44 protein-coding genes, 1 tRNA gene, 1 other RNA gene and 5 pseudogenes are annotated in these 52,957 nt (G+C 40.8%); 41 read left to right on the top strand and 10 right to left on the bottom strand.

Annotation, left to right across the window (positions count from 1 at the left end; genetic code table 11):
- Positions 1–180: 180 nt before the first annotated feature.
- On the bottom strand, positions 181–2,448 hold the full coding sequence (locus OVN21_RS10165) for an ATP-dependent Clp protease ATP-binding subunit (protein WP_267248327.1): 2,268 nt from the start codon (positions 2,446–2,448) through the stop codon (positions 181–183).
- A 237-nt stretch (positions 2,449–2,685) separates the two neighbouring features.
- On the bottom strand, positions 2,686–2,916 hold the full coding sequence (locus tag OVN21_RS10160) for a DUF1797 family protein (protein WP_000443577.1): 231 nt from the start codon (positions 2,914–2,916) through the stop codon (positions 2,686–2,688).
- 190 nt (positions 2,917–3,106) lie between these two features.
- Between OVN21_RS10160 and OVN21_RS10155 the strand changes: the two genes are divergently transcribed.
- The 18 genes and pseudogenes from OVN21_RS10155 to OVN21_RS10070 all read left to right on the top strand — a co-directional run bounded on the left by OVN21_RS10155 (position 3,107) and on the right by OVN21_RS10070 (position 24,814).
- Positions 3,107–3,790, top strand: a complete 684-nt coding sequence (locus OVN21_RS10155) for an amino acid ABC transporter permease (RefSeq protein WP_061453814.1) — start codon at positions 3,107–3,109, stop codon at positions 3,788–3,790.
- Positions 3,790–4,524, top strand: a complete 735-nt coding sequence (locus OVN21_RS10150; RefSeq protein WP_267248326.1) for an amino acid ABC transporter ATP-binding protein — start codon at positions 3,790–3,792, stop codon at positions 4,522–4,524. Before OVN21_RS10155 ends, OVN21_RS10150 begins: the two co-directional genes overlap by 1 nt.
- A 33-nt stretch (positions 4,525–4,557) precedes the next feature.
- Positions 4,558–4,878, top strand: coding sequence for a TfoX/Sxy family protein (locus tag OVN21_RS10145; protein WP_267248325.1), 321 nt, complete (start codon positions 4,558–4,560; stop codon positions 4,876–4,878).
- Between the two features lie 148 nt (positions 4,879–5,026).
- The gene (locus tag OVN21_RS10140) at positions 5,027–5,884 is read left to right on the top strand and encodes a bifunctional methylenetetrahydrofolate dehydrogenase/methenyltetrahydrofolate cyclohydrolase (RefSeq protein ID WP_267248324.1); all 858 of its coding nucleotides are present in this window, start codon (positions 5,027–5,029) and stop codon (positions 5,882–5,884) included.
- Between the two features lie 137 nt (positions 5,885–6,021).
- A complete protein-coding gene (locus OVN21_RS10135) occupies positions 6,022–6,843 on the top strand; it encodes a phosphate ABC transporter ATPase (protein WP_267248323.1) in 822 nt (273 codons plus the stop codon).
- A 14-nt stretch (positions 6,844–6,857) separates the two neighbouring features.
- Entirely contained in the window at positions 6,858–7,709 is an 852-nt protein-coding gene (locus tag OVN21_RS10130; protein WP_267248322.1) for an NAD(P)H-hydrate dehydratase, read from the top strand.
- Between the two features lie 199 nt (positions 7,710–7,908).
- Positions 7,909–10,398, top strand: a complete 2,490-nt coding sequence (locus OVN21_RS10125; protein WP_416370428.1) for a bifunctional DnaQ family exonuclease/ATP-dependent helicase — start codon at positions 7,909–7,911, stop codon at positions 10,396–10,398.
- Positions 10,399–10,403: 5 nt separating this feature from the next.
- Positions 10,404–11,627 (top strand): FtsW/RodA/SpoVE family cell cycle protein, encoded by a 1,224-nt coding sequence (locus OVN21_RS10120; RefSeq protein WP_267248320.1) that lies wholly within the window; start codon positions 10,404–10,406, stop codon positions 11,625–11,627.
- A 10-nt stretch (positions 11,628–11,637) separates the two neighbouring features.
- On the top strand, positions 11,638–12,186 hold the full coding sequence (locus tag OVN21_RS10115) for a DJ-1 family glyoxalase III (protein ID WP_267248319.1): 549 nt from the start codon (positions 11,638–11,640) through the stop codon (positions 12,184–12,186).
- Between the two features lie 89 nt (positions 12,187–12,275).
- Positions 12,276–12,839 (top strand): HAD-IA family hydrolase, encoded by a 564-nt coding sequence (locus tag OVN21_RS10110; RefSeq protein ID WP_267248328.1) that lies wholly within the window; start codon positions 12,276–12,278, stop codon positions 12,837–12,839.
- Positions 12,840–12,852: 13 nt separating this feature from the next.
- On the top strand, positions 12,853–14,799 hold the full coding sequence (gyrB, locus tag OVN21_RS10105) for a DNA topoisomerase (ATP-hydrolyzing) subunit B (protein WP_267248318.1): 1,947 nt from the start codon (positions 12,853–12,855) through the stop codon (positions 14,797–14,799).
- Between the two features lie 81 nt (positions 14,800–14,880).
- Positions 14,881–16,608, top strand: coding sequence for a septation ring formation regulator EzrA (gene ezrA, locus OVN21_RS10100; protein ID WP_267248317.1), 1,728 nt, complete (start codon positions 14,881–14,883; stop codon positions 16,606–16,608).
- A 547-nt stretch (positions 16,609–17,155) separates the two neighbouring features.
- Positions 17,156–18,409, top strand: a pseudogene (gene ltrA / locus OVN21_RS10095) (group II intron reverse transcriptase/maturase).
- A 133-nt stretch (positions 18,410–18,542) separates the two neighbouring features.
- Positions 18,543–19,931, top strand: coding sequence for a peptidoglycan-N-acetylglucosamine deacetylase PgdA (gene pgdA / locus OVN21_RS10090; protein WP_267248316.1), 1,389 nt, complete (start codon positions 18,543–18,545; stop codon positions 19,929–19,931).
- Between the two features lie 81 nt (positions 19,932–20,012).
- Positions 20,013–20,855, top strand: a complete 843-nt coding sequence (locus tag OVN21_RS10085) for an aldo/keto reductase (protein WP_267248315.1) — start codon at positions 20,013–20,015, stop codon at positions 20,853–20,855.
- A 445-nt stretch (positions 20,856–21,300) separates the two neighbouring features.
- Complete coding sequence (gene glyQ, locus OVN21_RS10080; RefSeq protein ID WP_267248314.1) at positions 21,301–22,218, top strand: glycine--tRNA ligase subunit alpha; 918 nt, start codon at positions 21,301–21,303, stop codon at positions 22,216–22,218.
- A gap of 260 nt (positions 22,219–22,478) precedes the next feature.
- Positions 22,479–24,515: a glycine--tRNA ligase subunit beta gene (gene glyS / locus OVN21_RS10075; RefSeq protein ID WP_267248313.1), complete on the top strand. Its 2,037-nt coding sequence runs from the start codon at positions 22,479–22,481 to the stop codon at positions 24,513–24,515.
- A 41-nt stretch (positions 24,516–24,556) separates the two neighbouring features.
- A complete protein-coding gene (locus OVN21_RS10070) occupies positions 24,557–24,814 on the top strand; it encodes a DUF896 family protein (RefSeq protein ID WP_267248312.1) in 258 nt (85 codons plus the stop codon).
- 82 nt (positions 24,815–24,896) lie between these two features.
- On the opposite strand, the pseudogene OVN21_RS10065 reads toward OVN21_RS10070, so the two are convergent.
- Positions 24,897–26,079, bottom strand: a pseudogene (locus OVN21_RS10065) (NAD(P)H-dependent oxidoreductase).
- A 198-nt stretch (positions 26,080–26,277) separates the two neighbouring features.
- On the opposite strand from OVN21_RS10065, the gene nox reads away from it, so the two are divergent.
- The 9 genes and pseudogenes from nox to OVN21_RS10020 all read left to right on the top strand — a co-directional run.
- On the top strand, positions 26,278–27,657 hold the full coding sequence (nox, locus tag OVN21_RS10060) for a H2O-forming NADH oxidase (RefSeq protein WP_267248311.1): 1,380 nt from the start codon (positions 26,278–26,280) through the stop codon (positions 27,655–27,657).
- A 151-nt stretch (positions 27,658–27,808) separates the two neighbouring features.
- Positions 27,809–28,684 carry a pyridoxal 5'-phosphate synthase lyase subunit PdxS gene (gene pdxS, locus OVN21_RS10055; protein WP_267248310.1) on the top strand — a complete coding sequence of 292 codons (876 nt, stop codon included), beginning with the start codon at positions 27,809–27,811 and terminating at the stop codon, positions 28,682–28,684.
- On the top strand, positions 28,685–29,266 hold the full coding sequence (pdxT, locus tag OVN21_RS10050) for a pyridoxal 5'-phosphate synthase glutaminase subunit PdxT (RefSeq protein WP_267248309.1): 582 nt from the start codon (positions 28,685–28,687) through the stop codon (positions 29,264–29,266).
- 207 nt (positions 29,267–29,473) lie between these two features.
- Positions 29,474–29,617: pseudogene (locus tag OVN21_RS10045) on the top strand (helix-turn-helix domain-containing protein); the annotation flags it as partial.
- Between the two features lie 152 nt (positions 29,618–29,769).
- A complete protein-coding gene (locus OVN21_RS10040) occupies positions 29,770–30,231 on the top strand; it encodes a DUF4231 domain-containing protein (protein ID WP_267248308.1) in 462 nt (153 codons plus the stop codon).
- A gap of 410 nt (positions 30,232–30,641) precedes the next feature.
- Positions 30,642–30,818: a hypothetical protein gene (locus OVN21_RS10035; RefSeq protein ID WP_267248307.1), complete on the top strand. Its 177-nt coding sequence runs from the start codon at positions 30,642–30,644 to the stop codon at positions 30,816–30,818.
- Complete coding sequence (locus OVN21_RS10030; RefSeq protein WP_267248306.1) at positions 30,784–31,566, top strand: SpaA isopeptide-forming pilin-related protein; 783 nt, start codon at positions 30,784–30,786, stop codon at positions 31,564–31,566. The genes OVN21_RS10035 and OVN21_RS10030 overlap by 35 nt, the downstream gene beginning before the upstream one ends.
- 550 nt (positions 31,567–32,116) lie before the next feature.
- On the top strand, positions 32,117–35,206 hold the full coding sequence (locus OVN21_RS10025; RefSeq protein ID WP_267248305.1) for a DUF1542 domain-containing protein: 3,090 nt from the start codon (positions 32,117–32,119) through the stop codon (positions 35,204–35,206).
- A 184-nt stretch (positions 35,207–35,390) separates the two neighbouring features.
- Positions 35,391–35,579, top strand: a pseudogene (locus OVN21_RS10020) (IS5/IS1182 family transposase); the annotation flags it as partial.
- A 265-nt stretch (positions 35,580–35,844) separates the two neighbouring features.
- Here the strand turns inward: OVN21_RS10020 and trhA are convergent.
- Together trhA and OVN21_RS10005 are read right to left on the bottom strand one after the other, a co-directional pair.
- On the bottom strand, positions 35,845–36,492 hold the full coding sequence (gene trhA, locus OVN21_RS10010; RefSeq protein WP_267248303.1) for a PAQR family membrane homeostasis protein TrhA: 648 nt from the start codon (positions 36,490–36,492) through the stop codon (positions 35,845–35,847).
- A complete protein-coding gene (locus OVN21_RS10005) occupies positions 36,489–36,935 on the bottom strand; it encodes a DUF1836 domain-containing protein (RefSeq protein ID WP_267248302.1) in 447 nt (148 codons plus the stop codon). Before OVN21_RS10005 ends, trhA begins: the two co-directional genes overlap by 4 nt.
- 134 nt (positions 36,936–37,069) lie before the next feature.
- On the opposite strand from OVN21_RS10005, the gene OVN21_RS10000 reads away from it, so the two are divergent.
- The 7 genes from OVN21_RS10000 to trxB all read left to right on the top strand — a co-directional run bounded on the left by OVN21_RS10000 (position 37,070) and on the right by trxB (position 41,411).
- Entirely contained in the window at positions 37,070–37,564 is a 495-nt protein-coding gene (locus tag OVN21_RS10000) for a GNAT family N-acetyltransferase (RefSeq protein ID WP_267248301.1), read from the top strand.
- Positions 37,561–38,076 carry a methylated-DNA--[protein]-cysteine S-methyltransferase gene (locus tag OVN21_RS09995; RefSeq protein WP_267248300.1) on the top strand — a complete coding sequence of 172 codons (516 nt, stop codon included), beginning with the start codon at positions 37,561–37,563 and terminating at the stop codon, positions 38,074–38,076. The genes OVN21_RS10000 and OVN21_RS09995 overlap by 4 nt, the downstream gene beginning before the upstream one ends.
- Positions 38,077–38,088: 12 nt before the next feature.
- On the top strand, positions 38,089–38,445 hold the full coding sequence (locus OVN21_RS09990; protein ID WP_267248299.1) for an arsenate reductase family protein: 357 nt from the start codon (positions 38,089–38,091) through the stop codon (positions 38,443–38,445).
- A 143-nt stretch (positions 38,446–38,588) separates the two neighbouring features.
- Positions 38,589–39,389 (top strand): amino acid ABC transporter permease, encoded by an 801-nt coding sequence (locus OVN21_RS09985; RefSeq protein WP_267248298.1) that lies wholly within the window; start codon positions 38,589–38,591, stop codon positions 39,387–39,389.
- Positions 39,389–40,132: an amino acid ABC transporter ATP-binding protein gene (locus OVN21_RS09980; protein WP_267248297.1), complete on the top strand. Its 744-nt coding sequence runs from the start codon at positions 39,389–39,391 to the stop codon at positions 40,130–40,132. The genes OVN21_RS09985 and OVN21_RS09980 overlap by 1 nt, the downstream gene beginning before the upstream one ends.
- 77 nt (positions 40,133–40,209) lie before the next feature.
- Positions 40,210–40,434, top strand: coding sequence for a DUF4059 family protein (locus tag OVN21_RS09975; RefSeq protein WP_267248296.1), 225 nt, complete (start codon positions 40,210–40,212; stop codon positions 40,432–40,434).
- A gap of 65 nt (positions 40,435–40,499) precedes the next feature.
- Positions 40,500–41,411 (top strand): thioredoxin-disulfide reductase, encoded by a 912-nt coding sequence (trxB, locus tag OVN21_RS09970; RefSeq protein WP_267248295.1) that lies wholly within the window; start codon positions 40,500–40,502, stop codon positions 41,409–41,411.
- Positions 41,412–41,447: 36 nt separating this feature from the next.
- Here the strand turns inward: trxB and rlmB are convergent, their stop codons facing one another.
- Both rlmB and def read right to left on the bottom strand, forming a co-directional pair.
- Positions 41,448–42,176: a 23S rRNA (guanosine(2251)-2'-O)-methyltransferase RlmB gene (gene rlmB / locus OVN21_RS09965; protein WP_267248294.1), complete on the bottom strand. Its 729-nt coding sequence runs from the start codon at positions 42,174–42,176 to the stop codon at positions 41,448–41,450.
- 45 nt (positions 42,177–42,221) lie between these two features.
- A complete protein-coding gene (gene def / locus OVN21_RS09960) occupies positions 42,222–42,833 on the bottom strand; it encodes a peptide deformylase (RefSeq protein WP_267248293.1) in 612 nt (203 codons plus the stop codon).
- 154 nt (positions 42,834–42,987) lie between these two features.
- Here def and OVN21_RS09955 point away from each other — a divergent pair, with 154 nt between their 5' ends.
- The 4 genes from OVN21_RS09955 (at position 42,988) to ssrA (ending at position 46,204) form a co-directional block, all read left to right on the top strand.
- Positions 42,988–44,310 carry a CapA family protein gene (locus tag OVN21_RS09955; protein ID WP_267248292.1) on the top strand — a complete coding sequence of 441 codons (1,323 nt, stop codon included), beginning with the start codon at positions 42,988–42,990 and terminating at the stop codon, positions 44,308–44,310.
- Between the two features lie 21 nt (positions 44,311–44,331).
- Positions 44,332–45,159: a Cof-type HAD-IIB family hydrolase gene (locus OVN21_RS09950; RefSeq protein WP_267248291.1), complete on the top strand. Its 828-nt coding sequence runs from the start codon at positions 44,332–44,334 to the stop codon at positions 45,157–45,159.
- A gap of 1 nt (position 45,160) precedes the next feature.
- The gene (locus tag OVN21_RS09945; protein ID WP_267248290.1) at positions 45,161–45,796 is read left to right on the top strand and encodes an SGNH/GDSL hydrolase family protein; all 636 of its coding nucleotides are present in this window, start codon (positions 45,161–45,163) and stop codon (positions 45,794–45,796) included.
- Positions 45,797–45,856: 60 nt separating this feature from the next.
- Positions 45,857–46,204, top strand: a transfer-messenger RNA (tmRNA) gene (gene ssrA, locus OVN21_RS09940).
- Between the two features lie 229 nt (positions 46,205–46,433).
- Here ssrA and OVN21_RS09935 read toward each other — a convergent pair.
- Positions 46,434–46,521 (bottom strand) — tRNA-Ser (locus OVN21_RS09935).
- 161 nt (positions 46,522–46,682) lie between these two features.
- Here OVN21_RS09935 and OVN21_RS09930 point away from each other — a divergent pair.
- The 3 genes from OVN21_RS09930 to OVN21_RS09920 are packed head-to-tail and all read left to right on the top strand — an operon-like array spanning position 46,683 to position 50,286.
- Positions 46,683–47,423, top strand: a complete 741-nt coding sequence (locus OVN21_RS09930; protein ID WP_267248289.1) for a DeoR/GlpR family DNA-binding transcription regulator — start codon at positions 46,683–46,685, stop codon at positions 47,421–47,423.
- Complete coding sequence (gene pfkB / locus OVN21_RS09925; protein WP_267248288.1) at positions 47,420–48,331, top strand: 1-phosphofructokinase; 912 nt, start codon at positions 47,420–47,422, stop codon at positions 48,329–48,331. Before OVN21_RS09930 ends, pfkB begins: the two co-directional genes overlap by 4 nt.
- Positions 48,328–50,286, top strand: coding sequence for a PTS fructose transporter subunit IIABC (locus OVN21_RS09920; RefSeq protein WP_267248287.1), 1,959 nt, complete (start codon positions 48,328–48,330; stop codon positions 50,284–50,286). Before pfkB ends, OVN21_RS09920 begins: the two co-directional genes overlap by 4 nt.
- A gap of 106 nt (positions 50,287–50,392) precedes the next feature.
- On the opposite strand, the gene OVN21_RS09915 is transcribed toward OVN21_RS09920, so the two are convergent.
- Positions 50,393–52,720: a hypothetical protein gene (locus OVN21_RS09915; protein WP_267248286.1), complete on the bottom strand. Its 2,328-nt coding sequence runs from the start codon at positions 52,718–52,720 to the stop codon at positions 50,393–50,395.
- Positions 52,708–52,957: pseudogene (locus tag OVN21_RS09910) on the bottom strand (hypothetical protein); the annotation flags it as partial. The gene OVN21_RS09915 and the pseudogene OVN21_RS09910, both read right to left, overlap by 13 nt.

Genomic DNA, 52,957 nt, shown 5'->3' with positions numbered 1-52,957 from the left:
GAGGTAATCTGAGAGGGATGCGTCAAGTGAGAATTGACATGGGATTGGTACTTATGGCAAATAAGCTCCTAAAATACAATAAGAGAACGACTTAAAATGAAAAAGCTAGAGTTCTGCAATTGGGAATTTCTAGCTTTTTTGTGGTTGAGAACTATTTTGTCTTAGGTTTTTTTATGAGTTCTAATCTTCTCTTTCAGAAGTATTCTCTTTGATTTTTCCAGCTTTTTTGGCAGATTTGATTTGAATCTTGCCCTTGCTGGTCATAACTGCCTTGAGGTCTTTTTCGCTTGGATTTTCAAGGTAGTAGTCTGTGATGGCATCCTCAATATAGTCTTGAATAGTGCGGCGAAGTGGGCGAGCTCCCATTTTTGGATCATAGCCTAGGTCAACCAATTTTTCCTTGACCTTGTCCGTTACATCTAAATGAATGTTGTTACTTGAAAGGCGTTTGTTAACATCTGCTAGCATGAGCTCGACAATCTGAAGGAGATTATTTTTGCTGAGAGCCTTAAATTCGATAATACCATCAAAACGGTTCATAAACTCTGGACTAAAGAAGTTGCCGAGTTCACCGAGAACAGAATTGGTACGTCCTTCTCTAGCAGCACCAAATCCAACGCTGGCTTCTGCCTTACCTGTACCTGCATTTGAAGTCATGATGATGATGGCATCCTTGAAGCTAACGGTACGTCCTTGCCCATCTGTCAAACGACCATCGTCTAAGACTTGTAGGAACATGTGCATAACATCAGGGTGAGCTTTTTCCACTTCATCGAGAAGGATGAGAGAATATGGATTACGGCGAACTTTTTCAGTTAATTGTCCAGCCTCATCGTAACCAACATAACCTGGAGGGGCACCGACCAACTTAGCCACGCTGTGTTTTTCCATGTATTCGCTCATATCAAAGCGAATCATACTGTCAGCAGAACCAAAGAGTTCGATAGCTAATTGTTTGGAAAGTTCTGTCTTACCGACACCAGTTGGACCGACAAAGAGGAAGCTTCCGATTGGGCGGTTAGGGGTCCCAAGTCCAACCCGATTACGGCGAATAGCCTTGGCAATCTTATCGACTGCATCATCTTGGCCAATAACATGAGACTTGAGATCTTCGGCTAGATGGATGAGTTGAGATTGTTCTTTCTCTTTCAAATCGCCAACAGGGATATTGGTTTTCTGCTCGATAATGTGCTCAATGGTTTTCTCGCTGATGATAGGAGTATCCTGGTCTGTGACCTTTTTCTTTTGCATTTCCTTATACTTGGCAATCTGGTCGCGGAAATAAGCCGCCTTCTCAAAATCTTCCTCTCGTGTAGCTTGAGATTTAAGATTTTCAGCCTCAATCAAGCGTTGATCAATTACTTTAGGATCCACAAAATTCAAGGTCAAGTTCATCTTAGAACCAGCTTCATCTAGGAGGTCAATGGCCTTATCAGGTAAGAAACGATCTTGGATGTAACGATTGGAAAGAGTTGCAGCTGCTTCAATTGCAGCATCGGTATACTGAACGTGGTGGTAGTCTTCGTATTTTTTTTGAATACCTTTGAGGATGGTGATGGTTTCCACGACAGTTGGTTCATCGACCTTAACAGGCTGCATACGGCGCTCTAGGGCTGCATCTTTTTCAATGATACGGTATTCATTGAGAGTAGTAGCGCCGACCAGTTGCAGTTCCCCACGAGCAAGGGCTGGCTTGAGGATATTTCCTGCATCCATATTGCCATCGCCTGCAGAACCAGCACCAACAATTTCATGGATTTCATCGATAAAGAGGATGATATCCTCACGTTTGCGAATTTCTTCCATGAGTTTTTGCATGCGTTCTTCAAATTGTCCTCGGATACCTGTTCCTTGAACCAAGCTAACCACATCCAGACGGATAACTTGTTTTCCTTGGAGTTTATGTGGAACATCGCCATCGACGATTTTCTGAGCTAGGCCTTCGACAACAGCAGTTTTTCCGACACCAGGTTCACCGATAAGAACAGGATTATTCTTGGTTCTACGATTGAGAATCTCGATGACACGGATAATCTCATCATCGCGTCCAATAACGGGGTCGATATCTCCACGACGGGCAATCTCAGTTACGTTGATACCAAATTCTTCTAACAGGCCTTTTTCTTGGCTTGGAGGCGGAGTTTGGGCAGGTCCACGATTTTGGGAGCCATAACCGCCGTTTCCACCGTAACCTTCACCTGATTGGGTTGGGGGAATAGGAGGAGTATTGCTAGAAGGTCTGAAATTGTTTAGGTCATTGAAAAAATCACCAAAAGGATCAAATTCATGATTATTTAAGTCAGTCATTCCTTTAAAGAGGGTATTGTTTGGATCTGTTTTGATAATTTTATAGCAATTTTGACAGAGATCAATTTGCTTTTGCTGTCCATTGATATTGGTATACAGATGAATTGTTGAGTCGTTTATTTTACAGTTTTGACAGAGCATACATCTACCTCATTTCATTCTTATTCTTGTCCTAAGAAAAAAGGTCAAAAATAGTCAAAGTTTTATACTCTCATTATAGCATGATTAAGGTGTAAAGCAAGTAAAAAGATTGGGAAGTGTTCGTTTTAAAAGAGGGATTTATGGAGAATTAAGCGACATTGAAGGTAAGAAAAAATCCCATTTGCGGTGACAAAAAGGATTCTCATTCATCGGGCCTTACTACCCGTTATTTTCATATTAGTAAAGGAGTTCGTAGATTTCCATTGCAATCAAATCAATGCTATCAAAGGTATAAGTTTCACGAGCCTCTACATCGCGAAGGGTGAAGAGTGATCCGTTTTCTTCGTCATGGCTGTATGCAACTTCTGCGACAACAACACCTTCACGCTCAAAATTACGTTTTAGATTTCCACCATCTTTTGTCATTGCTTCTAGGCGGTTAATGATTCTAACCAAATGTGATTCCATTTTGATTCTCCTCCATTTCTTATCGTTTCTATTTTACCATAAACAAGAGGTGGTTGACTAGAAAAAAACTGTGATTTCTCTCTATTTCTCTGTTCTAACAAGTTAATTGTTAAAATTAGAGAAAAGAATTGCATTTTAATTCAATTCATGTTATAATAATACAATCTAATACATAGAAAGTTGATTGAATATGAATTTTTCATTTTTACCAAAGTATTTACCATATTTTAACTATGGTGCTCTGATTACCGTATTGATTTCCATCCTTGTTGTCTGCTTAGGAACCATTATAGGTGTGTTACTGGCCTTTGCCCAACGTTCACGCTTTAAACCGCTCGTTTGGTTTGCAAATATGTATGTTTGGATTTTCCGTGGAACTCCGATGATGGTTCAGATTATGATTGCCTTTGCTCTTATGCATATCAATGCTCCGACTATTCAAGTGGGAATTTTAGGAGTTGATCTTTCTCGTTTGATTCCTGGTATTCTGATTATTTCTATGAATAGTGGAGCTTACGTTTCAGAAACTGTTCGTGCTGGGATCAATGCGGTTCCTAAAGGGCAGTTGGAGGCAGCTTATTCCTTGGGTATTCGTCCGAAAAATGCCATGCGTTATGTCATTTTGCCACAAGCTATCAAAAATATTCTTCCAGCTCTGGGAAATGAATTTATCACCATTATCAAGGATAGTTCCCTCTTGTCTGCGATTGGGGTGATGGAGTTGTGGAATGGTGCAACGACAGTGGCAACAACAACTTATTTACCGTTGACTCCCCTTTTATTTGCAGCCTTTTACTATTTGATTATGACCTCTGTTTTGACAGTGGCGTTGAAAGCATTTGAAAAACATATTGGACAAGGAGACAAAAAATAATGACAGAAACCTTGATTAAAATTGAAGAACTACATAAGTCTTTTGGGAAAAATGAAGTCTTAAAAGGAATCAACCTTGAGATTAAACGAGGAGAAGTTGTGGTCATTATCGGTCCGTCAGGGAGCGGGAAGTCAACTCTCCTTCGTTCGATGAATCTCCTTGAAGAAGCAAGTAAAGGTAAGGTTATCTTTGAAGGAGTTGATATCACAGATAAGAAAAATGACCTTTTTGCTATGCGTGAAAAGATGGGCATGGTATTCCAACAATTCAACCTCTTTCCCAATATGACAGTGATGGAAAATATCACCTTATCCCCTATCAAAACCAAAGGTGAAAGCAAGGAAGTTGCGGAGAAAAGAGCACAGGAACTATTAGAAAAAGTTGGCTTGCCAGATAAGGCAACGGCTTATCCCCAGAGTTTGTCAGGTGGTCAGCAACAACGGATTGCCATTGCACGTGGACTTGCTATGGAACCAGATGTTTTACTCTTTGATGAGCCGACTTCAGCCCTAGACCCTGAGATGGTTGGAGAAGTTCTAGCTGTTATGCAAGACCTCGCCAAGTCAGGGATGACCATGGTGATTGTGACGCATGAAATGGGCTTTGCGCGTGAGGTAGCAGACCGTGTTATCTTTATGGCAGATGGGGTTGTTGTCGAAGATGGAACACCAGAGGAGATTTTCGATCAAACAAAAGAACAACGGACCAATGAATTTTTGAGTAAGGTTTTGTAAGACCTCATTTTTAGAAGAAATGTAGTAGGCATCATGGCTTCCAGTAAAGAATATTTAACCTTTATTCTCGATCAGCTATCGGAGTTAGAGGAGATAAGTTATCGTCCTATGATGGGAGAGTATATCCTTTATTATCGTGGGAAGATTATTGGGGGAATCTATGATAATCGTCTGTTACTGAAGCCTGTGAAGGTAGTCATGGATCAACTGGGACAGACTAGGCTTGAACGTCCTTATGAAGGAGCTAAGGAGATGATTTTGATAGAAGACATTGAAGATAAGTCATTTCTAACGAGATTAATTAAGGATATGTATGAAGTCTTACCGGCTCTAAAAGTCAAAAAGAAAGCCTGACAAGTTTACCTAGTATAAATAGGCATAAAAGCTCGATAAGGGCTTTTTCTTATAGTTTTTGACTATAAGGTCCATTAGGCAAGAAATGCTAGAATGACAAGGTATTTTTTGTTATAATAGAGGATATTTGATAGAAAAGAGAAGAGATATGGCACAGATTATCGATGGGAAGGCTCTTGCAGCTAAGTTACAAGGACAGTTGGCTGAAAAGACGGCCAAACTAAAAGAAGAAACTGGTCTAGTTCCAGGATTGGTAGTGATTTTGGTGGGGGACAATCCAGCAAGCCAAGTTTACGTTCGCAACAAGGAACGTTCTGCCATTGCGGCTGGTTTTCGTAGCGAAGTAGTGCGAGTTCCAGAGACTATTACTCAAGAGGTGCTGTTAGATTTGATTGCTAAATACAATCAAGATCCAGCTTGGCATGGGATTTTGGTCCAGTTGCCATTACCAAAACATATCGATGAAGAGGCGGTTTTATTAGCCATTGACCCAGAAAAGGATGTGGATGGTTTCCATCCCTTAAACATGGGACGTCTTTGGTCTGGACATCCAGTTATGATTCCATCAACACCTGCAGGAATTATGGAAATGTTTCATGAATATGGGATTGACTTGGAAGGTAAAAATGCGGTCGTAATCGGCCGTTCAAATATTGTCGGTAAACCCATGGCCCAGTTGTTATTAGCTAAGAATGCAACAGTGACCTTGACTCACTCACGCACCCATAATCTTGCTAAGGTGGCTGCGAAAGCAGATATTCTTGTAGTCGCAATCGGTCGTGCTAAGTTTGTGACTGCTGACTTTGTCAAACCAGGTGCGGTTGTCATTGATGTCGGTATGAACCGCGATGAAAATGGCAAGCTCTGTGGAGATGTTGACTATGAGGCAGTTGCCCCACTTGCTAGCCACATCACACCAGTTCCTGGAGGCGTTGGTCCTATGACCATTACTATGCTAATGGAGCAAACTTATCAAGCAGCACTTCGGACATTGGATAGCAAATAAAAGAAACATTCGCGGAAGATAGTATATTTTCTATAGCTATATCTAAAATGGCAGAAATGAGTATTAAATTTTAGATATAAGATTACAAAAGGAGGTCTGAGCCTCCTTTTTGTTGTATAATAGAGTGAGGTGATTAGATGATTTTAAAAATTTATAATGGAGAATATAGTTTACAATGGGATGGGATATACTACTTAGCACTAATTGATTATCCAAATATTCAAGAGTGGGAATTAGAAAAAATTGCTAAATTTATAGCTTACGAAAAACTTCATAAACGTCAAACAAGTATTGAGTGTGCTGATTCTTGTTTAAAAAAAGAAATTTTAGATTACATCTGTCAGCATCCCTTTCTGCCACCATTTACCCCTACAGATAAAAGAGTAGCCTCAACTTATGATCTACATAAGAGGTTAGTGACTTCAGACTACTGTAGTCATACTACGACTATAGATGCAGCGATTTCTATCTTTAAAACAGGTCTGCTCTTATCTGCTGTGAAAGCCTTTGGGCGAGATGCTGAGGAGTTGGTTTTGGATATTAGAAATGCTGCATCGGATCCGATAGATTATTTTGACTATGTCATGTTAGGGTGGTCAAATACAAGTTCTGGTTATCGATTAGCGATGGAGCGTTTATTAGGTCGAGCTCCTTCAGAGAAAGAATTACAAGACAAGTTTATTCCTGGAGTGAGTTTTCATTTTATCTATACAGATTTGATTAAAGTTACTGGTTATATTTTTGATGGCTACCATGTTGCAAAAATTAAGGACATGTTGAATTTATTTAGTGAGTTGTATATTTGTATTATTCCAACTCATAATAAGAGCCAATTTGAAAATATTATTCCAACTAAAATACAAGATAGGGTGCATTATCTTGACTATGCTGGAGAAGACTTAGAAGAGTGGACTAAGAAAGTATATCAAGTTGTTTTAAAACAATCAGATAAAGGATAGTTGAGGAAAAAACGATGAAAGTGATTGATCAAGGTTTACTAGAAAAAGTCATTATTGAACGTTCTCGTACAAGTCATAAAGGAGACTACGGTCGTCTGCTGTTGCTTGGTGGGACTTATCCTTATGGGGGAGCAATCATCATGTCAGCCATTGCAGCTGTTAAAAGTGGAGCTGGTTTGGTGACTGTTGGAACAGATAGGGAAAATATCCCAGCTTTGCACAGTCATTTACCTGAGGCTATGGGCTTTTCTCTTCAAGACCAGCAATTGTTAAAAGAGCAGTTGGGGAAGGCAGAAGTTGTCTTATTGGGGCCTGGTTTAGGAGATGATGCTTTTGGAGAAGATTTAGTTAAACAGATCTTTGCTAACTTAAGCCAAAATCAGATTTTGATTGTAGACGGAGGGGCCTTAACCATCCTTGCTAGAACAAGATTGTCATTTCCTTCCAGTCAGCTTATCCTAACTCCCCACCAAAAAGAGTGGGAAAAACTGTCTGGAATTACGATTGAAAAGCAAAACGAAGCTACAACAGCTAGTGCCTTGACTTCCTTCCCTCAAGGAACAATTTTGGTAGAGAAAGGTCCAGCTACTCGTATTTGGCAAGCTGGTCAATCTGATTATTACCAGTTACAGGTTGGCGGTCCCTATCAGGCGACTGGGGGAATGGGAGATACTCTGTCTGGGATGGTTGCAGGATTTGCAGGCCAGTTTCACCAAGTCAGTCTCTATGAGAGAGTGGTGGTAGCGACTCACCTTCATTCAGCTATTGCGCAAGAACTTGCTCAAGAAAACTATCTTGTCCTGCCAACAGAAATTAGCAAGCTACTCCCAAAAACAATGAAAAAAATATCTCAAAAAGGCAGCTAATACCTTGGTTGTCTTTTTATGTTGATGTAGGTTTGTTGATAAGGTTTTCAAATATCTCAGAACCAGCAATCAACTGCTGAACTTACGAGGAATTCTCACTTTTAAGGTCTTGATTTTTACTCAAACTCAAAAGAAAAGCGAGATTGTTATCAAAGTTGAGGGGTGTCAAATCATGCTTTTTTTGATATAATTTTTAATGATGAATGCGAGAAATGATCGGTATGTGGTCGTTGATTTAGAGGCGACCAGCACCGGAAGCAAGGCAAAAATTATTCAAGTAGGCATTGTGGTGATTGAGAATGGTGACATCATCGATCAGTATGTGACCGATGTCAATCCCCACGAACTCTTGGATTCTCATATCAAAGAATTAACAGGTCTGACCGATCAGCGTTTGGCTGCGGCACCAGAATTTTCTCAGGTGGCTGGAAAAATTTTTGAATTGGTTAAGGACGGTATTTTTGTTGCGCACAATGTACAGTTTGATGCCAACCTTCTTACAGAATTTCTCTTTTTTGAAGGATATGAATTGCGTACACCGCGGGTGGATACAGTTGAGCTTGCTCAAGTTCTGTATCCTCAGTTTGAAAAGTATAACTTAGGTATCCTTTGTCAAGAGTTGGGCATTGAGCTGGAACATGCCCATACTGCCCTGTCAGATGCTCAGGCAACAGCTGAACTCTTGCTTTACATGCGTCAAAAACTATTTGAGTTACCAAACGGGCTCTTAGAAAGCTTGTTAAACCTTGCAGACAACCTTCTCTATGAAAGTTATCTGGTGATTGAGGAGGTCTATCAGCAACAATCTCTCTTGTCTTCACCGGACTTGATGGAGCTTCATGGGCTTTTTCTCAGAAAGGAAAGCAAAGCCTTAGTCCCACGAAAGTTATCCAAAGATTTTGCTAAAAATATTTCTTTATTGGGGCTGGAGGAGCGTCCGCAACAGTTGGAATTTGCGGAGAAGGTTGAGCACTTATTGGAAGAACACCAGACTTCCTTCATCCAAGCTCAAACAGGACTGGGCAAGACTTATGGTTATCTCCTCCCAGCTTTGAACTTGGAGAGTCAAGCAGGTGTCCTAGTGAGTGTTCCGACCAAAATTCTTCAAAATCAAATCATACAAGAAGAAGGTCAGCGCTTAAAAGAGGTCTTCCATCTGGAAATTCATAGTCTCAAGGGGCCTCAAAATTATTTAAAACTGGATGCCTTTCACCGAGTTCTCCATCGACCGGAGTCCAATCGCCTTTTCACACGCTTTAAAATGCAACTGCTTATCTGGCTAACGGAGACAGAGACTGGTGATTTGGATGAAATTGGGCAACTTTATCGCTACCAGCATTTTCTGCCAGAACTAGTCCACGATGGCAAGCTTTCAAAGAAAAGTTTATTTGCTACAGAGGATTTTTGGAAACGAGGGCAGGAAAAGGCCAAGACCAGTCGTGTTCTTCTGACCAATCATGCCTATCTGGTCACTCGTTTGGAAGACAATCCAGAGTTTGTCGACAATCGTATGGTGATTTTGGATGAGGCTCAAAAAATGCTGCTAGCTCTCGAAAATCTAGCCCAGCAGTCTTATCGCCTTGAGGATCTTGTAACTCAAATTGATAAGTCCTTAGAGTCAGAGGAAGATTTGGTTCAGAAGCGCTTGCTTGAGAGTATTGGCTTTGAATGTCGTTACTTGATAGAGCACTACCAGTCAGACCTTAAGAATGGAAAGTGGTTGGATTCTCTTGAACAGTTGCGCCAGCATTTTTCGGAGCTAGCTCTCCCAGAGTATAGAGATCTTGCAAACTTTTTCACTTCGGACCGTGAATTTTGGCTTGCTACAGCAGAAAAATCGAGCAAGGATGTCTTGATTTGTTCAAGCAAAAAAGGCCGCTTTATACTAGCGGATTTATTGCCAGAAGATTGTAGGCTCCTAGGAGTATCGGCCACTCTTGAAATCAGCAATCGGGTTTCCCTAGCAGATCTATTGGGCCTTCCAGATGCTCCGCTTGTTAGGCTTGATGTAGCAAAACAGGAGCAACAAGAAGTCTTTCTAATTGATGACTTTCCTCTTGTGACGGAAGTTTCACCTTTTGACTATGCTAGTGAAGTGGCTTCTGTTATCCGAAGGTTACAAGCCTTTCAAGAACCCTTATTGGTTTTGTTTACTTCAAAAGAGATGTTGCTGGCAGTTTCGGACCTGCTCGACCAACCGCATCTAGCTCAGTATAAAAATGGGGAACCAAGCCAACTGAAAAAACGTTTTGAAAAAGGCGAACGCCAGATCTTACTCGGAACAGGTAGTTTCTGGGAAGGGGTTGATTTTTCAACCCATCCTTGCGTGATTCAAGTGATTCCGAGATTGCCTTTCCAAAATCCCCAAGAACCGTTAACCAAAGAATTAAACCAAGAACTGCGTCAAGAAGGGAAAAGTCCTTTCTATGATTATCAGTTGCCGATGGCGATCATTCGGTTAAAACAAGCCCTGGGCCGTACTGTTAGACGAACTGACCAAGGTTCGGTTGCTCTAATCTTAGACAGTCGTGTTGTCAGCAAACGTTATGGCAAACAAATCGCTCAGGCCTTGTCAAAAGAAAGGGCTGTTCAGGTTCTTTCTAGAGGACAGCTAGAGCCTGCTGTGGCCGATTTTCTCCAATCCCGTCGCAATAGAATGAAAGAAAAATCCAAGAAAGAGAAAAGGTAAAAAATATGAAACGTTCCTTCGACTCTCGAGTCGATTATAGCCTCCTTCTACCAGTGTTTTGTTTAATGGTGATTGGAGTAGTGGCCATTTATATAGCAGTTAGTCATGACTATCCAAATAATGTATTACCAATTCTAGGTCAGCAAATCGCTTGGATTGCCTTGGGGCTTGTCATTGGTTTTGTGGTCATGTTCTTTAATACCGAGTTTTTATGGAAGGTGACTCCCTATCTTTATGGTCTAGGGCTAGCTTTGATGGTTCTCCCTCTTGTTTTCTACAATCCAAATCTTGTAGCGTCAACGGGTGCCAAGAACTGGGTATCAATTGGCGGAACGACACTCTTTCAGCCATCGGAGTTCATGAAGATTTCCTATATCTTGATGCTAGCTCGAGTCATCGTACAATTCACTCAAAAACACAAGGAATGGCGACGGACTATTCCCTTGGATTTCCTATTGATTGGTTGGATGATTGCCTTTACCATCCCAGTCTTGATCCTCTTAGCCCTACAAAGTGACTTGGGGACTGCCCTGGTCTTTGTAGCTATTTTTGCAGGTATGGTTCTCCTTTCAGGTGTTTCGTGGAAGATTATCATTCCTGTTTTTGCGACAGGAGTGATTGCAGTTGCAGGCTTCATGGCCATCTTTATAAGCAAGGATGGACGTGCCTTCTTGCATCAGATTGGGATGCCAACCTACCAGATCAACCGCATCTTGGCTTGGCTCAATCCCTTTGACTTTGCGCAAACAACGACTTACCAACAGGCGCAGGGACAAATTGCTATTGGAAGTGGGGGCTTGTTTGGACAAGGTTTTAATGTGTCCAATCTCCTCATTCCAGTACGTGAAAGTGATATGATTTTCACCGTAATTGCTGAAAACTTTGGCTTTATTGGTTCAGTCTTTGTCGTTGCCCTGTACTTGCTTCTTATTTACCGGATGTTGAAGATTACGCTCAGGTCAAATAACCAGTTCTACACCTACATTTCGACTGGTTTTATCATGATGTTGCTCTTCCATATCTTTGAAAATATCGGTGCCGTGACAGGCTTACTTCCTTTGACAGGGATTCCTCTACCTTTCATCTCTCAAGGGGGCTCCGCAATTATTAGCAACCTCATTGGTGTCGGTCTCCTCTTATCTATGAGTTACCAGACCAACCTAGCGGAGGAGAAAAGTGGAAAAGTTCCATTCAAACGAAAAAAAGTCGTCCTAAAACAAATCAAATAAGGAGGCCACTATGGCAAAAGTAGCAGTTATCTTAGCCCAGGGTTTTGAAGAAATTGAAGCCTTGACAGTAGTTGATGTCTTGCATCGAGCAAACATTTTATGTGATATGGTAGGATTTGAAGAGCAGGTGACAGGATCACATGGCATTCAGGTAAAAGCCGACCGTATCTTTGATGGTGATTTGTCTGACTATGACTTGGTAGTTCTTCCAGGTGGCATGCCAGGATCAGCTCACCTACGGGATAATCCAGCTCTCATTTCTGAGATTAAAGCCTTTGACCAAGCTGGAAAGAAAGTTGCGGCTATCTGTGCAGCTCCAATCGCCCTCCATCAAGCAGGTGTCCTGAAAGACAAGCACTTCACCTGTTATGACGGTGTTCAGGAGAACATCAGTGATGGAATTTACCGAAAGGAAACAGTAGTTGTGGATGGCAATTTAACAACTAGCCGAGGACAGTCAACCGCACTTGCCTTTGCTTATGAGTTGGTAGAGCAGTTGGGAGGAGATGCAGAAAGTTTACGAGTCGGCATGCTCTATCGAGATGTCTTTGGAAATTAACAGTAAGACGAGAGTTCGGCTCTCGTTTTTGCTTGGAAAAATCTAGGAAATCATCGCTTTTTTAACGAAAAAATGGTATAATGAAAGCTATGAAATATCACGACTACATATGGGATTTAGGTGGTACCCTATTGGATAATTATGAGACTTCTACAGCAGCCTTTGTAGAGACCTTAGCCCAATACGGAATAGAGCAAGAACACGACCGTGTTTACGAAGCCTTGAAGGTTTCGACAGCTTTTGCCATTGAGAAGTTTGCCCCAGACATCGAGAATTTTTTAGAAAACTACAAAGAAAATGAAGCGCGTGAGCTAGAGTATCCAGTTTTGTTTGAAGGGATTCCAGAACTACTCAAAGACATTTCTGACAAGAGGGGGCGTCATTTCTTAGTTTCTCATCGAAATGACCAAGTTCTAGAACTTCTTGCAAAGACTCAGGTAGCCGACTATTTCACAGAAGTCGTGACTGCCAGTTCCGGTTTCAAACGAAAACCAGAGCCTGAGTCCATGATTTATTTACGTGATAAATATCATATCTCATCCGGTTTGGTCATTGGAGACAGGAATATTGATGTAGAAGCAGGTAAATCTGCTGGATTAGATGCCTATCTTTTTAAAAACGTTGCAACACTGAGACAAGCAATAGACATGTAAGAAAAGGGAAAAAATGACAGAAGAAATTAAAAATCAACAGGCACAGGATTATGATGCCAGTCAAATTCAAGTTTTGGAGGGGCTGGAAGCCGTTCGTATGCGTCCAGGTATGTATATTGGATCGACTTCAAAAGAGGGCCTTCACCATCTAGTTTGGGAAATCGTTGATAATTCAATTGACGAAGCCCTAGCTGGATTTGCCAGTCATATCCAAGTCTTTATAGAGCCTGATAATTCTATCACCGTTGTGGATGATGGGCGTGGAATTCCTGTTGACATTCAGGAAAAGACAGGACGTCCTGCTGTTGAGACCGTCTTTACTGTTCTTCACGCTGGAGGGAAGTTCGGCGGTGGCGGATACAAGGTCTCAGGTGGATTGCACGGTGTAGGTTCATCAGTAGTAAATGCCCTCTCAACTCAACTAGATGTTCGGGTTCATAAAAACGGAAAAATTTATTATCAAGAATACCATCGTGGGAATGTCGTTGCGGATCTTGAGGTGGTTGGAGACACGGATAGAACCGGAACAACAGTTCATTTCACGCCGGATCCAGAGATTTTTACAGAAACAACGACCTTTGATTTTGACAAATTAAACAAACGTATTCAAGAACTAGCCTTTTTGAACCGAGGTCTTCGAATCTCCATCACAGATAAACGTGAAGGTCTCGAACAAAGCAAACATTACCACTATGAAGGTGGGATTGCTAGTTACGTTGAATATATCAATGAGAATAAGGATGTTATCTTTGACACACCAATCTACACAGACGGTGAGATGGATGATATTACTGTTGAAGTAGCCATGCAGTACACAACCGGTTACCACGAAAACGTCATGAGTTTCGCCAATAATATTCACACCCATGAAGGTGGAACGCATGAACAAGGTTTCCGTACAGCACTGACGCGTGTTATCAATGATTATGCTCGTAAAAATAAATTACTAAAAGACAATGAAGACAACCTAACAGGGGAAGATGTCCGTGAAGGCTTGACTGCTGTGATCTCTGTCAAGCATCCAAATCCGCAGTTTGAAGGACAAACCAAGACCAAACTGGGCAATAGCGAAGTAGTCAAGATTACCAATCGCCTCTTCAGCGATGCCTTCTCTGATTTTCTCATGGAAAATCCACAGATTGCCAAGCGTATCGTGGAAAAAGGAATTTTGGCTGCTAAGGCTCGTGTGGCTGCCAAGCGTGCGCGTGAAGTCACTCGTAAAAAATCTGGTTTAGAAATTTCTAACCTTCCAGGGAAACTAGCAGACTGTTCTTCTAACAATCCTGCGGAAACAGAACTCTTCATCGTCGAAGGAGACTCAGCGGGTGGATCAGCCAAATCTGGTCGTAACCGTGAATTCCAGGCTATCCTTCCAATTCGCGGTAAGATTTTGAATGTTGAAAAGGCAAGCATGGATAAGATTCTTGCTAACGAAGAAATTCGTAGTCTTTTCACAGCCATGGGAACAGGATTTGGCGCAGAATTCGATGTTTCAAAAGCCCGTTACCAAAAACTCGTTTTGATGACCGATGCCGATGTCGATGGGGCCCACATTCGTACCCTTCTTTTAACCTTGATTTACCGCTACATGAAACCAATCCTAGAAGCTGGTTATGTTTATATTGCCCAACCACCAATCTATGGTGTCAAGGTTGGAAGCGAGATTAAAGAATACATCCAGCCAGGTGCAGATCAAGAAGTCAAACTCCAAGAAGCTTTAGCCCGTTATAGTGAAGGTCGTACCAAACCAACCATTCAGCGTTATAAAGGTTTGGGTGAAATGGATGACCACCAATTGTGGGAAACAACCATGGATCCAGAACATCGCTTGATGGCCAGAGTTTCTGTGGATGATGCTGCAGAAGCAGATAAAATCTTTGATATGTTGATGGGTGATAGAGTAGAACCTCGTCGTGAGTTTATCGAAGAAAATGCTGTCTATAGTACACTTGATGTCTAAAAAAACGGGAGAAGTAGTTCCCTTGGTTTAAAAAATATGATATAATCATTACGATTGTTTCTAGTATAAAAGGAGTTTGATATGTCTAATGGACAACTAATTTATCTAATGGTTGCGATCGCGATCATTTTGATTTTAGCTTATGTAACAGCCATTTTTCTACGTAAGCGTAATGTAAGCAGATTAACGGCGCTTGAAGAAAGAAAAGAAGAACTCTACAATCTTCCTGTAAATGATGAGGTTGAAGCCGTTAAAAATATGCACTTGATTGGTCAAAGTCAGGTAACCTTTCGTGAATGGAATCAAAAATGGGTTGATTTATCTCTGAACTCATTTGCAGACATCGAAAATCACGTCTTTGAAGCTGAAAACTACAATAATTCTTTTCGTTTCTTCAAAGCGGCTCACAAGATTGATCAAATTGAAAGCCAGATTAGTTTGATTGAAGAGGATATTGCAGTTATTCGCAATGCCCTTTCTGAACTCGAAAAGCAAGAGTCTAAGAACAGTGGTCGCGTCCTACATGCTTTGGACTTGTTTGAAACCCTTCAACATACGGTTGCAGAGGACTCAGAGAAATATGGGAAAGCTCTTCCTGAGATTGAGAAACAATTGGAAAATATCCAATCGGAATTCTCTCAATTCGTTACCCTTAACTCATCAGGTGACCCAGTTGAAGCTGCAGCAATCTTAGATGATACTGAAAATCATATTCTTGCTCTAACGCATATTGTTGATCGTATTCCAGCTCTTGTTGAAACCTTGACAAAGGAATTACCGGACCAATTAGCAGATTTGGAAGAAGGCTATCGTAAGCTGTTGGATGCCAACTACCACTTTATCGAAACAGATATTGAGTCACGTTTCCAACTTTTGCATGAATCTTTGAAGAATAATCAAGAAAACATTCGTCAGTTGGAGTTGGACAATGCAGAGTATGAAAATAATCGCATTCAAGAAGAAATCAATGCACTTTATGATATTTTCACTCGTGAAATTGAGGCTCAAAAAGTCGTTGAGAATCTCCTCTCAACACTTCCAACCTATCTTAACCATTTGAAGGAAAATAACCAGGTGCTTGTTCAGGAGCTTGAACGCCTAAATAAAACTTACCTTCTTCCAGAAAGTGATGGAAATCATGTCCGCCGACTTCAAGAAGAATTAGCTGCACTTGATACCGCTATTTTAGAAGTAACAGAGGAACAAAGAGAATCTGCTCAAGTCTATTCTGTTCTTGAAGAACAGTTGGAAATGCTTCAAAGCAATCTCAAAGATATTGAAGATGAGCAAATTTCTGTGAGCGAACGACTTACGCAAATTGAAAAAGATGACCTCAATGCTCGCCAAAAAGCAAATGTCTATGTGAATCGTTTGCACACTATCAAACGTTACATGGAGAAGCGAAACTTACCAGGAATCCCTCAAAATTTTTTGAAACTCTTCTTTACGGCAAGTCATAACACAGAAGATTTGATGGCGGAGCTAGAACAACCGCAGGTTAATATTGAATCTGTTAAGCGAATTCTTGAAATTGCAACGAATGATATGGCAGTACTTGAGACAGAAACATATGACATTGTTCAGTATGCAACTTTGACAGAGCAACTTCTCCAATACTCAAATCGCTACCGGTCATTTGATGAACGCATCCAAGAGACTTTTAATAAAGCGCTTGAAATTTTTGAAAAAGAGTTTGACTACCAGGCATCATTTGAGAAGATTTCTCAAGCCTTGGAAGTTGCAGAACCAGGAGTTACAAACCGTTTTGTGACTTCATATGAAAAAACACGTGAAGCAATTCGCTTTTAAAATAGAAGCTTAGAGAACTCTAAGCTTTTTCTTTATGTATGACGGGCATGCCGTCAGTCTGTGGTGAAAGTCCACGTAGGGCGTAGTTTCCGACGAACCTCATAGCAACTTGCAAGGTTATCATCGTGAGGTGATGGCGAGAAGAAGCAATAGCAAAATCGTAGCCTGACGTACAGAAACCTAATATCAAGGCTTACATAAAGGATGAGTGGGCATAAAGTCACAAAGTCCAAAAGGCAAACGTAACTGATGTAAGTAAATTAGGCAGGTAGATGAGGAAAGACTGACGACTTATCCCGTGAGGTCTCACAGAGGGAAAACCTAGTAACAACGAACTGTGAGAAGTCAGCAGAAGCCATAGTAGTGGGGAAGTTTCTGTAATGGAAATGGAGCGAAGGGCTGAACAATTCTAAAAGTCAAAGTGACTTAATCAAACTGAGTATATAAGTCCGACAAGAAACATAGTAGCAAAGACGTAACGGAGTGAACATTTCACAGGAGCTAGGACTAATATGTACAAAAGAAAATTAGGAAAGTGAGACAATCTATGGGACAACTAATGAACCAAATATTATCCAGAGAAAATATGAAAATGGCATACAAAAAGGTAAAAGCCAATAAGGGTGCCGGAGGCATAGATGGTATAAGCGTCGAAGATGTTAACAAATACCTCAAAGAAAACTGGATAGATATCAAAACGAAAATCCTGAAAAGGAAATATAAACCACAACCAGTACTCAGAGTAGAAATACCAAAACCAAACGGTGGAGTACGAAATCTTGGACTTCCAACAGTAGTAGATAGAATCATAGAACAAGCAATTGCCCAAGTTCTAATACCAATGTTTGAGCCACAATTTAGTGAACATAGTTATGGCTTTAGACCAGGTAGAAGAGCACAACAAGCAATAGTAGAGCTACTAGAATATCTAAATGATGGATACACATACATAGTGGATATTGACCTAGAAAAATTTTTCGATAACGTACCACAGGACAAGCTTATGTACTTGGTAGGTAAAACGGTGAAAGACCCAGATGTAATATCTCTTGTAACTAAGTATCTAAGAGCAGGAGTTATGGTAAAAGGGAAATACGAAGAAACCACTATAGGAATTCCGCAAGGAGGTAACTTATCCCCTTTGCTTAGTAAGATAATGCTCAATGAACTATACAAAGAGTTAGAAGCACGAGGCTTGCACTTTGTTAGATATGCAGATGACTGTATAATAACCGTTGCAAGCAGTGCAGCTGCAAATAGAGTGATGCATACGGTCACATCGTGGATAGAGAGGAAGCTAAGCCTTAAGGTAAATGCTACTAAATCCAAAGTCACAAAACCAACAAGGCTCAAGTACCTAGGATTTGGCTTTGTGAAAATGAATGGAAAATGGGAAGCCAGACCACATAAAGATTCAATAAACAGATTCAAGAGAAAGCTCAAGAAACTAACCTATCGTTCGTGGTCAGTGCCTATGGACTAGAGGATACTGAGATTAAATCAGGTGATAAGAGGATGGATAAACTATTTTAGGATAGGTAAGATGAAACAAAATATGACTAAAATAGACAAACATCTTCGTAATCGTATGAGGATAGTTATATGGAAACAATGGAAAACTAGCAAGAACAGGATGTGGGGACTAAGAAAGCTAGGTGTACCAGAGTGGATGGCTAGACAATCCGTAGGATTTACAGACTATTATCAGGCGGCAGCCAAAACAGCGGGACTTCGCAAGATAACAAAAGAAATCCTCGCAAAACGAGGACTCATTAGTTGTTTAGATTACTATTTGAATTGAACCGCGGAGTGCCGAACGGCACGCTCCGTGGTGTGAGAGGGAGGAGAAAGTCCTCCCTACTCGATTTTTTGAAATGGAGCTAGATTACCTGTTTATCATTGAAATAATAGCTTTGATTTGATATGATGGAAACATGAAGAAAAATATGAACCGTGTTTCTCACGATAAAAAGAGAAGTATATTGCTCTCCTTTGTTGGAATCTTAGGAGTCGCTATGATTCTTTTGGGAAGTGCCATTGGCTACAAGGTTCTACAAAAGCAATCTTATGAACAAAAAATTGAAGCGTTAAAAAGCGAAAAGGATCAGCAATTCAACTCAGGTAGTCAGAAGGACCATTTCCGAAAAGGGCAAGCTGAGGTGATTGCCTACTACCCTCTGCAAAGAGAGGAAGTCATTGCATCTATTAGAGAAAAAATCAACCAGGATATCAAAGAAAAACTAGAAAATAAAGAGGATCTGGTCTTTTATTATACTGAGCAGCTGGATCCTGTCCTAAAGGGAGTTGTTGCTCGCAATATCAGTAAGCAAGTATACGATTTATCTGCATCGAAGATTGAAGAAAAAGAAAAGACTTCTTTAGGGAAAATTTTCTTGACTGAAGACGGGAAAGATTTTGGCCTCAGTAAATTTTTTAAAAATGCAAGCAGAGCTAAGGAATTTTTACTAAGTCAGGTCAAATCAACTCTAGAAGATAAGAAACTTGACCAGAAAAATATTGATCAGGTTGTAAAAAACTTCACAGATCAGGATTTGGCATCTTGGAGTTTTGATTATAAAGATAGTCAAATCATCCTTTATCCTGCTAATTCTGGAGAGACTGTTGAAGAAATTGCTTTACCAATATCCAGTTTCTTTGATGTCATTGAGTCCTCTTATTTACTAGAAAAAGATGCTGAACTTTATCAAGCTTACTTTGCCAAGAAAAATAAAAAGGTTGTAGCCTTGACCTTTGATGATGGTCCAAATCCGACTACAACTCCACACGTTTTGGATACCCTAGCTAAGCACGGTGTAAAGGCAACCTTCTTTGTGCTTGGCAAAAACATCGCAGGAAATGAGGAGCTTCTGAAACGAATGAAATCGGAGGACCATGTTGTAGGAAATCATAGCTGGGATCACCCTATCCTTTCTAAATTATCCCTCGAAGATGCTAAAAAGCAAATCACTGATACAGAAGATTTGTTAACTCAAGTTTTAGGATCAAGCTCTAAACTGATGCGCCCACCTTATGGTGCCATCACTGATGATATTCGAAATAGCCTTGACTTGAGTTTTATCATGTGGGATGTGGATAGTTTAGACTGGAAGAGTAAGAATGAAGCTGCTATTTTGACAGAAATTCAACACCAAGTTCGTAATGGTTCTATCATTCTTATGCATGATATCCATGGTCCTTCTGTTAATTCTCTACCAAGTGTCATTGAGTATCTAAAGGGTGAAGGGTATACATTTGTGACCGTTCCTGAATTGCTCAATTCTCGCTTGAAAGCTCATGAGATCTATTACGATCGTGATCAATAATTGTTAAAATCTAAAGGAGCAAGTGTACTGCTAATCAGGACTTTGTTTCTTTAGATTTTCTTTACATAGAAAGGAAAAACGATGAAATCATATACCCTTAATAATGGAGTTTCAATTCCTGTTCTAGGATTTGGAACATGGAAGGCTGAAAATGGAGAGGTAGCCTACCAAGCTGTTTTAGAAGCTTTAAAGGCTGGTTATCGTCATATCGATACTGCAGCTATCTATAAAAATGAGGAGAGTGTTGGTCGTGCTATTCAAGATAGCGGTATTCCACGCCAAGAAATCTTTGTAACGACCAAACTTTGGAATACCAATCACAGCTATGGTAACGCTCGCCAAGCATTTGAAGAATCAATGGAAAAACTGGGATTGGATTATCTAGATTTGTACCTTATCCATTGGCCAAATCCAAAACCACTAAGAGAAAATGACGGATGGAAAACTCGCAATGCTGAAGTCTGGCGAGCGATGGAGGATCTTTACAAAGAAGGCAAAATCCATGCTATCGGCGTTAGTAATTTCCTTCCCAAGCATCTGAATGCTTTGCTTGAGACAGCAAGAGTCATTCCAGCGGTTAATCAGGTACGTTTGGCACCAGGAGTTTACCAAGAGGAAGTGGTTACCTACTGTAGAGAGAAGGGAATTATCCTAGAGGCTTGGGGACCTTTTGGGCAAGGGGAGTTGTTTGAACAGAAAGAAGTCCAAGAAATTGCTGCTAAGCATGGGAAATCAGTGGCTCAAATTGCCTTGGCTTGGAGTTTGGCAGAAGGCTTTTTAGCTCTACCTAAGTCAGTGACGGCTTCTCGCATCCAGAGCAATCTTGACTGTTTTAGAATTGAACTCAGCAAAGAAGAGCGAGAAATCTTAAAGACTATCTCGGTGGTTTCCGGTGCACCTCATGTGGATGAGATGGATTTTTAGAAAGTAAGAAAATAATTGTAAATTTTCTCTCTTTCTGATATAATAATCAACGAGAAAGAAAGTCTTATGGCGTTCTTCAGCGAGCTTGGGGTAGTGGGAGCCAAGTAGAACAAGGTAAGAAACTGGCGCTTTCTGTCGTATTTTTAAAAACAATGAAGTAATAAATTAGGGTGGAACCGCGTTTCAGACGCCCCTAGGTCACAGGCTTAGGAGCAAAGACACGGTTCTTTTTGTATCCAAAGTCATAAGAATTTATAAAAAAGGAGTAAACAATGTCTAAGAAATTAACATTTCACTGCGTCAGTGGCAGAGACCTCCTTATAGTCGGGCTGCCCCACGCTCAGCACTAGAGTGCCTGAGCTAGACGCAGTACTAACTCGTCTTGCCTCGTATGATCGACGAGGTAGACTCGTGTCGCAAGTAATTTATAAAAAAGGAGTAAATAATGTCTAAAAAATTGACTTTCCAGGAAATCATCCTTACTTTGCAACAATTTTGGAATGACCAAGGTTGTATGCTGATGCAGGCTTATGACAACGAAAAAGGTGCGGGGACAATGAGTCCTTACACTTTCCTTCGTGCTATCGGGCCTGAGCCATGGAATGCGGCTTATGTAGAGCCATCACGTCGTCCTGCTGACGGTCGTTACGGAGAAAATCCGAACCGTCTTTACCAACACCACCAATTCCAAGTGGTCATGAAGCCTTCTCCATCAAATATCCAAGAACTTTACCTTGAGTCTTTGGAAAAATTGGGAATCAATCCTTTGGAGCACGATATTCGTTTCGTTGAGGACAACTGGGAAAATCCATCTACTGGTTCAGCTGGTCTTGGTTGGGAAGTTTGGCTTGATGGGATGGAAATCACTCAGTTCACTTATTTCCAACAAGTTGGTGGATTGGCAACTGGCCCTGTGACTGCGGAAGTTACCTATGGTTTGGAGCGTTTGGCTTCTTACATCCAAGAAGTAGACTCTGTCTATGATATCGAGTGGGCCGATGGCGTAAAATATGGAGAAATTTTCATCCAGCCTGAGTACGAGCATTCAAAATATTCATTTGAAATTTCGGACCAAGAAATGTTGCTTGAAAACTTTGATAAGTTTGAAAAAGAAGCTGGTCGTGCATTAAAAGAAGGCTTGGTTCACCCTGCCTATGACTATGTTCTCAAATGTTCACATACCTTTAATCTGCTTGATGCGCGTGGTGCCGTATCTGTAACCGAGCGCGCTGGCTATATCGCTCGTATCCGTAACTTGGCCCGTGTCGTAGCCAAAACCTTTGTCGCAGAACGCAAACGCCTAGGCTACCCACTTTTGGATGAGGCGACACGGGCTAAACTCTTAGCAGAAGACGCAGAATAGTGAGTAATACTGTGCTCTAAAATCGTTAGAGGCAAGTCGAAAACTTGCTAGAGGGATATGCACCGCTGTACTGTCATGTGGGGATTTTTGAAACCTTGGGTTCAAAAATCAGTCAGCTAAATCCACTTTGATGAGCCTGTTTGAAATCTTGGTTTGTTTGGTATAAGATTTCCTTACAGACTCACAAAAGTTAGTTAGTGACGCCCCCAGTACCTAAGATGCATATCAAAAAAGATTGAAGAAAATATAAAGGAAAAAACATGACAAAAAACTTATTAGTAGAACTCGGTCTTGAAGAGTTACCAGCCTACGTAGTAACTCCAAGTGAAAAACAACTAGGTGAAAAAATGGCAGCCTTCCTCAAGGAAAACCGTCTGTCTTTTGAAGCCATTCAAACTTTCTCTACACCACGCCGTTTGGCTGTTCGTGTGACTGGTCTTGCAGACAAACAGTCTGATTTGACAGAAGATTTCAAGGGACCAGCAAAGAAAATTGCATTGGATGGTGATGGAAACTTCACCAAAGCAGCTCAAGGATTTGTCCGTGGGAAAGGCTTGACAGTTGAAGATATTGAATTCCGTGAAATCAAGGGTGAAGAATATGTCTATGTTACCAAGGAAGAAGTGGGCCAACCAGTTGAGAACATTGTTCCAGGTGTAGTGGACGTCTTGAAGTCATTGACTTTCCCTGTCAGCATGCACTGGGCTAACAACACTTTTGAGTATATCCGCCCTGTACACACTTTGACAGTTCTCTTGGACGAGCAAGAGTTTGACTTGGATTTCCTTGATATCAAGGGCGGTCGTGTGAGCCGTGGTCATCGTTTCTTGGGACAAGAAACTAAGATTCAGTCAGCATTGAGCTATGAAGAAGACCTTCGTCGTCAGTTTGTAATTGCAGACCCACGTGAACGTGAGCAAATGATTGTTGACCAAATTAAGGCAATCGAAACTGAGCATGGTGTACATATTGAAATTGATGCCGACTTACTGAACGAAGTCTTGAACTTGGTTGAATACCCAACTGCCTTTATGGGAAGTTTTGATGCCAAATACCTTGAAGTTCCAGAAGAAGTTTTGGTGACTTCAATGAAAGAACACCAACGTTACTTTGTTGTTCGTGATCAAGATGGCAACCTCTTGCCAAACTTTATTTCTGTCCGTAACGGAAATGCAGAGCATTTGAAAAATGTCATCAAAGGAAATGAAAAAGTCTTGGTAGCCCGTTTGGAAGATGGTGAATTCTTCTGGCGTGAAGATCAAAAATTGGTCATTTCAGATCTTGTTGAAAAATTAAACAATGTGACTTTCCATGAGAAAATTGGTTCCCTTCGTGAACACATGATTCGTACTGGTCAGATTGCTATTCTCTTGGCAGAAAAAGCAGGCTTGTCAGCGGATGAAACGATTGACCTAGCCCGTGCAGCAGCCATTTACAAGTTTGACTTGTTGACTGGGATGGTTGGTGAATTTGATGAGCTCCAAGGAATTATGGGGGAGAAATATGCTCTTCTTGCTGGTGAAACTCCAGTAGTTGCAGCTGCTATTCGTGAACACTACATGCCTACATCAGCGGACGGAGCTCTCCCAGATAGCAAGATTGGAGCCATTCTTGCCATTGCAGACAAATTGGATACGATTTTGAGTTTCTTCTCAGTAGGCTTGATTCCATCAGGTTCTAATGACCCTTATGCCCTTCGTCGCGCGACTCAAGGTGTGGTTCGTATCTTGGATGCCTTTGGTTGGCACATTGCTATGGATGAGTTGATTGATAGCCTTTACAGTTTGAAATTTGACAGCTTGACTTATGAAAATAAAGCAGAGGTTATGGACTTTATCAAGGCTCGTGTTGATAAGATGATGGGCTCTACTCCAAAAGATATCAAGGAAGCGGTACTTGCAGGTTCAAACTTTGTTGTGGCGGAAATGTTGGAAGCAGCAAGTGCTCTCGTAGAAGCAAGCAAGGAAGAAGACTTCAAACCGTCTGTCGAATCTCTCTCACGTGCTTTCAACTTGGCTGAGAAGGCGGAAGGATCTGAAACAGTTGATTCTGCTCTTTTTGAAAAAGAAGAAGAGAAAGCCTTGGCGGAAGCAGTAGAATCACTCGTTTTATCAGGGGCTGCAAGTCAGCAATTAGAACAACTCTTTGCGCTTAGCCCAGTTATTGATGCTTTTTTTGAGAATACCATGGTTATGGCTGAAAACGAGTCAGTCCGTCAAAATCGTTTGGCTATCTTGTCTCATTTAACTCAAAAAGCAGTTAAGCTTGCTCGTTTTAACCAAATTAATACTAAATAAAATTTGATAAACGGACTTTATCTTATCACAAAGGAGAAGAAATGGATCCGAAAAAAATTGCTCGTATCAACGAGCTAGCTAAAAAGAAAAAAACAGAAGGCTTAACTTCTGCTGAAAAAGTGGAACAAGCTAAACTTCGTGAGGAGTATATCGAAGGCTATCGTCGTGCTGTTCGTCACCACATTGAAGGAATTAAAATCGTGGATGAGGAAGGAAATGATGTAACGCCAGAAAAACTACGCCAAGTGCAACGTGAAAAAGGTTTACATGGTCGTAGTTTGGATGATCCTAACTCATAAAATGAAAGGGGTTTGTAGATGATTTACAATCCCCTTTTCTGTTGCAATAAAAAAAGGAGCCAAATGACCCCTTTTGTGTTTCTTAGTTACTTGCTCCAGATGTAGCGTCTGAGCCACCACCGTGTCCTCCAGCATCACCTGCATCAGAAGCACCAGATGTGGCATATGCACTGCCATGTCCTCCAGCAGCAGGAGCAAATGGTCCGCTACCACTTACCAAACGTTGACCTGTTTCTTTTAGGTACCAGTCAAGCCATGATTGGAAGTTAAAGACGATTTCATTGATACCAGCATATGATCCGTCAGGATAGTACATTGCTTGGTAGTTGTTGGTGTTGATGATACCTGCAGGAGAACCTGGAACGGATAGTACGGACGTATTCTTGGTTCCCGTTGCGAAGTGTTCCGATAATCAACTCTACATTCTTCATACGTGCTGGTGGAAGAGATCCATGAACAGTCGACATACGGTTACTTGATTGAGGCGCTACACGTTTGGCAAACATGGTGTCTGGATCTTGGTGAGCCTTATTGTAGTAGAGGAATTGGTTGTTGTCGTCAGCGTATGTCAATTCAAATGGCATAACTTTCAAGAACATATCGATTTGGTTAACTGTCAGGATACCGTGGTTCAGCTTGACATAGGTATCGCCAGAAATAGTGCCAGTGATTGCTGCAACTTTTTCTACCCATTCTGAATCGTTAGGATCAACTTCTGTGATGGTTGTAGCGATTTGTTTTCAACAATCCAAATCTTCTGGTTCGATTGGTTCTGATTTTTTTAATTTTGAAACGACTCCTACGTATTTTACAAAGTTGTCTAAGCAAGTTTCAAAGAATTTAACAGCTCCTTCGTTGGTGATATTTCCGTCCTTATCAAATGCTTCCTTAGCTTTACCAAGAAGGAATTCGTTACCTGAAAGGGTATAGGTATTGACACCTGGAGCGTCAAGGATTTTACGAAGATGAACTTGGGCACGAGAAGTTCCTTGGTCATAGTATGATGCACCCACAATCATAACAGGTTTGTTTTCAAATGGATGAACTTCGCATGAAAGCCATTCAAGTACAGATTTGAGTGAAGCTGAGATAGTTTGGTTGTGCTCAGGAGTGGCGATAATGACAGCGTCAGATGCCTCGATTTTAGTTATAATTTCAAGAATTTTAGCTGGAAGTTGCTTGTCAGCTGGTTTGTTGAAAACAGGGATATCCTTAATTTCAACGAGTTCAATCTCCGCCTTATCAGTCAGCATGTATTGAAGCAATTGGCGCTTTGTAGAACGTTTAGAATTCGTTGCAACAATGACAATAAGTTTTAGTATGAGATTTTGGGGTGCAGTTCATCAATATTAAGTGTTTTTTTGAAAAAAAAAAAGAGAATTCTGAGAAAATACTCTTGTAAACGCTAACACTAAATGGTATACTAGAAGGGTAAATTAAAAATTAAAGGTAGGAATTTTTCTATGAGTAAAATTGTTGTAGTCGGTGCTAATCATGCTGGTACAGCCTGCATTAATACGATGTTGGATAACTTTGGTCATGAGAATGAAATCGTTGTATTTGACCAAAACACAAATGTTTCATTTCTTGGTTGTGGAATGGCGCTTTGGATCGGGGAACAAATTGATGGCTCAGAAGGTCTCTTCTACTCTGATAAAGAAAAATTGGAAGCAAAAGGTGCTAAAGTTTACATGAACTCACCAGTACTCTCAATTGATTACGATAATAAAGTTGTAACTGCAGAAGTTGAAGGAAAAGAACACAAAGAGTCTTATGATAAATTAATCTTTGCAACTGGTTCAACTCCAATCGTGCCTCCAATCGAAGGTGTAGAAATTGTTAAAGGAAACCGCGAATTTAAAGCAACTCTTGAAAATGTACAATTTGTTAAATTGTACCAAAACGCTGAAGAAGTCATCAATAAACTTGCTGACAAGAGCAAACACCTTGACCGTATCGCTGTTGTTGGTGGTGGTTATATCGGTGTTGAACTTGCTGAAGCCTTTGAACGTCTTGGCAAAGAAGTTGTCCTTGTTGATATCGTTGATACTGTCTTGAACGGATACTATGATAAAGACTTCACTCAAATGATGGCGAAGAATTTGGAAGATCACAACATTCGCTTGGCGCTTGGTCAAACTGTTAAAGCAATCGAGGGTGACGGTAAAGTTGAACGCTTGATTACTGATAAAGAAACTTTCGATGTGGATATGGTTATCCTTGCAGTTGGTTTCCGTCCAAATACAGCCCTTGCTGATGGTAAGATTGAACTCTTCCGTAACGGTGCCTTCCTTGTAGACAAGAAACAAGAAACTTCACTTCCTGGTGTATTTGCCGTTGGTGACTGTGCGACTATTTATGACAATGCTCGTAAAGATACAAGCTACATCGCTCTTGCATCTAACGCTGTACGTACTGGTATCGTTGGTGCCTACAACGCTTGTGGCCATGAATTGGAAGGAATCGGTGTGCAAGGTTCAAACGGTATCTCAATCTACGGTCTTCACATGGTTTCAACTGGTTTGACTCTTGAAAAAGCAAAAGCAGCTGGTTACAACGCGACTGAAGCAGGCTTTAACGATCTTCAAAAACCAGAATTCATGAAACATGATAACCATGAAGTAGCGATTAAGATTGTCTTTGATAAAGATAACCGTGAAATTCTTGGTGCACAAATGGTTTCACATGATGCTGCTATCAGCATGGGAATCCACATGTTTTCACTTGCTATCCAAGAGCATGTAACGATTGATAAATTGGCATTGACAGACCTATTCTTCTTGCCACATTTCAACAAACCATACAACTACATCACAATGGCTGCCCTTACAGCTGAAAAATAAAATTAGATGAGCTATCTGGCCTTAAGCTAAGGTCGGATAGTTTTTTAGTCAATGTGTACCCATACAATTATTCTTTTTTTATCTTGTGATTCCTTCTAAACTGACTTAAAATGAAAAGGTAGCTACAAATACAAATGATAAGGAAAAAGAAATGACTGAAAATCGTTATGAACTAAATAAAAACTTGGCACAGATGCTCAAGGGCGGTGTTATCATGGATGTTCAGAACCCTGAACAGGCTCGTATTGCAGAGGCAGCTGGTGCAGCAGCTGTTATGGCCTTGGAGCGGATTCCAGCTGATATTCGTGCAGCTGGCGGAGTTTCTCGCATGAGTGATCCAAAGATGATTAAGGAAATCCAAGAAGCGGTCAGTATTCCGGTGATGGCAAAGGTCAGAATCGGGCATTTTGTTGAAGCTCAGATTTTAGAGGCTATTGAGATTGACTATATCGATGAGAGTGAAGTTTTATCTCCAGCTGACGACCGTTTCCATGTGGATAAGAAAGAATTTCAAGTTCCCTTTGTCTGTGGTGCCAAGGACTTGGGTGAAGCCTTGCGTCGTATCGCTGAAGGTGCTTCTATGATTCGTACCAAAGGAGAACCAGGTACAGGAGATATCGTCCAGGCTGTTCGTCATATGCGTATGATGAATCAAGAAATCCGCCGTATTCAAAATCTACGTGAGGACGAGCTATATGTAGCTGCCAAGGACTTGCAAGTCCCTGTAGAATTGGTTCAATACGTCCATGAACATGGGAAGTTACCAGTTGTAAATTTCGCTGCTGGAGGCGTTGCAACGCCAGCAGATGCAGCGCTGATGATGCAATTAGGGGCAGAGGGGGTTTTTGTTGGTTCAGGTATTTTCAAGTCTGGAGATCCTGTTAAACGAGCAAGTGCCATTGTCAAAGCTGTAACCAACTACCAAAATCCTCAAATTCTGGCTCAAATCTCTGAAAATCTAGGAGAAGCCATGGTTGGTATCAATGAAAATGAAATCCAAATCCTCATGGCTGAGCGAGGAAAATAGATGAAAATAGGAATATTAGCCTTGCAAGGTGCCTTTGCAGAACATGCAAAAGTGCTAGAACAATTAGGTGTTCCTAGTTTCGAAATCAGAAACCTAGATGATTTTCAAAAACATCAGAGTGACTTATCCGGTTTGATTTTGCCTGGTGGTGAGTCTACAACCATGGGCAAGCTCTTACGAGACCAGGATATGTTGCTTCCTATCCGAGAAGCCATTCTATCTGGTTTACCAGTGTTTGGAACCTGTGCAGGCTTAATTTTGCTGGCTAAGGAAATCACTTCTCAGGAAGAAAGTCATCTTGGAACCATGGATATAGTGGTTGTGCGCAATGCCTATGGACGCCAACTGGAAAGTTTTTATACAGAAGCAGAATGTAAGGGAGTCGGTCAGATTCCGATGACCTTTATTCGCGGTCCGATTATCAGTAGCCTTGGAGAGGGTGTGGAAGTCCTAGCAACCGTAGATGACCAAATCGTTGCAGCCCAAGAACAACATATGTTGGTCACTTCTTTTCATCCGGAATTGACTGATGATGTTCGTTTGCATCAATACTTTATCAAGATGTGTAAAGAAAAAAGTTGAGAATGAGTTTCTCAACTTTTTTACATGATAAATTGTAAAATAATAGTGCAACAAAAAACTCATAGCCTTTCATTGGTGTAAACTGTAAGTAACCACACAAACAGAACCCGAGGAAAAACTATGAGCTAGGCACTGCCCCCATAAAATGAGACACAAGAAAAACACTCCTGTTGAAATCTGGTAAACTAGAAACAGGAGTGTTTTGTTATGGTCAAAAAAGCCTATTCAGTAGAAACGAAGTTAGCCTGCATCGAAATGAAGAAGGCGGGTCAATCAACCAAGGTCATCATGGAGACCCTCGGTATCACAAATGTTAGTCAGGTGAAGACTTGGTGGCGATGGTATCAACATAATTCGTATAGTGTAATGTTAATTTATTTTTTCTGAAACGGTAAGAACTTGCATGCCTTCTTTCATTTATGTAATCTTACAATCTACAAGTTGATTTATTTTCTATTATTTGTTACTATAATAGTGATAAGCAAAACAGAGAGGGGTTCTATATGACACCAGAAGAAGTCTACATGACAGAGCGATTGGAAAAGCAAATCACCTACTTTCAGGGGAAGAGTTCCCAGCATCGCAGACGCTACAAGGTCTTGAAAATTGCTGAGATTGTTTCCGGTTTTTTGATTGCGATTTTCTGTGCCATTCCCATGCCGGGAGATCACTATCGCCTTGTCTCTGTTGCGCTTTCAAGCATGGGGTTGCTTTGTGAGGGATTGCTTGGTATTTATAATAGCAAGGAGCACTGGATATCCTATCAGAAGACAGCGCAACTTTTAGAACGAGAAAAGTTCCTCTACCAGTGTCTGACTGAGAAATACGCAGGTAAAAACAAGCCTTTTGCCCTCTTTGTCAAGATCTGTGAAGGAATCATCTCTGACGAAATAATCAAGTGGGAAGGCATCCAGTCTAAAGAAGCGGGTGTGCCTGCGGAAGCTCCTACGAAACTTGATACATGACAAAAGAGTGAAGTTTTTGCTCTTGAGCGTCTAGCATAGATGACGAGTCAGGAGAGCATTCTTAATGGTAGAGAACGGCGCAACTCCAATGCAAGAAAAATCGGGGGGTAACAGCTAGCCTATAGTCAGGGAAAGAATAGCCCGACTGGAAAGCAGTATGAAAAAATGAAATTCACAGAGTAAAACAACTCAAGGTCTGGTTTGGTTTTTGTGCTTAAAAGACAGGGACTTCCTTGAAACTTGAGTTTGTCTCGGTGCATTTGAAAGAAAACTCAGTCCAGACGGAGACTGTTAAACAAGCTTACGACCTAACCAGTACGGATGTGGTTGAGTAGCTAGTAGATGGTTTTTTAGAAATGGAAAGAGTGCAGATTTCAATGTTTCAACACCTAAAGGAAGAGAACTAGGAGGTGATCAAGGTTAAAACAAAACGAATAAATGGTGATTTATTTTCAGGTCTTATCACTGATGTCGACGAAGAAATCATGAATAGCGATAACAATCGTTTAACTATCGATACCATTGTCATTCACCATAATGGCGGTTTGAGCGATGAAGGAGCCAGGAGCACAAGAAGTTCGCTTTAGTAAAGTCAATGTAGGCGGAGAAGAAATTGCAGGTGCGGAAATCCACATCAAGCAAGGCGACACTGTCGTGGCAAGCTGGGTATCAGAAGCCGGTAAGACACATACATTGAAACTAAAACCAGGTCACTATACCTTCCATGAAGAGGTAGCCCCAGGTGGCTATCTAGCAGTAACAGATATTCACTTTAGTGTAGATGAAACTGGTCAAGTGACAGTAACTGATGTAAATGGAAATACAGCTGTAGCGGAAGGCAACAAGCTTACGGTTACAGACCAAACCAAACCAGTAACCCCACCAAGTCCAGAAGAGCCATCAGAGCCAGGAGCACAAGAAGTTCGCTTTAGTAAAATCAATGTAGGCGGAGAAGAAATTGCAGGTGCGGAAATCCACATCAAGCAAGGCGACACTGTCGTGGCAAGCTGGGTATCAGAAGCCGGTAAGACACATACATTGAAACTAAAACCAGGTCGCTATATCTTCCACGAAGAGGTAGCTCCAGGCGGTTATCTAGCAGTAACAGATATTCACTTTAGTGTAGATGAAACTGGTCAAGTGACAGTAACTGATGCAAATGGAAACACAGCTGTAGCAGAAGGCAACAAGCTTACGGTTACAGACCAAAGCGCTGATAAAGATAAGCAAGATAAGTTGCCAAACACAGGAGAAGCAACAGGAACTTATTTGTCAATACTTGGTATGATTACTGCAGTTTTTGCAGGCATATTGTATCGTAGTAAGAAAAAATAGTTCTTGCCCTTCTCTCCAATTTGTGAGCTACATTAAAGTTTTTGAGGATGATTTTTGTATTTTTGTTAACGACAAAGAGTCCGAAAAGCTTGCATGGAGAGAAAACTGACAGATATACTCCCCGTATAGTGGATAGTAAAAAAATAGAAAGTCGCCCAAAATAACGACTTAATGTCCACTGTAATGAGTGAGATATAACTAAGTTCGAGAGAGAATCAGATTGATTCTCTCTTTTGTAATAGTCAAGAGACAAGAAAAATTTTATGGCTCTTTGAAAATATAAAATGAATTGAATTCCTACAAATATTATGGAGCCAAATTTCCTAACCTTTTTAGAGTAGTAAAGCAAAAATGTTATAAAATCGTAATATTTCTGATAATACATCATTTGCTACATAAAATATAATATTTACAGCAATATATATATATATATACGTGTTTATGTATAATATTTATGGTAGAATAGTAAGTTTAGATAAGTATCTATTGAATTATTAGAATAAAAGTGTATATTAGGATATGAAAGAATAATTATTTTGGAGGAAATTAGATGTTTTACAAAGGTAAACACGATCGTGAACGACAACTACGATTTTCTATTCGCAAGGTTAGCTTTGGTGCAGCTTCGATAGCTGTAGCAGCCTTCTTTATGTTTGTGGGGAATGGAGCAGTAGCGGCGGCAGAAACACCATCCACTTCTGTACCAACTCCAGATACAAGTAAGCAAATTGAAGAAGAGAAAGAACAGATAAATAATCAGACAGATGAGACTAGGGGAGGTACTTCTCTTCAGGTAGTGGATGAGCAGGATACTGAAAGCGGAACTATAGGCAAACATGGTAAAACTACTGATACGCCTTCTGTATCCAATATAAAAGGGAAGTCAGAGGAAACTTTGCTACATAGGCGAAATCGTCGAGCTTTACCGCAAGAAGCTCAAGATATGGAAAATCCAACATACACTGCACCAAGCGATAGCGCAAGTGCAGATGATTTAGCTACTAAATTGAAGGAGTTGCCAAGCACAGTAGATAATGAGAAAAAACTTCCTGCAATAGATGAAGTTGGTGCTACCCAAAATATAAATAAGGGTGAAGTAAAAGAACTTAATGAGTTTGGCGGTTGGAATGCTGTGATAGCTGATAACCAAAAAGGAAAGTTCACTGTTGCAAGAAAAACAGCAGACGGGGTATTTCCTATTGAAACTGTTAATACCGTAAAAGGGAAGAATTTAATAGATAATGTAACATGGACTCAAGAATCTGTTTTTAATCGCGATAATGAATATGTGTTGCTTTTATCAAAAGTAAGAACTGAGAAAAATAGGCAAGAAGAAACATTTGATGGCAAACCTTACCAGGAAAATGGTGAAGGTAAAACTATAGCCAAGGGGTTAAAAGGTTTTAATGGAATTGAAAAGACTTTTAAAACCTTTTCCTCTTCAGTAGGTTCTAGCACAACAATTAGATTTAAGACAGGATATACAGGAGATATTGATGGATTTAAAGCCAAATATAAGGTTGAAGTATTTGGTAAAAAAATGGGAAGCACGACTCCAGATGTGCTTTATACTGCTACTTTTGATCCTTCAAAAGATGTAGCTGATGACAATATGACAGTAGTAGCTGCAAAAGATGGAAACACTGGGACCTTTTCTACTAAGAGAGGAGCTACAAATAGAGATGAGTTAAATAAGAAATTAGCGGAAACTAAAAATAAACCAAATGGTACAGCAGGGACATTTACAAGTAAAGTAATTGATATTCCTGCAGGCTATACGGAATACACCGTTCGAATTAGTGCAGGTGATAATGACCGTTTGGGTATGGGCTATCAAATAAATTGGGATCATTACGCTCTTCCAATTACTGGATCAGGATTTAGTATTACTCAGGATACAAAAAAAGTAGCTAAAGATTTATTAACTAAAGTATATACGAAACTAACAGAACAAAAACCAAATGATACCAAATGGTCAACTGCTGAAACTAAAATGGAATATGAAGAAAAGCTACAAGCTATCACTGTTGGACTAAATTCTGAAGCCAGTACAACAGAAAATTACAAAAAATTAGCAGAAGCTGTGGTTGAAAAACATAAAACTTTGAATGAGGAGACAAAAATTAAAGACAAGGCCAAAGCTATCGTAGAAAGCGCCTTGTCAGACAAAGAGAAAGCACTCGACGCGAACGCTAAACTTTCAGAAGCAGAAAAAACAGCCGCCAAAGCAGAAGCTAAGAAAGCAGCAGACCAAGCTAAGGAAGCTATTGATAAAGCTAGCGACCAAGCAGAAGTAGATACCAAAGCTACTGAAGGTAAAACGAAAATAGAAGCGATTAACCCGGTAGGCAAAGACAAGGCCAAAGCTATCGTAGAAAGCGCCTTGTCAGACAAAGTCAAAGCACTCGACGCGAACGCTAAACTTTCAGAAGCAGAAAAAACAGCCGCCAAAGCAGAAGCTAAGAAAGTCGCAGACCAAGCTAAGGAAGCTATTGATGGAGCTAGCGACCAAGCAGAAGTAGATCGCAAAGCTACTGAAGGTAAAGCGGCAATCGAAGCGATTAACCCAGTAGGCAAAGCCAAGGCCAAAGCTATTGTAGACAGCGCCTTGTCAGAAAAAGAGAAAGCACTCGATGGGAACGCTAAACTTTCAGAAGCAGAAAAAACAGCCGCCAAAGCAGAAGCTAAGAAAGTCACAGACCAAGCTAAGGAAGCTATTGATGGAGCTAGCGACCAAGCAGAAGTAGATCGCAAAGCTACTGAAGGTAAAGCGGCAATCGAAGCGATTAACCCAGTAGGCAAAGTCAAGGCCAAAGCTATCGTAGAAAGCGCCTTGTCAGACAAAGAGAAAGCACTCGATGGGAACGCTAAACTTTCAGAAGCAGAAAAAACAGCCGCCAAAGCAGAAGCTAAGAAAGTCGCAGACCAAGCTAAGGAAGCTATTGATGGAGCTAGCGACCAAGCAGAAGTAGATCGCAAAGCTACTGAAGGTAAGACGAAAATAGAAGCGATTAACCCAGTAGGCAAAGCCAAGGCCAAAGCTATTGTAGACAGCGCCTTGTCAGAAAAAGAGAAAGCACTCGATGGGAACGCTAAACTTTCAGAAGCAGAAAAAACAGCTGCCAAAGCAGAAGCTAAGAAAGCAGCAGACCAAGCTAAGGAAGCTATTGATAAAGCTAGCGACCAAGCAGAAGTAGATCGCAAAGCTACTGAAGGTAAGACGAAAATAGAAGCGATTAACCCAGTAGGCAAAGACAAGGCGAAAGCTATTGTAGAAAGTGCCTTGTCAGACAAAGTCAAAGCACTCGACGCGAACGCTAAACTTTCAGAAGCAGAAAAAACAGCCGCCAAAGCAGAAGCTAAGAAAGCAGCAGACCAAGCTAAGAAAGCTATTGATGGAGCTAGCGACCAAGCGGAAGTAGATGCCAAAGCTACTGAAGGTAAAACGAAAATAGAAGCGATTAATCCAGTAGGCAAAGACAAGGCGAAAGCTATTGTAGAGGCCGCCTTGTCAGACAAAGAGAAAGCATTACCAAGTACAGGTACCGCCGATTCGTCTACACTGATGATTGCAGCGGCCGCAAGTGCCGTTTTGGGGCTTGCTTTTGTAGGATATCGTCGTAAAGAAGATGATATCTAAGATAATAACGTCGTGAAGCTTACTGTCAACTGTAGTGGGGTGATGAAAAGTTACAACCTGAGACTAGGCAGAAACTCACTTCTAACTATCAAAAAAACGAGCATTTCCGTAGTTGGAGATACTCGTTTTCTTATGTCATGGTTTATAATTAAAATAACAAGCAAACAATTAGAAAGTCATGAAAATGTACAAAGATTGTAATACAAATCAGTTAAGTTTGGAAATAAATCTTGCCTACGCTATTCCAACAACTCACGAAGCGAGAATGAGTAGCCTCTTTGTGGACAGTATCCCTAGTCAAGTATTACTGGAAGAGACCTTTCACACTGATCGCCCTGCCTTTCATCTAGCTATGCTCATGAAAAAGGTTCTCGAATCTACGTCAAACGAAAAATCAATATTGAACCCATTTTTGCTAGATTGAAGAATGTTTTCGGCTGCATGGCAGAAGCAAACAAGCTGTCGCAACAGATCTAGTACTCCTTTTTATGAGCATAAATTTCACCGAATTGGTCAAGAATCTTACCTCTAAAATATCAACTATTCAAAAACCACACAGTGTTTCCTTTAACTTGCTTATATTCAAGACTGAAATCACTGTGTGGTTTTATTTAGGGGCTAGTTTTTGCCCAGATTTTTTACATGTAATAAACAATGGCGATGTATTGTAGTGCAGCCGCTGCTAGGATAAAGAGATGCCAAATCATGTGGAAATAAGGTTTTTTCTTAGCGTAAAATCCAGCTCCAACTGTATAACACAGCCCACCAGTTACCATGAGGCTCCAGAAAATTGGCGTTGTTTGACTGATAATGGCAGGAATGACAGCCAGAACCAACCAGCCCATAATCAAGTAAAGGGCAAGGCTGAATTTTTCATTGACCTTTTTAGCAAAGATTTTATAGAGGATGCCAAAGATGGTCGTTCCCCACTGAATGGCAATAATGAGATAGCCAAACCAGTTATTCATCAAAGTCAAGACGACCGGCGTATAAGAGCCTGCGATAGCGACATAAATCATAGAATGGTCGATGATTCGCAAGACGTATTTGTGGGTCGAACCATAGGCCATAGAGTGGTAAATAGTTGACGAGAGGAACATGAGAAAGAGACTGATAACAAAGATAGAAACGCCAAAAGATGATAAAAATCCATGTGCTTCATAACTATAGGTGGATGAAATGGGGAGTAAGATGAGCATGATAACGGCACCTACAGCATGGGTCACGCTATTAGCAATTTCCTCTCCAAAACTGAGTTTTTTACTGAGCTTTAGACCGGTATTCATTGGATTTCCTCCTCTTCTTTGATAAGGATTAAGTCTAGAGTTTGATGATAGAGTTTAATGGTTTGGCAGCTGCTTTGGATAATAGGGTTAGCTGGGTCAATTCCTTGGTTCATGTAGTCCACAAAAGCGTCGTAGAGCTGGTCTGAGCTTGCTTGAGTTTGGAGACTATTCAGTGTCTGGGCGATTTCTTGGATCGAAAAGACAGACTTGAGAGTGGTAATGGCAATCAAACGGGCAATCTGTTTTCGTTGGTATTTTTTCTTGTCTGGCTTTGTCAGGTAACCATGTTTGACATAGTTGTTGACCATGGATGCGGTCAGACCCTTGTCTTTATCTGGAGAGATAGGGGAACAGACTTGATTGACATAAAGTAAAACCTGATCCAGATAGAGGTCAATGTTTGGAATTTCTTCCCATCTTGGGTAGGAAAAGGTAGTTTTCATTTTTAACTCCTTTTTATCTAGTTTTTATAACTAGATTATAAAATAACGAAAACAAAAAGTCAAGTTTTAACTGCTTGTGAAAAGGCTTAAATTATGTTATGATGGGAGAAACTAGTCAGAAAAGAGGAGAAAAGATGGAGATTCGTTTAGCTTTTCCAAATGAAGTAGATCCCATTATGCGGGTGATTGCGGATGCTAAAAAATGTTTAGCAGATGCTGGTAGTGACCAGTGGCAAAATGGCTATCCAAATGCAGACATCATTATTGATGATATCATCTCAGGCCAAGCCTATGTAGCCTTGGAAGAAGGAGAACTGCTAGCCTATGCTGCTGTGACCAAGAGCCCCGAGGCAGCCTATGAAACCATTTATGAAGGAAATTGGCAGGGGGGAGAGTCAGAATATCTGGTCTTTCACCGTATCGCTGTGGCAGCAGATGTCCAAGGACAAGGTGTTGCTCAGACTTTCTTAGAAGGCTTGATTGAAGGTTTTGATTATCTAGATTTTCGTTCAGATACGCATGCACAAAACAAGGCCATGCAGCATATCTTTGAAAAGCTGGGCTTCCAACAGGTTGGTAAAGTTCCGGTTGATGGGGAACGTTTGGCCTATCAGAAATTAAAAAAATGAAGCAGAAAAAGTACGCAAAAATGCTCTACCCATCGCCAATTGGAACCGTATCCTTAGTTGCTGACGAGCAATATCTGTATGGAATTTGGATACAGGACCAGAAACATTTTGAGAGGGGAATCGCCGGAGATAGTATAGAAGTAGTTAAGAAACATCCTGTCCTAGACCAGGTTATTTCCTATTTAGATACCTATTTCGAAGGCAGTGTTCAGGATCTGTCTGACTTACCTTTGGCTCCAATTGGAACAGATTTTGAAAAGCGAGTCTGGGCTTGCTTACAGACCATTCCTTATGGTCAAACAGTGACTTACGGACAAATAGCTCAAGATCTGCAAGTGGCTTCTGCTCAAGCGATTGGTGGAGTAGTGGGGCGCAATCCTTGGTCCATACTCGTTCCCTGTCATCGTGTGCTGGGGTCAGGCAAGCGCTTGACAGGCTATGCATCGGGAGTCGAAAGGAAAGCCTGGCTCTTGCAACATGAAGGTGCAGCATTTCAAGAAAATAAAAAATAGAAAGAAAAGAAGATGTTAGAATTTATCGAATACCCAAAATGTTCAACTTGTAAGAAAGCAAAACAAGAATTAAACCAACTCGGTGTGGACTACAAAGCTGTCCACATCGTAGAAGAAACCCCAAGTGAAGACGTGATTTTGAACTGGTTGGAAACTTCCAGTTTTGAAGTGAAGCAATTTTTCAACACCAGTGGGATCAAATACCGTGAATTAGGGCTGAAAGATAAGGTGGGAAGCTTGACAAAACAAGAAGCAGCTAAACTTCTAGCGAGTGATGGCATGTTATTGAAACGTCCAATTCTGGTGGAGAATGGTGCTGTTAAACAAATCGGCTATAGAAAAACCTATGAGGACTTAGGTTTGAGATAGTTTTTATCTATCAAATATATAGCCTCCCTGTTTTAAAGTGTGATAAACTAGAAGATAGACAAAGTCTGAGCAACCCGTAGCAAATAATTTGCTTGCGAGCAGAAGTATGATAGAATGAATCATTATCAGGAGAGGATGTTTTTATGACTGTTACAACATTTTTAGCATCAGATTGGTACCAAAGTTTGATGCAACTCATTCCGGATGGTAAGCTCTTTAGTTTGCGTTCGGTCTTTGATGGAATTACAAGGATTGTCCAGCAACTGCCTACAACCTTGATGTTGACGCTTGGAGGTGCACTCTTTGGTTTGCTACTTGCCCTGATTTTTGCCATTGTGAAGATCAATCGTGTTAAGATTCTATATCCCTTGCAGGCCTTTTTCGTCAGTTTCTTAAAAGGTACCCCAATCCTAGTCCAACTTATGTTGACCTACTACGGAATTCCTTTGGCACTGAAAGCTATCAACCAACAATGGGGAACTGGTTTCAATATCAATGCCATTCCAGCGGCGCTTTTTGCGATTGTAGCCTTTGCTTTTAATGAGGCGGCTTATGCAAGTGAAACGATTCGTGCAGCCATTCTCTCAGTTAATCCTGGTGAGATTGAGGCGGCACTCAGTCTGGGTATGACCCGAGCGCAAGTTTATCGACGAGTGATTATTCCAAATGCAGCAGTGGTAGCGACACCGACTTTGATTAACTCCCTTATCGGTTTGACCAAGGGAACTTCTCTAGCCTTTAGTGCAGGTGTTGTGGAGGTCTTTGCCCAGGCTCAGATTTTGGGTGGAGCCGATTATCGTTACTTTGAGCGTTTTATCTCTGTTGCTCTTGTTTATTGGGTAGTCAATATCGGAATTGAAAGTCTCGGTCGTTTCATCGAGAGAAAAATGGCTATTTCAGCACCCGATACAGTGCAAACAGATGTGAAAGGAGACCTTCGTTAATGATTAAGATTTCGAATTTAAGCAAATCCTTTTCAGGACAGACTGTCTTGGATCATCTGGATCTGGATATCCAAAAAGGGGAGGTAGTGGCCTTGATTGGTTCATCTGGAGCTGGGAAATCAACCTTTCTTCGTAGTTTGAACTACCTTGAAACTCCAGATAGTGGAACGATTCAGATTGACAATTTTAAAGTTGATTTTTCTCAGATTAGCCAAGAAGAGATCCTAACTCTTCGTCGCAAGTTGTCCATGGTTTTCCAACAGTTTAATTTGTTTGAACGCCGAACAGCTCTTGACAATGTCAAGGAAGGTTTGGTTGTCGTTAAGAAATTATCGGACGAGGAAGCAACAAAAATCGCTAAGGAAGAGTTGGCCAAGGTTGGACTCTCTGACCGTGAAAACCATTATCCTCGCCACTTATCAGGTGGACAAAAGCAACGGGTTGCTCTCGCGCGTGCGCTTGCCATGAAACCAGATGTCTTGCTCTTGGACGAGCCCACTTCAGCCCTTGACCCAGAATTGGTCGGTGAGGTAGAAAAGTCTATTGCAGACGCTGCCAAGTCAGGTCAGACCATGATTTTGGTTAGTCATGACATGTCTTTTGTAACCCAAGTGGCAGACAAGCTTCTCTTCTTAGATAAAGGGAAAATCATCGAGTCCGGCACACCGGATGACATCATCAATCATCCGAAAGAAGAACGAACAAAAGAATTCTTTGCTAGTTACAAACGGACTTATATTTGATATAATAGATAAAGGAAAACTCAGTTAGCTGGACTAGCTGAGTTTACTCTTTAAAAAAGATAGAAATGAGAGAAATCATGCTACTGCAACTATTTTCTTTATATTTCGAGAGTTTGATCTTGACCACCATCCTCGTCCTGATTTTTTTAGGGATTTGGATTGGACTGAGAGCCATGTCGGGAATTGATAAGACGGCCAAGGCTCGCCAAGCCCATCTCTATGATATGATTATGATTGGAGTTTTGGCCGTTCCGGTGTTATCCTTTGCCGTCATGAGTTTGCTCTTGGTTTTCAAGGCATAATCCTTGCGTGACTAGCAAGAATAAGTTAGAATAAAGATAGTTACAACAAGAAAGAAGGAATCGAAATGTACGATACGATTATTATCGGTGCTGGACCTGCGGGAATGACAGCTGCCTTATATGCTGCTCGAAGCAATCTGAAAGTGGCTTTGATTGAAGCTGGTCTGCCAGGTGGTCAGATGAATAATACATCTGATATTGAAAATTACCCAGGATATGCTAATATTAGTGGGCCAGAATTGGCTGAAAAGATGTTTGAACCACTTGAAAACCTTGGAGTGGAGCATCTTTATGGCTATGTTGAAAATATTGAAGACCAAGGTGACTATAAGAAGGTAATCACTGATGACCAAGTTTACGAAACCCGTACTGTCATCGTGGCAACTGGTTCTAAACACCGTCTCTTGGGTGTCCCCGGAGAAGAAAAACTGAACAGTCGTGGTGTTTCCTATTGTGCAGTCTGTGATGGAGCTTTCTTCCGCGATCAAGACTTGCTCGTAGTTGGTGGTGGAGATTCAGCGGTAGAAGAAGCCCTCTTCTTGACTCGCTTTGCCAAGTCTGTCACTATTGTTCACCGTCGCGACCAACTTCGTGCCCAAAAGGTTTTGCAAGACCGTGCCTTTGCAAATGAGAAAGTCAACTTTATCTGGGACTCTGTCGTCAAGGAAATCAAAGGTGAAAACCGAGTAGAATCTGTCGTATTTGAAAATGTAAAAACAGGTCAAGTAACAGAGCAAGCCTTCGGAGGTGTCTTTATCTATGTTGGTTTGGACCCTGTTAGTGATTTTGCAAAAGATTTGAATATCCAAGACCAGGCAGGCTGGATTGTGACAGACAATCACATGAAAACTGGTGTTGACGGGCTCTTTGCGGTTGGGGATGTTCGCCAGAAAGACCTTCGCCAAGTGACAACAGCAGTTGGAGATGGGGCTATCGCTGGTCAAGAGGCCTACAAGTTTATCACCGAACATAGTTAAGCAAAAAAGTTTCCAATCACTTGATTGGAAACTTTTTTATAGTCTGTTTCGGAAAACTTCGTATATGAGAATGGCTGCGGCAACACTGGCATTGAGGCTTTGAACATGCCCATTCATGGGAATGGTAATCATTTCATCGACCTGTTTTTTGATGTTGCTAGAAATGCCTTTTCCTTCATTTCCGATGATGAGGGCGATTTTCCCTTTTGTATTCCACTTGTGGCAAGGAGTACCGTTCATATCTGTTCCAAAGGTCCAGAAGCCTTCATCCTTGAGTTTGTCTAGAGTTTGACTGAGGTTGGTCACTCGGGCAATTGGAACGTGCTCAATAGCACCTGTGGCCGTTTTGGCAACTACAGGAGTCACTCCGACAGCACGGTGCTTGGGAATGATGACACCTGAAACATTGGTCGCATCAGCAGTTCGCAAGATAGAACCTAGATTATGAGGATCAGTTAGACCATCCAGAATCAATAGAAGTGGATTTTCTTCTTGGCGTGTTTTGGCTAGGATGTGATCCAGCTCGCTATAGGCAAATTCGGACACTCGTAGAACAAAACCTTGGTGAACAGCATCTTCAGTCATCTCTGAGAGGGATTTTTTTGAACTCCAAGAAATGGACACCTTCTTTTCTGTAGCCAGTTCCTTGACTTTCTCAACATTCTTACCTCGGAGATCTTCTTGGAGGTAGAGTTTGTTTCCAGTATTTGCAAGGAGGGCTTCTGTAACGGCGTGGACGCCATAGACAATATCATTTGTTTTCATGTCTCTATTATAACACAAAACCCCGTCTTGAAACGGGATTTTTCTTTATTCGAGGATGAGGAGTCCATCTTTAACTTCAAATGGGTCTTTTTCATTGATACGATCGTAAAACATGATTCCGTTGATGTGGTCAATTTCATGCTGAACAACAATGGAGTTGTAGCCTTTGAGTTTGATGCGGTGTTTTTCTCCATCCTTGTCAAAGTAGTCAACAGTGACGCGGGCATGACGAACAACATAGCCTGGAACTACACGGTCGACAGATAGGCACCCTTCTCCTTCACCGAGAGCGGCGTCCTGAACAGAGTGCGAGACGATTTTTGGATTGTACATAATAGCTTGCAAATCGTAGGGTTCCTGTGGGGTTTCACCTTCTTCCACAATATTTGGCACTAAAACAGCGATAATACGTTTTGAGATATCGATCTGGGGGGCAGCCAATCCAACCCCACCGCGGAGCCCCATCTTTTCAGCCATAACGGGATCCTGAGAATGTTTGAGGAATTGCATCATCTTTTCTCCAAGGATGATTTCCTGGTCAGATAGTGGGAAAGTGACCTCCTCAGCAACCGCGCGTAAAGTTGGATTTCCCTCACGGATAATATCGTTCATATCAATTAAATGAGCAGCTTTTGTAATACGTTCTATAGCAGACATTTTCTCTCCTTTCATTACCTCTATATGATAACACAAAATAGGCGAGAAAGAAAGTCATAGAAGTTCCTAAAAAATAATATAATAAACGGCATTCCCCTTTTGTCTGTGGTATAATAAAAGAAAAGACTTGCAGTAAAAGCAAGGGGGGATAAAGATGGAAAAGCGACAAGATAGAGGGGCTCATGGTCCTATTTTTGGATTGTTGAAGAGTGGTATTGGTTTCTTTAGAAATTATAAATCTTGGACAAATGCCCAGTTTATTACGGTGTTGTTGCTTGCAGTTTCCTTGTCTATGGGGCTGAACTTGTTGGTCCAAGCAGTACAAGGTAATAAGGGAACAAGTCTGAGTGGTCAAACAGTTGATTCTGCTCGGACGTCTAGTCAGTCCAAGGAAAATCAGTCTGACGAAACGACAGCCCGTATCATGGCAAATGGTGACCTTCTCTACCATATTCCCATCTACCGAACAGCTCTGAAAGAAGACGGTAGCTACGATTTCCACGAAAATTTTGAATATGTAAAACCATGGCTCAAGCAAGCGGATTTAGTGCTTGGTGACTTTGAAGGAACGGTGAACAAGGATCACTACTTGGCAGGTTACCCTCTCTTTAATGCACCTGGAGAAGTCATGGATGCAATCAAAGATGCAGGCTATCAAGTCTTAGATTTGGCTCATAATCACATCTTGGATTCTCAAATAGAGGGAGTGGTTTCGACAGCAGAAGCTATTGAAAAGGCTGGAATGACACCCATCGGAGTCTACACACATGAATCCCGTGACCAAGCTCCACTAGTTATCAAGGAAGTCAATGGTATCAAGGTAGCTCTCCTAGCCTATTCTTACGGTTTTAATGGCATTGAGCAGTATATCTCTCAAGAGGACTATAATCGCTATCTTTCTGACCTGAATGAAGATAAGATGAAGGCAGAAATCGAGCGTGCTGAGAAGGAGGCGGATATTACTGTCATCATGCCTCAGATGGGAATTGAGTACCGGCTAGAACCAACGGAAGAACAGAAAATACTGTACCACAAGATGATTGACTGGGGAGCCGATATTATCTTTGGAGGACATCCTCACGTTGTTGAACCTGCTGAAACAGTTGAAAAAGATGGTGACAAAAAACTGATCATCTACTCCATGGGAAATTTCCTATCAAACCAGCGCATTGAAACCATGCAAGACGAGGAAAATGCTAAGTGGACGGAGCGCGGTGTTCTCATGGATGTGACCATTAAGAAAAAAGATGGCAAGACAAGGATTGAAACTGCTAAAGCACATCCTACTTGGGTCAATCGAACTCCTAAGGGAACTTATTCTCCAGAAGGCTATCCGCTCTTCCTCTATCAGACCTATATCCTAGAGGACTTCATTGAGGGAGGCAGTTACCGTAACAAGTTGGATGAGGCGACTAGGGAACGAATTGACACGGCCTATAAAGAAATGAATGAACATGTGGGATTGAAGTGGGATTAGTTTGAATCCAGAGGAAATGAAATGACGATTAAGGTAATTGCGACAGATATGGATGGAACCTTGCTGGATGCTAGAGGTCAGCTGGATCTTCCACGTTTGGAAAAGATTTTAGATCAGCTAGATCAAAAGAATATCCGTTTTGTCATTGCGACGGGGAATGAAGTTCATCGTATGAGACAATTGCTAGAACATTTGGTGAGTAGAGTTGTCCTAGTCGTTGCCAATGGGGCGCGTATTTTTGAAAATAATAAACTGATTCAAGTACAGACCTGGGATGATGCTATGGTTGACAAGGCTTTAGTTTATTTTAAAGGGAGAGAGTGTCGAGATCAATTTGTTGTCACTAGTATGAATGGGAGTTTTGTCAAGAAAGGAACTGTTTTTACAGAACTTGATAAATTTATGACTCCTGAGATGATTGAAAAACTCTATCGGCATACAAACTTTGTTGAAGAGCTTAGCTCGGATCTCTTTGGTGGGGTGCTAAAGATGAGTATGGTCGTCGGTGAAGAACGTTCTAGTTCTGTTTTGCGGGAAATCAATAATCTCTTTGATGGGCATGTGAGAGCTGTTTCCAGTGGTTATGGTTGTATTGATATCCTACAGGCTGGAGTTCACAAGGCTTGGGGATTGGAAGAATTACTCAAACGCTGGAATTTGCAATCGGAACAAGTCATGGCTTTTGGTGACAGTGAAAATGATGTCGAAATGCTAGAACTGGCTGGAATGGCCTATGCTATGGAAAACGCAGCTGATGAGGTCAAGGCCGTTGCGACTGATTTAGCGCCAGCCAACAGCCAGGCGGGTGTTTATCAAGTCCTAGAAAATTGGTTAGAGAAAGAGGGATAAGGTGGCGGTACAGTTATTAGAAAATTGGCTCCTAAAAGAGCAGGAAAAGTTTCAAACCAAGTATCGTGAATTGAATCAAGTTTCTGCCCTAGAGCCAGATGTAATTTTTATCGGCGATTCGATTGTAGAATACTACCCATTGCAAGAGTTGTTTGGGACTGCAAAGACGATTGTCAATCGTGGCATCCGAGGCTACCAGACGAGACTGTTATTAGAGAATTTGGATGCACATCTTTATGGTGATGCTGTGGATCAAATTGTCCTATTGATTGGGACAAATGATATCGGAAAAGATGTCCCTGTGAATGAAGCCTTGGATAATCTTGAGCGAGTGATCCAATCAATTGCCCGAGATTATCCGTTGTCACAAATAAAGCTCCTTTCCATTCTGCCAGTCAATGAGGGAGAGAAATACAAGCAGACTGTTTATATCCGAACCAATGAAAAGATTAGAGAATGGAATCAAGCCTATGAGGCTCTAACATCCGCCTATATGCAGGTAGCTTTTGTGCCTGTTTATGATAGTTTGATAGATTCAAAAGGGCAGCTTCAATCAACCTATACAACAGATGGTCTCCATCTAAGTGTAGCCGGTTATCAAGCCTTGTCAGAAGCCTTAAAAGAGTATCTTTTCTAAAGAGGTGGCTTGATTTTGCATTTTTGAGTTAGATAAGGTATAATGGTTTTATTGTCTTTTGGGGTCGTTACGGATTCGACAGGCATTATGAGGCATATTTTGCGACTCGTGTGGCGACGTAAACGCTCAGTTAAATATAACTGCAAAAAATAACACTTCTTACGCTCTAGCTGCCTAAAAACCAGCAGGCGTGACCCGATTTGGATTGCTCGTGTTCAATGACAGGTCTTATTATTAGCGAGATACGATCAAGTTTTGTCTGACGGCTTGATAAGAGATTGATAGACTCGCAGTTTCTGGGCTTGAGTTATGTGTCGAGGGACTGTTAAACTAATACATAACCTATGGTTGTAGACAAATATGTTGGCAGGTGTTTGGACGTGGGTTCGACTCCCACCGGCTCCATTATTCTTTCACTAACCTTGGAAAAACGTTGTTAAATCAACGTTTTTTATTTTTATCTTTGGTATTCTTGCAGAAAAAGGAGTCAAATACAGACTCTCTTTTTGAAGAAGGTCTGTCGTATTCTAGAAATCTATATCCTTTTGTTTTATGAAATCATATAGTGTTTGTATTATTTGATTTTTAAATGTTTGCGATAAAAAAACTGCACCGAAATGCAGTTTTTGTTTTTCTACGGAAGACATGGGATTCGAACCCACGCACGCTGTTACACGCCTACCGCGTTTCCAACACGGCCTCTTAAGCCCCTTGAGTAATCTTCCAATACTTACTCAAATAGTCTACCATAAAGACCCTTATCTTGCAATAAAAATTCTGAAATAAGAAAAAATGATAGAATTTGATAGAAAATGATAAAAAATGCTTGACTTTGAAAGGAAGTGTGATAGAATGAATAGTGTAAACGATAACAGGAGGTGATTCGATGTTAAAAACAGAGCGGAAACAACTGATTTTAGAGGCGTTAAATCAACACCATGTAGTCTCCCTAGAAAAATTAGTCAGTCTATTAGAAACATCAGAATCAACAGTACGAAGAGATTTAGATGAGTTGGAGACGGAAAACAAGCTTCGCCGTGTGCATGGAGGAGCAGAATTACCCCACTCTTTGCAGGAAGAAGAAACCATTCAAGAAAAATCTATCAAAAACCTTCAAGAGAAGAAGTTGTTAGCTCAGAAAGCAGCCTCTCTCATTAAAGAAAAAGATGTCATCTTTATCGATGCTGGAACAACTACAGCCTTTTTGATTCATGAATTGGTCAATAAGAATATTACTGTAGTAACCAACTCGATTCACCATGCTGCTCAGTTGGTTGAAAAGCAGATTCCAACTGTCATGGTTGGAGGAAGTGTCAAGATGGCGACAGATGCTAGCATCGGGGGCGTTGCTCTTAACCAAATCAATCAATTGCACTTTGACCGTGCCTTTATCGGAATGAATGGTGTGGATGATGGCTATTATACGACTCCTGATATGGAGGAGGGGGCTGTGAAGCGTGCTATTTTAGAGAATGCCAAACAGACATATGTCTTGGTGGATTCGTCTAAGATTGGACAAACTTGCTTTGCTAAGGTAGCTCCACTCAAACGAGCTATTGTTATCACAAGTCAAGGGCATGAGCTCTTGCAGGCCATTAAGGAAAAAACGGAGGTAATAGAAGTATGATTTATACAGTCACACTCAATCCATCCATTGACTATATCGTTCGTTTGGACCAAGTCCAAGTTGGTAATGTCAATCGTATGGACAGTGATGATAAGTTTGCTGGTGGGAAAGGGATCAATGTCAGCCGTGTCTTGAAACGTTTGGATATACCAAATACAGCGACGGGATTTATCGGTGGCTTTACTGGTAAATTTATCACAGATACTTTGGCTGATGAAGAAATCGAGACACGTTTTGTCCAAGTAGCAGAAGATACTCGTATCAATGTCAAAATCAAAGCAGACCAAGAAACAGAAATCAACGGAAGGGGTCCAACTGTCAACCCAGCTCAGCTAGAAGAATTGAAAGCTATTTTATCTAGTCTAACAGCAGATGATACGGTGGTGTTTGCAGGTTCAAGTGCTAAGAATCTAGGTAATGTTATCTACAAGGATCTAATTGCCTTGACACGCCAGACGGGTGCGCAAGTGGTTTGTGACTTTGAAGGACAGACCTTGATTGATAGTTTGGACTACCAGCCACTATTGGTTAAACCAAACAATCACGAGCTTGGAGCTATCTTTGGAGTGAAACTCGAAAGTTTAGATGAAATCGAGAACTATGCTCATCAGTTACTGGCCAAAGGTGCTCAAAATGTCATTATCTCTATGGCTGGGGACGGTGCCCTTCTTGTCACATCTGAGGGAGCTTACTTCGCAAAACCAATCAAGGGAACAGTCAAAAATTCTGTCGGAGCTGGTGACTCTATGGTCGCTGGATTTACAGGTGAATTTGTCAAATTAAAAGATGCAGTAGAAGCCTTCAAATGGGGAGTTGCTTGTGGAACAGCAACGACATTCTCTGATGACTTGGCAACTGCAGCATTTATAAAAGAAACTTATGAAAAAGTTGAGGTAGAAAAACGATGAAAATTCAAGACCTATTGAGAAAAGATGTCATGTTGCTGGATTTGCAGGCGACTGAAAAAACAGCAGCTATCGAAGAGATGATTCATAGCTTGGTAGAACACGGTTATGTGACGGATTTTGAAACCTTTAAAGAAGGAATCTTAGCGCGTGAAGCTCTCACTTCTACTGGTTTGGGTGACGGAATCGCTATGCCTCACAGCAAAAACTCTGCTGTCAAAGAAGCAACAGTTCTCTTTGCTAAGTCAAACAAGGGTGTTGACTACGAGAGCTTGGATGGACAACCAACAGACCTCTTCTTCATGATTGCGGTTCCAGAAGGTGCCAATGATACTCACTTAACAGCCTTGGCAGAATTGTCCCAATTCTTGATGAAAGACGGTTTTGCTGACAAACTTCGTCAAGTAAGATCATCTGACCAAGTTATCGAACTTTTTGACCAAGCTTCAGAAAAAACTGAGGAGCCTGTCCCAGTACCTGCAAATGAATCTGGCAACTTTATCGTAGCTGTTACAGCTTGTACGACAGGTATTGCTCATACATACATGGCTCAAGAAGCCCTTCAAAAAGTAGCTGCTGAAATGGGTGTCGGCATCAAGGTTGAAACCAATGGTGCTAGCGGTGTTGGAAACCAACTAACTGCAGAAGATATCCGTAAGGCTAAAGTTGTTATTATCGCAGCAGACAAGGCCGTTGAAATGGATCGTTTCGATGGCAAACCATTGATCAATCGTCCAGTTGCAGACGGTATCCGTAAGACGGAAGAATTGATTAACATGGCTCTTTCAGGAGATGCTGAAATCTACCGTGCTGCTAATGGAGCAAAAACTGCAACAGCATCTAATGAGAAACAAAGCCTTGGTGGTGCCTTCTACAAACACTTGATGAGTGGTGTATCTCAAATGTTGCCATTCGTTATCGGTGGTGGGATCATGATTGCCCTTGCCTTCTTGATTGACGGTGCTTTGGGTGTTCCGAATGAAAACCTTGGCAGTCTTGGTTCCTACCATGAACTAGCTTCTATGTTCATGAAAATCGGTGGTGCAGCCTTTGGTTTGATGCTTCCAGTCTTTGCAGGTTATGTTGCCTACTCTATCGCTGAAAAACCAGGTTTGGTTGCAGGTTTCGTGGCTGGTGCTATTGCCAAAGAAGGTTTTGCCTTTGGTAAAATTCCTTATGCAGCAGGTGGTGAAGCAACTTCAACTCTTGCAGGTGTCCCATCTGGTTTCCTAGGTGCCCTTGTTGGTGGATTTATCGCAGGTGCCTTGGTTCTTGCTATCAAGAAATACGTTAAAGTTCCTCGTTCACTTGAAGGTGCTAAATCAATCCTGCTATTGCCACTTCTTGGAACAATCTTGACTGGATTTGTTATGCTGGCTGTCAACATTCCAATGGCGGCAATCAACACTGCTATGAATGACTTCCTAGGTGGTCTTGGAGGCGGTTCAGCTGTCCTTCTTGGTATCGTTCTTGGAGGAATGATGGCTGTCGATATGGGTGGACCAGTCAATAAAGCAGCTTATGTCTTTGGTACAGGTACGCTTGCAGCGACTGTTTCTTCAGGTGGTTCTGTAGCCATGGCAGCAGTTATGGCTGGAGGAATGGTTCCGCCACTTGCCATCTTTGTTGCAACTCTTCTTTTCAAAGATACATTTACCAAAGAAGAACGCAACTCTGGTTTGACAAACATCATCATGGGCTTGTCATTTATCACTGAGGGAGCTATTCCGTTTGGTGCAGCCGACCCAGCTCGTGCTATCCCAAGCTTCATCCTTGGTTCAGCAGTAGCAGGTGGCCTCGTTGGTCTTACTGGTATCAAACTCATGGCGCCACACGGAGGAATCTTCGTAATCGCCCTTACTTCAAATGCCCTTCTTTACCTTGCCTCAGTCTTGGTAGGAGCAATCGTAAGTGGTGTGGTTTATGGTTACCTGCGCAGGCCTCAAGCAGTGAAATAAGTAAAATAAATTTAGAGAACTATATATATCTGTTTACACCAACAATAACATGTAGTGTTTCGACAATATCGAAAAAGACGATTTCAGTTTGGAAATCGTCTTCTCACTATTTCAACAGTTCATACTCAAATAATTTACTTTCAAGCTCATTCTCATAGTAATCAGCTAACCTTGTTTTAAGTTCTTTTAGTTTAGTATTAACTTTTTCATTGTTGAATATCTTTTTATCATTACCATCTTTGTATGATGTATTTATGTCCAGTTCAATTTGATAAGTACCATAGTTGTATTTTGGGTTATATTCTTGAGTATTTTTAGCTAATTCAAGTAATTCATCGAAGACACCTAGCAACATTAAGTCAGCTCTATCAAGTTTTCCATATTTTTCTTGTTGGACCAATTCTTTACGAACTAGAGAGTTCTCATCTAGGCACATTTCGTTATTATAAAACTTTCCATCAGAACCATCAAAGCTCAAACAATGATTTTTTTGAGAGATACAAGTCCATAATGTAGCTTTTCTAAGAAAATCTGTATCCTCTGTATACAAATCCCCTTTATCAGCAGTTGTATAGTAAATATCCCTTTCATACCAGTTTTTTTGAGGGTATTGCTTGGCAACAAACAAAGCAGTTTGCTCTGCGTAATTATTTGTTCTAACTTGACTACCATATCCATGATAAGTTGAAATTCTAGTCATACGGACATCTTGTGCTGTCAAACCAAAACCGCTGGCTTCTAGGTGAGCTAAAATATCCTTACTATATATTGGATTAAACTTTTTATTATCACGCAAATAAGTTTCATAGCCATCATATCTAACAACGGTTGTTGCTTTTTGATCAGTGGGTAACTTTTTAGAGTACAACTTAGATAAAGTAGTATAAACTTTTTTTATGTTTACATTCTTCACATCTTTAAGGATAGCATCCTCAGGTGCATCAATGACTGCTGCTCCTTTCCCAGTTCCCCATTTTTTATTATCTCTCCATATTTCTTTAGCAGTTACAGTAATACTTTCAGTTTCGTTATCTTGATCATTTTTCCAAAGTGCTACCAAAACGGAACTTTCTTGTGCTTTAAAGTTCCCTCTGTTTGCTAGAAAACCATCAATAAAGATTTTGTGCATTAGACCAACTGATTTCCAATACTTAACAGGAGCAAATAAAATATAATAGTCGTTTTCATCTCTCATAAAGTATTTTTCAAAAGACCAAACGAATTGATTTAGCAAATCTTTTGCATGGTTACTATCACCAACAAATTTATCGGACATCAATTTCCTTATATAGCTAAATTTATCTCTCGATTTAACATTTCCTTCTTGAGCACGAGCTAATTCGCTAGAATAAGGGGGATTTTCAAAACCAATAATCGCAACATTTTTGTCATCTATGACTTCTTGTAATGTATTATGTTTTCCCTCTGTTTCCATTGGAATTGATAAAAACTCTTCTGCTAAAGCATCCCCACCTGTTACTAAGTTCCCCTTGTTTTCTTGTACCATTGAAAGTGGTGGTATGATAGCCCGTACCTTCCCAATATATTTGTTATACAAAACAAGCCATTCTTTTATTTCATAAGTATTCAAGATAACATGGCTTAACTCTTCTTCAGTTAAATAATGCTCTAATGCTCCTGTACCAGCACATCTATCCAAAATAACATAGTCCCTACCTTTAGGAAGACTGCTAATAGCTTGACGAACAAGTTTAGTTGCTTCTTTAACATAAGGTAATGGTGTATAAAACGCACCTAAATCTTTTCTATTTGCAGGGTCATTTAATGCGTCCATCACGGTGTCAAAATCACTTTCGTCTCCACACCAAGGTAAGATATAGTTTTCGACTATTGAATTAGATGGTTGTTTGAGCATCTCAAACATTTGAGATTTTGTTGTTGTTTTATCGTAACGGTATATGTAGTTCGCCCACCCTAAAATGTTTGGAAAATCAATTTCAAACTTTTGATACTCGTCTATTTGAAATAATTCACGCAATTCGCGATTTTTAGGGCTATTTGGTTGAAAAACATCAAATTCAATTACTTTTTCAGGATTAGTAGCATTTTTTAAAGTGGTCTGATTTACATTTTTTGATGCACTATTCGTATAATTTTGTAAAATTTCTAAACGATATTGAGTTGTATCATAAACACTAGCACGATTTTTATTAATATCAACTAAAACGATTTTGCTTGGTATAGGAATACCACCTTTTATCCTTAATTTAGACAGATAGTGGATAGCTTGAACAAGCACAGCATTAAGATCAGCAATGCTATTTTTAAATTCAAACAGAGCTCCGTTAATGATACCATCAGTATTTTCGATTAAAATATCTTTTTCATCAAAACCGAAATTTCTCCAGAAAAATAAATTGTCAGCTCTTTCATTTCCAGATTGCCAACTTCTATCAATAGCTAGAGGAGCCATTTTACACCTCCAACAATCAACTCATTGAGTTGAGAAGCAACAGAAAAGACCTTCTCACAAAAATGTGAAAAAGCCTGTTTTAGGGCTTGACAAAAAATACGCTTGATTATATAATCAGCGTGAGCTGTGAGCTGTGAGCTGTGAGCTGTGAGCTGTGAGCTGTGAGCTGTGAGCTGTGAGCTGTGAGCTGTGAGCTGTGAGCTGTGAGCTGTGAGCTGTGAGCTGTGAGCTGTGAGC

This window comes from Streptococcus sp. Marseille-Q5986 (assembly GCF_946902915.1).
Classification (GTDB): domain Bacteria; phylum Bacillota; class Bacilli; order Lactobacillales; family Streptococcaceae; genus Streptococcus.
The sequence above is the reverse complement of the archived record's forward strand: the minus strand, read 5'-3'. Positions and strand labels throughout refer to the sequence as shown.

Coding starts and splice junctions, on each gene's coding strand:
- OVN21_RS10165 (WP_267248327.1), bottom strand. CDS start 2,448: ATGCTCTGTCAAAACTGTAAAATAAACGACTCAACAATTCATCTGTAT.
- OVN21_RS10160 (WP_000443577.1), bottom strand. CDS start 2,916: ATGGAATCACATTTGGTTAGAATCATTAACCGCCTAGAAGCAATGACA.
- OVN21_RS10155 (WP_061453814.1), top strand. CDS start 3,107: ATGAATTTTTCATTTTTACCAAAGTATTTACCATATTTTAACTATGGT.
- OVN21_RS10150 (WP_267248326.1), top strand. CDS start 3,790: ATGACAGAAACCTTGATTAAAATTGAAGAACTACATAAGTCTTTTGGG.
- OVN21_RS10145 (WP_267248325.1), top strand. CDS start 4,558: ATGGCTTCCAGTAAAGAATATTTAACCTTTATTCTCGATCAGCTATCG.
- OVN21_RS10140 (WP_267248324.1), top strand. CDS start 5,027: ATGGCACAGATTATCGATGGGAAGGCTCTTGCAGCTAAGTTACAAGGA.
- OVN21_RS10135 (WP_267248323.1), top strand. CDS start 6,022: ATGATTTTAAAAATTTATAATGGAGAATATAGTTTACAATGGGATGGG.
- OVN21_RS10130 (WP_267248322.1), top strand. CDS start 6,858: ATGAAAGTGATTGATCAAGGTTTACTAGAAAAAGTCATTATTGAACGT.
- OVN21_RS10125 (WP_416370428.1), top strand. CDS start 7,909: ATGAATGCGAGAAATGATCGGTATGTGGTCGTTGATTTAGAGGCGACC.
- OVN21_RS10120 (WP_267248320.1), top strand. CDS start 10,404: ATGAAACGTTCCTTCGACTCTCGAGTCGATTATAGCCTCCTTCTACCA.
- OVN21_RS10115 (WP_267248319.1), top strand. CDS start 11,638: ATGGCAAAAGTAGCAGTTATCTTAGCCCAGGGTTTTGAAGAAATTGAA.
- OVN21_RS10110 (WP_267248328.1), top strand. CDS start 12,276: ATGAAATATCACGACTACATATGGGATTTAGGTGGTACCCTATTGGAT.
- gyrB (WP_267248318.1), top strand. CDS start 12,853: ATGACAGAAGAAATTAAAAATCAACAGGCACAGGATTATGATGCCAGT.
- ezrA (WP_267248317.1), top strand. CDS start 14,881: ATGTCTAATGGACAACTAATTTATCTAATGGTTGCGATCGCGATCATT.
- pgdA (WP_267248316.1), top strand. CDS start 18,543: ATGAAGAAAAATATGAACCGTGTTTCTCACGATAAAAAGAGAAGTATA.
- OVN21_RS10085 (WP_267248315.1), top strand. CDS start 20,013: ATGAAATCATATACCCTTAATAATGGAGTTTCAATTCCTGTTCTAGGA.
- glyQ (WP_267248314.1), top strand. CDS start 21,301: ATGTCTAAAAAATTGACTTTCCAGGAAATCATCCTTACTTTGCAACAA.
- glyS (WP_267248313.1), top strand. CDS start 22,479: ATGACAAAAAACTTATTAGTAGAACTCGGTCTTGAAGAGTTACCAGCC.
- OVN21_RS10070 (WP_267248312.1), top strand. CDS start 24,557: ATGGATCCGAAAAAAATTGCTCGTATCAACGAGCTAGCTAAAAAGAAA.
- nox (WP_267248311.1), top strand. CDS start 26,278: ATGAGTAAAATTGTTGTAGTCGGTGCTAATCATGCTGGTACAGCCTGC.
- pdxS (WP_267248310.1), top strand. CDS start 27,809: ATGACTGAAAATCGTTATGAACTAAATAAAAACTTGGCACAGATGCTC.
- pdxT (WP_267248309.1), top strand. CDS start 28,685: ATGAAAATAGGAATATTAGCCTTGCAAGGTGCCTTTGCAGAACATGCA.
- OVN21_RS10040 (WP_267248308.1), top strand. CDS start 29,770: ATGACACCAGAAGAAGTCTACATGACAGAGCGATTGGAAAAGCAAATC.
- OVN21_RS10030 (WP_267248306.1), top strand. CDS start 30,784: ATGAAGGAGCCAGGAGCACAAGAAGTTCGCTTTAGTAAAGTCAATGTA.
- OVN21_RS10025 (WP_267248305.1), top strand. CDS start 32,117: ATGTTTTACAAAGGTAAACACGATCGTGAACGACAACTACGATTTTCT.
- trhA (WP_267248303.1), bottom strand. CDS start 36,492: ATGAATACCGGTCTAAAGCTCAGTAAAAAACTCAGTTTTGGAGAGGAA.
- OVN21_RS10005 (WP_267248302.1), bottom strand. CDS start 36,935: ATGAAAACTACCTTTTCCTACCCAAGATGGGAAGAAATTCCAAACATT.
- OVN21_RS10000 (WP_267248301.1), top strand. CDS start 37,070: ATGGAGATTCGTTTAGCTTTTCCAAATGAAGTAGATCCCATTATGCGG.
- OVN21_RS09995 (WP_267248300.1), top strand. CDS start 37,561: ATGAAGCAGAAAAAGTACGCAAAAATGCTCTACCCATCGCCAATTGGA.
- OVN21_RS09990 (WP_267248299.1), top strand. CDS start 38,089: ATGTTAGAATTTATCGAATACCCAAAATGTTCAACTTGTAAGAAAGCA.
- OVN21_RS09985 (WP_267248298.1), top strand. CDS start 38,589: ATGACTGTTACAACATTTTTAGCATCAGATTGGTACCAAAGTTTGATG.
- OVN21_RS09980 (WP_267248297.1), top strand. CDS start 39,389: ATGATTAAGATTTCGAATTTAAGCAAATCCTTTTCAGGACAGACTGTC.
- OVN21_RS09975 (WP_267248296.1), top strand. CDS start 40,210: ATGCTACTGCAACTATTTTCTTTATATTTCGAGAGTTTGATCTTGACC.
- trxB (WP_267248295.1), top strand. CDS start 40,500: ATGTACGATACGATTATTATCGGTGCTGGACCTGCGGGAATGACAGCT.
- rlmB (WP_267248294.1), bottom strand. CDS start 42,176: ATGAAAACAAATGATATTGTCTATGGCGTCCACGCCGTTACAGAAGCC.
- def (WP_267248293.1), bottom strand. CDS start 42,833: ATGTCTGCTATAGAACGTATTACAAAAGCTGCTCATTTAATTGATATG.
- OVN21_RS09955 (WP_267248292.1), top strand. CDS start 42,988: ATGGAAAAGCGACAAGATAGAGGGGCTCATGGTCCTATTTTTGGATTG.
- OVN21_RS09950 (WP_267248291.1), top strand. CDS start 44,332: ATGACGATTAAGGTAATTGCGACAGATATGGATGGAACCTTGCTGGAT.
- OVN21_RS09930 (WP_267248289.1), top strand. CDS start 46,683: ATGTTAAAAACAGAGCGGAAACAACTGATTTTAGAGGCGTTAAATCAA.
- pfkB (WP_267248288.1), top strand. CDS start 47,420: ATGATTTATACAGTCACACTCAATCCATCCATTGACTATATCGTTCGT.
- OVN21_RS09920 (WP_267248287.1), top strand. CDS start 48,328: ATGAAAATTCAAGACCTATTGAGAAAAGATGTCATGTTGCTGGATTTG.
- OVN21_RS09915 (WP_267248286.1), bottom strand. CDS start 52,720: ATGGCTCCTCTAGCTATTGATAGAAGTTGGCAATCTGGAAATGAAAGA.